General features: G+C 56.2%; 58 protein-coding genes (1 of these 58 cut by a window edge). 30 read left to right on the top strand and 28 right to left on the bottom strand.

All coding sequences use genetic code 11. The features are described from left to right. Positions 1 to 1145, bottom strand: the 5' portion of a protein-coding gene (gene sad, locus ACWPW2_RS09035; RefSeq protein WP_454122526.1) for a succinate-semialdehyde dehydrogenase. The gene continues 244 nt to the left of window position 1, outside the view; the window shows 1145 of its 1389 coding nt (coding positions 1–1145); it begins with the start codon at positions 1143 to 1145; its stop codon lies off the left edge, out of view. Between the two features lie 104 nt (positions 1146 to 1249). Here sad and ptrR point away from each other — a divergent pair, with 104 nt between their 5' ends. Next, on the top strand, positions 1250 to 2101 hold the full coding sequence (gene ptrR / locus ACWPW2_RS09030) for a putrescine utilization regulator PtrR (protein WP_454122524.1): 852 nt from the start codon (positions 1250 to 1252) through the stop codon (positions 2099 to 2101). A gap of 670 nt (positions 2102 to 2771) precedes the next feature. Here the strand turns inward: ptrR and ACWPW2_RS09025 are convergent. Next, on the bottom strand, positions 2772 to 3230 hold the full coding sequence (locus ACWPW2_RS09025) for a GNAT family N-acetyltransferase (protein ID WP_023479025.1): 459 nt from the start codon (positions 3228 to 3230) through the stop codon (positions 2772 to 2774). A 149-nt stretch (positions 3231 to 3379) separates the two neighbouring features. On the opposite strand from ACWPW2_RS09025, the gene ACWPW2_RS09020 reads away from it, so the two are divergent. Continuing rightward, the gene (locus ACWPW2_RS09020) at positions 3380 to 4324 is read left to right on the top strand and encodes an L-lactate dehydrogenase (protein WP_454122522.1); all 945 of its coding nucleotides are present in this window, start codon (positions 3380 to 3382) and stop codon (positions 4322 to 4324) included. A 40-nt stretch (positions 4325 to 4364) separates the two neighbouring features. On the opposite strand, the gene ACWPW2_RS09015 is transcribed toward ACWPW2_RS09020, so the two are convergent. After that, positions 4365 to 5156: a PhzF family phenazine biosynthesis protein gene (locus ACWPW2_RS09015; RefSeq protein ID WP_023479027.1), complete on the bottom strand. Its 792-nt coding sequence runs from the start codon at positions 5154 to 5156 to the stop codon at positions 4365 to 4367. A gap of 170 nt (positions 5157 to 5326) precedes the next feature. On the opposite strand from ACWPW2_RS09015, the gene ACWPW2_RS09010 reads away from it, so the two are divergent. Then, the gene (locus tag ACWPW2_RS09010; protein WP_454122519.1) at positions 5327 to 6523 is read left to right on the top strand and encodes a sugar transporter; all 1197 of its coding nucleotides are present in this window, start codon (positions 5327 to 5329) and stop codon (positions 6521 to 6523) included. 589 nt (positions 6524 to 7112) lie between these two features. Here the strand turns inward: ACWPW2_RS09010 and ACWPW2_RS09005 are convergent. Then, on the bottom strand, positions 7113 to 8267 hold the full coding sequence (locus tag ACWPW2_RS09005) for an alpha/beta hydrolase (RefSeq protein WP_454122517.1): 1155 nt from the start codon (positions 8265 to 8267) through the stop codon (positions 7113 to 7115). Further along, complete coding sequence (locus tag ACWPW2_RS09000; protein ID WP_023478573.1) at positions 8267 to 8941, bottom strand: MarC family NAAT transporter; 675 nt, start codon at positions 8939 to 8941, stop codon at positions 8267 to 8269. Before ACWPW2_RS09000 ends, ACWPW2_RS09005 begins: the two co-directional genes overlap by 1 nt. 242 nt (positions 8942 to 9183) lie before the next feature. Between ACWPW2_RS09000 and marR the strand changes: the two genes are divergently transcribed. The 3 genes from marR to marB are packed head-to-tail and all read left to right on the top strand — an operon-like array spanning position 9184 to position 10269. Continuing rightward, the gene (gene marR / locus ACWPW2_RS08995) at positions 9184 to 9618 is read left to right on the top strand and encodes a multiple antibiotic resistance transcriptional regulator MarR (protein ID WP_023478578.1); all 435 of its coding nucleotides are present in this window, start codon (positions 9184 to 9186) and stop codon (positions 9616 to 9618) included. Positions 9619 to 9636: 18 nt separating this feature from the next. Beyond that, entirely contained in the window at positions 9637 to 10017 is a 381-nt protein-coding gene (gene marA, locus ACWPW2_RS08990) for an MDR efflux pump AcrAB transcriptional activator MarA (protein ID WP_023478575.1), read from the top strand. A gap of 36 nt (positions 10018 to 10053) precedes the next feature. After that, positions 10054 to 10269: a multiple antibiotic resistance protein MarB gene (marB, locus tag ACWPW2_RS08985; protein ID WP_023478576.1), complete on the top strand. Its 216-nt coding sequence runs from the start codon at positions 10054 to 10056 to the stop codon at positions 10267 to 10269. 37 nt (positions 10270 to 10306) lie between these two features. On the opposite strand, the gene eamA is transcribed toward marB, so the two are convergent. Continuing rightward, positions 10307 to 11203, bottom strand: a complete 897-nt coding sequence (gene eamA, locus ACWPW2_RS08980; RefSeq protein WP_312118944.1) for an O-acetylserine/cysteine exporter — start codon at positions 11201 to 11203, stop codon at positions 10307 to 10309. Positions 11204 to 11392: 189 nt separating this feature from the next. Between eamA and ydeE the strand changes: the two genes are divergently transcribed. Further along, complete coding sequence (ydeE, locus tag ACWPW2_RS08975; protein ID WP_454122514.1) at positions 11393 to 12580, top strand: efflux MFS transporter YdeE; 1188 nt, start codon at positions 11393 to 11395, stop codon at positions 12578 to 12580. 531 nt (positions 12581 to 13111) lie between these two features. On the opposite strand, the gene ACWPW2_RS08970 is transcribed toward ydeE, so the two are convergent. Together ACWPW2_RS08970 and ACWPW2_RS08965 are read right to left on the bottom strand one after the other, a co-directional pair. Continuing rightward, positions 13112 to 14215, bottom strand: coding sequence for a cobalamin-independent methionine synthase II family protein (locus tag ACWPW2_RS08970; protein ID WP_454122512.1), 1104 nt, complete (start codon positions 14213 to 14215; stop codon positions 13112 to 13114). Positions 14216 to 14401: 186 nt separating this feature from the next. Further along, positions 14402 to 14812, bottom strand: a complete 411-nt coding sequence (locus tag ACWPW2_RS08965; RefSeq protein WP_312118941.1) for a rhodanese-like domain-containing protein — start codon at positions 14810 to 14812, stop codon at positions 14402 to 14404. A gap of 67 nt (positions 14813 to 14879) precedes the next feature. Here ACWPW2_RS08965 and ftrA point away from each other — a divergent pair, with 67 nt between their 5' ends. Beyond that, entirely contained in the window at positions 14880 to 15884 is a 1005-nt protein-coding gene (gene ftrA / locus ACWPW2_RS08960; protein ID WP_454123616.1) for a transcriptional regulator FtrA, read from the top strand. Between the two features lie 107 nt (positions 15885 to 15991). Further along, positions 15992 to 16084, top strand: a complete 93-nt coding sequence (gene mgtS / locus ACWPW2_RS08955; protein ID WP_023481773.1) for a protein MgtS — start codon at positions 15992 to 15994, stop codon at positions 16082 to 16084. Positions 16085 to 16656: 572 nt separating this feature from the next. Here the strand turns inward: mgtS and ACWPW2_RS08950 are convergent. Further along, positions 16657 to 17079 carry a hypothetical protein gene (locus ACWPW2_RS08950; protein WP_454122509.1) on the bottom strand — a complete coding sequence of 141 codons (423 nt, stop codon included), beginning with the start codon at positions 17077 to 17079 and terminating at the stop codon, positions 16657 to 16659. Positions 17080 to 17129: 50 nt separating this feature from the next. After that, the gene (locus ACWPW2_RS08945) at positions 17130 to 17348 is read right to left on the bottom strand and encodes a hypothetical protein (protein WP_023481553.1); all 219 of its coding nucleotides are present in this window, start codon (positions 17346 to 17348) and stop codon (positions 17130 to 17132) included. A gap of 744 nt (positions 17349 to 18092) precedes the next feature. On the opposite strand from ACWPW2_RS08945, the gene ACWPW2_RS08940 reads away from it, so the two are divergent. Next, positions 18093 to 18326, top strand: coding sequence for a hypothetical protein (locus ACWPW2_RS08940; protein ID WP_235180465.1), 234 nt, complete (start codon positions 18093 to 18095; stop codon positions 18324 to 18326). A 146-nt stretch (positions 18327 to 18472) separates the two neighbouring features. On the opposite strand, the gene dcp is transcribed toward ACWPW2_RS08940, so the two are convergent. After that, on the bottom strand, positions 18473 to 20518 hold the full coding sequence (gene dcp / locus ACWPW2_RS08935; protein WP_454122505.1) for a peptidyl-dipeptidase Dcp: 2046 nt from the start codon (positions 20516 to 20518) through the stop codon (positions 18473 to 18475). A 185-nt stretch (positions 20519 to 20703) separates the two neighbouring features. Here dcp and ydfG point away from each other — a divergent pair, with 185 nt between their 5' ends. From ydfG to ydfZ, 3 genes are all read left to right on the top strand, one after another. Then, on the top strand, positions 20704 to 21453 hold the full coding sequence (gene ydfG / locus ACWPW2_RS08930; RefSeq protein ID WP_023481428.1) for a bifunctional NADP-dependent 3-hydroxy acid dehydrogenase/3-hydroxypropionate dehydrogenase YdfG: 750 nt from the start codon (positions 20704 to 20706) through the stop codon (positions 21451 to 21453). Between the two features lie 90 nt (positions 21454 to 21543). Continuing rightward, positions 21544 to 22230 (top strand): GntR family transcriptional regulator, encoded by a 687-nt coding sequence (locus tag ACWPW2_RS08925; protein WP_454122503.1) that lies wholly within the window; start codon positions 21544 to 21546, stop codon positions 22228 to 22230. 164 nt (positions 22231 to 22394) lie between these two features. Beyond that, on the top strand, positions 22395 to 22598 hold the full coding sequence (gene ydfZ / locus ACWPW2_RS08920) for a putative selenium delivery protein YdfZ (protein WP_023481798.1): 204 nt from the start codon (positions 22395 to 22397) through the stop codon (positions 22596 to 22598). A 52-nt stretch (positions 22599 to 22650) separates the two neighbouring features. Here the strand turns inward: ydfZ and ACWPW2_RS08915 are convergent, their stop codons facing one another. The 5 genes from ACWPW2_RS08915 to ACWPW2_RS08895 all read right to left on the bottom strand — a co-directional run bounded on the left by ACWPW2_RS08915 (position 22651) and on the right by ACWPW2_RS08895 (position 27380). Next, the gene (locus tag ACWPW2_RS08915) at positions 22651 to 24114 is read right to left on the bottom strand and encodes a mannitol dehydrogenase family protein (protein ID WP_454122501.1); all 1464 of its coding nucleotides are present in this window, start codon (positions 24112 to 24114) and stop codon (positions 22651 to 22653) included. 147 nt (positions 24115 to 24261) lie between these two features. Continuing rightward, positions 24262 to 25650, bottom strand: coding sequence for an MFS transporter (locus ACWPW2_RS08910; protein ID WP_023481735.1), 1389 nt, complete (start codon positions 25648 to 25650; stop codon positions 24262 to 24264). A 54-nt stretch (positions 25651 to 25704) separates the two neighbouring features. Continuing rightward, the gene (locus ACWPW2_RS08905; protein ID WP_454122498.1) at positions 25705 to 26721 is read right to left on the bottom strand and encodes a Zn-dependent oxidoreductase; all 1017 of its coding nucleotides are present in this window, start codon (positions 26719 to 26721) and stop codon (positions 25705 to 25707) included. Between the two features lie 11 nt (positions 26722 to 26732). Then, on the bottom strand, positions 26733 to 26933 hold the full coding sequence (locus ACWPW2_RS08900; protein ID WP_454122496.1) for a hypothetical protein: 201 nt from the start codon (positions 26931 to 26933) through the stop codon (positions 26733 to 26735). Between the two features lie 120 nt (positions 26934 to 27053). Next, on the bottom strand, positions 27054 to 27380 hold the full coding sequence (locus tag ACWPW2_RS08895; RefSeq protein WP_454122494.1) for a YnfA family protein: 327 nt from the start codon (positions 27378 to 27380) through the stop codon (positions 27054 to 27056). Between the two features lie 134 nt (positions 27381 to 27514). Between ACWPW2_RS08895 and ACWPW2_RS08890 the strand changes: the two genes are divergently transcribed. Continuing rightward, positions 27515 to 27853 (top strand): DUF1283 family protein, encoded by a 339-nt coding sequence (locus ACWPW2_RS08890; RefSeq protein ID WP_054803885.1) that lies wholly within the window; start codon positions 27515 to 27517, stop codon positions 27851 to 27853. Between the two features lie 50 nt (positions 27854 to 27903). Beyond that, positions 27904 to 28464: a spermidine N1-acetyltransferase gene (gene speG, locus ACWPW2_RS08885; RefSeq protein ID WP_023481559.1), complete on the top strand. Its 561-nt coding sequence runs from the start codon at positions 27904 to 27906 to the stop codon at positions 28462 to 28464. A gap of 19 nt (positions 28465 to 28483) precedes the next feature. Here the strand turns inward: speG and ACWPW2_RS08880 are convergent, their stop codons facing one another. Continuing rightward, positions 28484 to 29194: a YnfC family lipoprotein gene (locus tag ACWPW2_RS08880; protein WP_454123615.1), complete on the bottom strand. Its 711-nt coding sequence runs from the start codon at positions 29192 to 29194 to the stop codon at positions 28484 to 28486. A gap of 191 nt (positions 29195 to 29385) precedes the next feature. On the opposite strand from ACWPW2_RS08880, the gene ACWPW2_RS08875 reads away from it, so the two are divergent. The 9 genes from ACWPW2_RS08875 to osmV all read left to right on the top strand — a co-directional run bounded on the left by ACWPW2_RS08875 (position 29386) and on the right by osmV (position 38142). Further along, positions 29386 to 29667, top strand: coding sequence for a DUF1161 domain-containing protein (locus ACWPW2_RS08875; protein ID WP_023481755.1), 282 nt, complete (start codon positions 29386 to 29388; stop codon positions 29665 to 29667). 152 nt (positions 29668 to 29819) lie between these two features. Then, a complete protein-coding gene (gene ynfE / locus ACWPW2_RS08870; RefSeq protein WP_454122491.1) occupies positions 29820 to 32258 on the top strand; it encodes a selenate/tellurate reductase subunit YnfE in 2439 nt (812 codons plus the stop codon). Between the two features lie 10 nt (positions 32259 to 32268). Beyond that, complete coding sequence (locus tag ACWPW2_RS08865) at positions 32269 to 32886, top strand: DMSO/selenate family reductase complex B subunit (RefSeq protein ID WP_023481292.1); 618 nt, start codon at positions 32269 to 32271, stop codon at positions 32884 to 32886. 1 nt (position 32887) lies between these two features. Further along, positions 32888 to 33745 carry a DmsC/YnfH family molybdoenzyme membrane anchor subunit gene (locus ACWPW2_RS08860; RefSeq protein WP_454122488.1) on the top strand — a complete coding sequence of 286 codons (858 nt, stop codon included), beginning with the start codon at positions 32888 to 32890 and terminating at the stop codon, positions 33743 to 33745. A 64-nt stretch (positions 33746 to 33809) separates the two neighbouring features. After that, a complete protein-coding gene (gene dmsD, locus ACWPW2_RS08855; protein WP_454122486.1) occupies positions 33810 to 34421 on the top strand; it encodes a Tat proofreading chaperone DmsD in 612 nt (203 codons plus the stop codon). Positions 34422 to 34703: 282 nt separating this feature from the next. Next, positions 34704 to 35414, top strand: a complete 711-nt coding sequence (gene osmY / locus ACWPW2_RS08850) for an osmoprotectant ABC transporter permease OsmY (protein ID WP_042715180.1) — start codon at positions 34704 to 34706, stop codon at positions 35412 to 35414. Positions 35415 to 35434: 20 nt separating this feature from the next. Continuing rightward, complete coding sequence (gene osmX, locus ACWPW2_RS08845) at positions 35435 to 36337, top strand: osmoprotectant ABC transporter substrate-binding protein OsmX (RefSeq protein WP_023481624.1); 903 nt, start codon at positions 35435 to 35437, stop codon at positions 36335 to 36337. A gap of 9 nt (positions 36338 to 36346) precedes the next feature. Continuing rightward, positions 36347 to 36994, top strand: coding sequence for an osmoprotectant ABC transporter permease OsmW (gene osmW / locus ACWPW2_RS08840; protein ID WP_454122483.1), 648 nt, complete (start codon positions 36347 to 36349; stop codon positions 36992 to 36994). Next, on the top strand, positions 36994 to 38142 hold the full coding sequence (gene osmV / locus ACWPW2_RS08835; protein WP_023481673.1) for an osmoprotectant ABC transporter ATP-binding protein OsmV: 1149 nt from the start codon (positions 36994 to 36996) through the stop codon (positions 38140 to 38142). Before osmW ends, osmV begins: the two co-directional genes overlap by 1 nt. A gap of 54 nt (positions 38143 to 38196) precedes the next feature. Here the strand turns inward: osmV and ACWPW2_RS08830 are convergent, their stop codons facing one another. The 5 genes from ACWPW2_RS08830 to ACWPW2_RS08810 form a co-directional block, all read right to left on the bottom strand. After that, positions 38197 to 39159 (bottom strand): anthrax toxin lethal factor-related metalloendopeptidase, encoded by a 963-nt coding sequence (locus ACWPW2_RS08830; protein WP_454122480.1) that lies wholly within the window; start codon positions 39157 to 39159, stop codon positions 38197 to 38199. Positions 39160 to 39218: 59 nt separating this feature from the next. Then, a complete protein-coding gene (locus ACWPW2_RS08825) occupies positions 39219 to 40136 on the bottom strand; it encodes a hypothetical protein (protein ID WP_023481466.1) in 918 nt (305 codons plus the stop codon). A gap of 178 nt (positions 40137 to 40314) precedes the next feature. Next, on the bottom strand, positions 40315 to 41010 hold the full coding sequence (gene bioD, locus ACWPW2_RS08820; protein ID WP_023481465.1) for a dethiobiotin synthase: 696 nt from the start codon (positions 41008 to 41010) through the stop codon (positions 40315 to 40317). Between the two features lie 125 nt (positions 41011 to 41135). Next, positions 41136 to 42356: a sugar metabolism global transcriptional regulator Mlc gene (gene mlc / locus ACWPW2_RS08815; protein ID WP_454122477.1), complete on the bottom strand. Its 1221-nt coding sequence runs from the start codon at positions 42354 to 42356 to the stop codon at positions 41136 to 41138. Between the two features lie 128 nt (positions 42357 to 42484). Further along, positions 42485 to 43381, bottom strand: a complete 897-nt coding sequence (locus ACWPW2_RS08810; RefSeq protein WP_454122474.1) for a LysR family transcriptional regulator — start codon at positions 43379 to 43381, stop codon at positions 42485 to 42487. A gap of 118 nt (positions 43382 to 43499) precedes the next feature. On the opposite strand from ACWPW2_RS08810, the gene ACWPW2_RS08805 reads away from it, so the two are divergent. Continuing rightward, positions 43500 to 44750 carry an MFS transporter gene (locus ACWPW2_RS08805; protein ID WP_454122472.1) on the top strand — a complete coding sequence of 417 codons (1251 nt, stop codon included), beginning with the start codon at positions 43500 to 43502 and terminating at the stop codon, positions 44748 to 44750. A 66-nt stretch (positions 44751 to 44816) separates the two neighbouring features. On the opposite strand, the gene ACWPW2_RS08800 is transcribed toward ACWPW2_RS08805, so the two are convergent. Next, positions 44817 to 44909: a KPN_01571 family protein gene (locus ACWPW2_RS08800; protein WP_208864599.1), complete on the bottom strand. Its 93-nt coding sequence runs from the start codon at positions 44907 to 44909 to the stop codon at positions 44817 to 44819. Positions 44910 to 45042: 133 nt separating this feature from the next. On the opposite strand from ACWPW2_RS08800, the gene ACWPW2_RS08795 reads away from it, so the two are divergent. The 3 genes from ACWPW2_RS08795 to ACWPW2_RS08785 all read left to right on the top strand — a co-directional run bounded on the left by ACWPW2_RS08795 (position 45043) and on the right by ACWPW2_RS08785 (position 48197). Next, positions 45043 to 46527, top strand: a complete 1485-nt coding sequence (locus ACWPW2_RS08795) for a carboxypeptidase M32 (protein ID WP_454122470.1) — start codon at positions 45043 to 45045, stop codon at positions 46525 to 46527. A gap of 162 nt (positions 46528 to 46689) precedes the next feature. Beyond that, the gene (gene asr / locus ACWPW2_RS08790; protein ID WP_034814024.1) at positions 46690 to 47085 is read left to right on the top strand and encodes an acid resistance repetitive basic protein Asr; all 396 of its coding nucleotides are present in this window, start codon (positions 46690 to 46692) and stop codon (positions 47083 to 47085) included. A 281-nt stretch (positions 47086 to 47366) separates the two neighbouring features. Then, positions 47367 to 48197 carry a trypsin-like serine peptidase gene (locus tag ACWPW2_RS08785; RefSeq protein ID WP_023481653.1) on the top strand — a complete coding sequence of 277 codons (831 nt, stop codon included), beginning with the start codon at positions 47367 to 47369 and terminating at the stop codon, positions 48195 to 48197. A gap of 1 nt (position 48198) precedes the next feature. Here the strand turns inward: ACWPW2_RS08785 and ACWPW2_RS08780 are convergent, their stop codons facing one another. The 4 genes from ACWPW2_RS08780 to ACWPW2_RS08765 all read right to left on the bottom strand — a co-directional run bounded on the left by ACWPW2_RS08780 (position 48199) and on the right by ACWPW2_RS08765 (position 52599). Further along, positions 48199 to 50361 carry a putative bifunctional diguanylate cyclase/phosphodiesterase gene (locus ACWPW2_RS08780; protein ID WP_454122467.1) on the bottom strand — a complete coding sequence of 721 codons (2163 nt, stop codon included), beginning with the start codon at positions 50359 to 50361 and terminating at the stop codon, positions 48199 to 48201. A 97-nt stretch (positions 50362 to 50458) separates the two neighbouring features. Then, complete coding sequence (gene mdtI, locus ACWPW2_RS08775) at positions 50459 to 50788, bottom strand: multidrug/spermidine efflux SMR transporter subunit MdtI (RefSeq protein WP_054803877.1); 330 nt, start codon at positions 50786 to 50788, stop codon at positions 50459 to 50461. Continuing rightward, complete coding sequence (mdtJ, locus tag ACWPW2_RS08770; RefSeq protein ID WP_023481606.1) at positions 50775 to 51131, bottom strand: multidrug/spermidine efflux SMR transporter subunit MdtJ; 357 nt, start codon at positions 51129 to 51131, stop codon at positions 50775 to 50777. Before mdtJ ends, mdtI begins: the two co-directional genes overlap by 14 nt. A gap of 397 nt (positions 51132 to 51528) precedes the next feature. Further along, positions 51529 to 52599 (bottom strand): AI-2E family transporter, encoded by a 1071-nt coding sequence (locus ACWPW2_RS08765; protein WP_023481574.1) that lies wholly within the window; start codon positions 52597 to 52599, stop codon positions 51529 to 51531. Between the two features lie 232 nt (positions 52600 to 52831). Between ACWPW2_RS08765 and umuD the strand changes: the two genes are divergently transcribed. Both umuD and umuC read left to right on the top strand, forming a co-directional pair. Then, a complete protein-coding gene (gene umuD, locus ACWPW2_RS08760; RefSeq protein ID WP_023481366.1) occupies positions 52832 to 53212 on the top strand; it encodes a translesion error-prone DNA polymerase V autoproteolytic subunit in 381 nt (126 codons plus the stop codon). Further along, positions 53196 to 54449, top strand: coding sequence for a translesion error-prone DNA polymerase V subunit UmuC (gene umuC / locus ACWPW2_RS08755; RefSeq protein ID WP_454122464.1), 1254 nt, complete (start codon positions 53196 to 53198; stop codon positions 54447 to 54449). The genes umuD and umuC overlap by 17 nt, the downstream gene beginning before the upstream one ends. On the opposite strand, the gene smrA is transcribed toward umuC, so the two are convergent. Continuing rightward, complete coding sequence (gene smrA, locus ACWPW2_RS08750; RefSeq protein ID WP_023481817.1) at positions 54446 to 55009, bottom strand: DNA endonuclease SmrA; 564 nt, start codon at positions 55007 to 55009, stop codon at positions 54446 to 54448. The two genes, umuC and smrA, sit on opposite strands and share 4 nt — an antisense overlap. Between the last annotated feature and the right edge of the window lie 380 nt (positions 55010 to 55389).

Genomic DNA, 55389 nt, shown 5'->3' with positions numbered 1-55389 from the left:
GCATGCTCTGCATCGCGGGCGGTGCTGATCGCCGCAACCGGGCCAAACAGCTCCTGGCGAAATGCTGTCATCTGCGGCGTAACGTTGGTCAGTACGGTGGCCGGATAGTAGTTGCCGCTGCCCGGTGTCTTCTCGCCGCCGAGTCGCAGGGTAGCGCCCTCTTTGATGCTCGCCTCAACCTGGGCGTGCAGTTCGTCGCGCAGATCGAAGCGCGCCATCGGCCCAAGGTAGTTCTCCTCATTTTCCGGCGCGCCCTGCTGTAGCGCAGCCGCGGCGGCGACAAATTTCTCGGTGAACGCGTCGGCGATCCCCTCTTCAACAATGAAGCGTTTCGCCGCGGCGCACACCTGCCCGGTGTTCTGGTAACGCCCGGCAACGGCGGCTTTCACCGCCAGATCGAGATCGGCATCGTTGAGCACGATAAAGGGATCGGAACCGCCCAGTTCGAGCACGCACTTTTTCAGCGCCGCACCAGCCTGCGCACCGATTGCCGCCCCGGCACGCACACTGCCGGTGACGGTCACCGCAGCAATGCGCGGATCGTTAATCGCCTGGCTGACGCCTTCGTTCGTCGCGTTGACCCAGCCAAATACGCCCGGCGCAAACCCGGCTTCGCTGAACATCTCGCCGATCAGCGCCGCAGAACCCAGCACATTCGGCGCATGTTTTAACAGATAGCTGTTGCCCGCCAGCAGGATCGGCACCGCGCCGCGCAGCACCTGCCACAGCGGGAAGTTCCACGGCATCACCGCCAGAATCGGCCCCAGCGGGCGATATTCGATGCGCGCGCGCTGCGCTTCAACTTGCGTGGCTTCGCTGCCGAGCATTACAGGGCCATGTTCGGCGTACCAGTCGCACAGCGCGGCGGATTTCGCCACTTCTGCCCGCGCCTGTAAGATCGGTTTGCCCATCTCTTCACTCATCATCTGCGCCATCTCTTCTGCGCGGTTACGCAGCACGACGGCCAGATCGCGCAGCTTCTGCGCACGGTCATTAACGCTGGCGTTGCGCCACAGGCGGTAGCCGCTATCGGCCAGCGCCAGCGCGCGATCAACCTCTTCGCGGCTGGCCCACGGCGTGGCGCGCAGGGTTTCGCCCGTTGCCGGGTTAATGGAGAGTGCATGGGTGGTTACGGTCAGAGACATTATTTTTCCCCTCAATGATTTCAGAACTTGCATTAGGGTGACGCAGTTTGTTATTTCTGAAAACTGAATAATATTAACTTCACCATTCACGTTACGAGAACAACATGGATTTAACCCAGCTTGAGATGTTTAACGCCGTGGCGCAGACCGGCAGCATTACCCAGGCCGCGCAGAAGGTGCACCGGGTGCCGTCAAACCTGACGACGCGCATTCGCCAGCTGGAAGCGGATCTCGGCGTCGATCTCTTTATCCGCGAAAATCAGCGCCTCCGCCTGTCGCCTGCCGGGCACAGCTTTTTGCGCTACAGCCAGCAGATCCTCGCGCTGGTTGATGAGGCGCGGATGGTGGTGGCGGGCGATGAGCCGCAGGGGTTGTTCTCGCTGGGCGCGCTGGAGAGCACCGCCGCGGTGCGTATTCCGGCGACGCTCGCCGCCTATAACCAGCGCTACCCGCGTATTCAGTTCGATCTCTCCACCGGCCCTTCCGGCACCATGATTGACGGCGTGCTTGAAGGGAAGCTGAGCGCGGCGTTTGTCGACGGGCCGATTATGCACCCGGGGCTGGAGGGCATTCCGGTCTATCGCGAGGAGATGATGATTGTCGCCCCGGCGGGCCATGAGCCGATTACCCGCGCTTCGCAGGTGAACGGTGCCAGTATTTATGCCTTTCGCGCCAACTGCTCCTACCGCCGCCATTTTGAGAGCTGGTTTCAGGCCGATCGCGCCACGCCGGGGAAAATTCATGAGCTGGAGTCCTATCACGGCATGCTGGCCTGCGTGATTGCCGGCGCCGGGCTGGCGCTGATCCCGCGCAGTATGCTGGAGAGCATGCCCGCCCATCAGCAGGTCAATGCCTGGCCGCTGGCGGAGGAGTGGCGCTGGCTCACCACCTGGCTGGTGTGGCGACGCGGCGCGAAGAGCCGACACCTTGAGGCGTTCATTGCGCTGTTGCCGTAGCGTTTTGGCTGCGTGCAGTTTGTTATGCCGGATGGCGCGTTACACGCTTATCCGGCCTACGTGAACAGAGCCACTGAAACCGCGGCTGACTGCCGGATGGCGGCTACGCCTTATCCGGCCTACAGGAAAGGTGCGGCTGAAACCGCGTAGGCCTGATAAGCGCAGCGCCATCAGGCATTGTCTTCCCGCACCCATTGCCGGATGGCGGCTTCGCCTTATCCGGCCTACCAAAACGCGCTTTCAGCGATACCGGTGCGGTTTTTATCTGCAATATGACAGCGAGGGGGTTGTGTCCCCGCTGAAATCGGCGAACCGAAGCGTGAATGACAAGGTCTGGACGCCATGGATGGCGGACAGAGGCGAACCGAGACAGGATGTCGAGTCAAGCCGGCCGCAGTCAGGCACGCGGGAGGTGAGCGCAGTGCGCAGCACCGATTTCCTCGCGGGGCCGCGGGGATTGACAAGGGGAGCGCGGCCGCTTCCCTTGTCCCGTTCACCGCATAAGTGATTAATGAAACTCCCCAGCGCCTGGTGAACGGAATCATTCCACCAATGCCACATGAAAACCCCATCGCCGGATGGCGGCTATGCCTTATCCGGCCTACAGAACCCCTTCCACCGAGTCAACGTGCCGCGCCGATCGCCGGATGGCGGCTACGCCTTATCCGGCCTACGCGCGCAACGCCTTCTGCATAAACACGCTTAACGGGTCGGGATCATACGGCGCAAACGCCTCGCAAATCTGGTATCCGCAGCGCTGGTAAAGTTTCACCGCCGCGTGCTGTTCGACGCCCGTCTCCAGCCGCAGCGTGTGGCACCCCTTCTCGCTCGCCGCCTGCTCCAGCGCGGCAATCAGCTGCTCGCCCAGCTTCTGCCCGCGGTGCGTCGGGTCGATAAATACCCGCTTCATCTCCGCGCTGCCATCCTCATTAAGTAGCACCGCGCCGCAGCCAACGGCATCCTGCTGATGCACGATTTTACGCAGGATCAGCGTCTCTTCGGGAAAAGAAGCCAGGTCAACCAGATGGTTGCTCTCTGCCGGATAAAGCGCGGTCTGGTAGCGGTCGAGGGCGGCGATGAGGGCAATCACCTCCGGCTGCGTCGCGGTGGCATCAACAATACGGTACATAGCGGCTCCTTATAGTTATCACGTTGTTAAATTAGCGAAAATTCCGCCGCTTAACTCATATGAATAACCTATAGATTCGCGACAATATTGCACGCCAGCAATAACAGGCTGTACTTTACGCAAGAGAATATTCTGACAAGGGAATCGCCATGAATACAAAAGCTCGCAAAGTGATGATTATCGGCACCGGTAATGTTGGTGCATCTGCCGCTTACGCTCTTTTAAACCAGAACATTTGTGAAGAGCTGATCCTGGTGGATGTTAACGCCCCGCGCGTAGAGGGACACGCGCAGGATCTGGCGGATGCCGCCGCGTTTATGCCGGGGATGATGTCTATCTCCACCCGCTCCATCGAGGCGTGCGCGGATGTTGATATCGCGGTAATTACCGTTTCCGGTGGCGCGCTGAAGCCTGGCCAGACGCGGCTGGATGAGCTTGGCAACACCGCGCGCATTGTTAAAAACATTGTGCCCACCATGATGGCATACGGCTTTAACGGCATTTTTCTGGTGGCGACCAACCCTTGCGACATCATTACCTGGCAGGTGTGGTCCCTCTCCGGCCTGCCGCGCAACCAGGTGATCGGTACCGGCGTCTGGCTCGACACAACGCGTCTTCGCCGTCTGCTGGCGCAGGCGCTGGATATCGGCGCGCAGAGCATTGACGCATTTATTATGGGCGAACATGGCGATACGCAGTTCCCGGTGTGGTCGCACTCATCGATTTATGGCTCGCCCATCGCCGACGTCTATCAACAAAAGACCGGCCAGCCGCTGGATGCGGATGCGCTGGCGGATCGCGTGCGCCGCCACGGCTTTGAGATCTTTGCCCGCAAAGGCTGCACCGAATATGGTATTGCCGGCACGATTGCCGAGATCTGCCGCAATATCTTTACCGGTAGCCACCGCGCGCTGGCGATCTCCTGCATTCTTGACGGGGAGTATGGCGCGCACAATGTGGCAATTGGCGTGCCGGCGGTGCTGACCCACAGCGGCGTGGAGCAGATTATCGAACTGCACTTAACCGAGGACGAAGTGGCGAAGTTCAACCACTCTGTTGAGGTGATCAAAACCAATATCGCGCGCTTGCCGTAATAAGCGCGCTGCGGGGGCGCTATCGCCCCCGGTCATTGTGCTAGCGCAAATAGACTTTGCCGATTAAATAGAGCGTCGCCTGGCCACCAATCAACACCCGATCGCCCCGCCACTCGCAGCGCAGATCGCCGCCGCGCGCGGAGACCTGGCGCGCCTGCATCACCGTTTTGCCGAGCTTCTCGCCCCAGTAGGGGATCAGCATGCTGTGCGACGAACCGGTAACCGGATCTTCGGCTACCGACTCGCCCGGGCAGAAGAAGCGGCTGACAAAGTCATACTCCTCTCCCGGTGCCGTGACGCAGACCATTTTTCCCAGCGGTTTCATGGCGGCGATATCGGGCTGTAAGGCTTCGACCTGCGCCTGGTTCTCCAGCACGACCATGTAATCGCGCCCTTCATACACCGCCTGCGCCTGCGCAATGCCCAGCGTTTCCAGCAGCAGCGGCGGCGGATTTTCAACAATCTGGGTTGCCCATGCCGGGAAATTGAGGGTCAGCCAGTCGCCGTTGCGCGCAACGGTTAACTCGCCGACAAAACGGGTGCTGAAGCGGATCTCAGTCTCTGGATAATCGAGGTATTCGAAGATAACGTGAGCGGCGGCAAGCGTCGCGTGACCGCAGAGGTTGATCTCATCCTGCGTGGTGAACCAGCGCAGCTCGAAACCGCTGTCGTTGCGCACAAAAAAAGCGGTTTCCGATTGGTTATGCTGCTGCGCCATTTTCAGTAACAGATCGTCCGCCAGCCATTCGGTGAGCGGACAGACCGCGGCGGCGTTACCGCCGAAGGTATGGTCGCTGAAGGCATCGACCAGATAGAAGTCAATTGTTTGCATTGTTTTTCCTCATCTTTTCTTTTGTTCTGACGGCAAAATTTCAGCGGCGCAACCGCTATTTTTTTGCTGAATGAAAAATGAGATCTACATCACAAAAAGTTTGTCTTTCCGCCAGCAAAAGCATTAAGATCTTCGCCTCTTCTTCCCTCCAACCAACCCAAAGCACTCTTATGATGACGAATACTGTTTCACGTAAAGTCGCGTGGCTACGGGTGGTTACGCTTGCCGTTGCCGCTTTTATTTTCAACACCACCGAATTTGTGCCGGTGGGGTTGCTCTCTGATATCGCCCAGAGCTTCGATATGGAGACCCCGCAGGTCGGGATTATGCTGACCATCTACGCCTGGGTGGTGGCGCTGATGTCGCTGCCCTTTATGCTGCTGACCAGCCATATTGAGCGGCGAAAACTGCTGATTGCGCTGTTTGTGCTGTTTATCGCCAGCCATGTTCTCTCCTTCCTGGCGTGGAATTTCGAGGTGCTGGTGATCAGCCGTATCGGTATTGCCTTTGCGCATGCCATCTTCTGGTCGATCACCGCTTCACTGGCGATCCGCCTGGCTCCGGCGGGAAAACGCGCCCAGGCGTTAAGCCTGCTTGCCACCGGCACCGCGCTGGCGATGGTGCTCGGCTTGCCGATTGGCCGCATCGTCGGGCAGTACTTTGGCTGGCGCACCACCTTCTTTGTGATTGGTATGGGCGCGCTGGTGACGCTGATTTGCCTGGTCAAATTGCTGCCGACGCTCAACAGCGAGCACTCCGGCTCGCTGAAAAGCCTGCCGCTGCTGTTTCGTCGCCCGGCGCTGGTCAGCATCTATGTGCTGACGGCGGTGGTGGTCACCGCCCATTACACGGCGTACAGCTATATTGAGCCGTTTGTGCAGAATGTAGCGGGCTTTAGCGCCAATTTCGCAACTATTCTGCTGCTGTTGCTTGGCGGTGCGGGGATTATTGGCAGCGTGCTGTTCGGTAAGCTCGGCAACCGGCACGCCTCCGGGCTGGTGTGCAGCGCCATCGGGCTGCTGGTGATTTCGCTGGTGATGCTACTTCCCGCTGCCGGGAGCGAAAGCTATCTCGCCGTGCTGAGCCTGTTTTGGGGTGTGGCGATTATGATTATCGGCCTTGGTATGCAGGTGAAAGTGCTGGCGCTGGCACCGGATGCGACCGACGTGGCGATGGCGCTCTTTTCCGGGATTTTCAATATCGGTATCGGCGCAGGCGCGCTGGTGGGCAATCAGGTTAGCCTGCACTGGTCGATGAATACCATCGGTTATGCCGGTGCCGTCCCGGCGATTGCCGCGCTGGTGTGGGCGGTGGTGATTTTCCGCCGCTGGCCGGTGCAGCTCGAGGAGCAGAGCGAACCAGTGTGATCGTTCTGGAACCGTGTAGGCCGGATAAGCGTGTAACGCGCCATCCGGCATTATCTCCGCGGCACCATTGCCGGATGGCGGCTACGCCTTATCCGGCCTACGCGGTTTCAGCAGCAACGGTTTTTCATTCGACACCTATCTTACAGCGACGGTGTTGACCCCCGCTGAAATCGGCGAACCGAAGCGTGAATGACAAGGTCTGGACGCCATGGATGGCGGACAGAGGCGAACCGAGACAGGGAGCGAGTCCCGGAACGGGCGAGCAAGTCGAGTCGAGCCGGCCGCAGTCAGGCACGCGGGAGGTGAGCGCAGTGCGCAGCACCGATTTCCTCGCGGGGCCGCGGGGATTGACAAGGGGAGCGCGGCCGCTTCCCTTGTCCCGTTCACCGCATAAGAGATTAATGAAACTCCCGAACGCCTGGTGAACGGAACCGTTCCACAAAATGCCATATGCCAGACCCATTGCCGGATGGCGGCTTCGCCTTATCCGGCCTACGGTCGCTTCCACCGGGGCAACGTGCCGCACCGATTGCCGGATGGCGCATACGCTTATCCGGCCTACGCGGTTCCAGCGGCTACTATGAATCAATCATGGCGCGGCGGTGATAACGTCGTTCATCACTGAATTTTGCCATGCAAACCAAGGGTTCCACGTCAACCGGGCGTGAATTTTCCCCGACGTCACTAATCCCCAGTCGGAATACCACACCTCTTCACCTTTCAGGCAGCGCCTTGCCGCCTCTTCCGACTGGCCATTGCCGCAAAGCATAACGCTGCCTTTACGGCCATAGAGCGGATTATCAGGTGAAAAAAGCACCGACATATGGGAAAACTGGCTGATGCGCTCCTGCGGTAGAATATCGGTTTTCACGCGTAAGCGTGACATTGTCACTGATTCGGAAGGCGGTGTGCCGTACCAGATTATGCGGCTGGCGGGATGGGTAAAGGCGCGGTCGAATTGATCGAGGATCCAGCGCGTATCCAGCACCGAATCATGCTCCGTTAACACCACCAGCGTCGGTTTATTAAAGGGCTTCTGCGCCAGCAAACTCTGCGCGCTGGCGCTGGTTCGCCAGAACTGGGCAAAACCGTTGGTCGGCACGCGCAGATAGCGGGTTGCGATTTGCTGGGGGAAAAGCGTACCCGGCGGGCGCAGCCAGTCGCGAAACAGCGCCAGCGTCGGTGCCAGAAAAGCGTAGCGGGTACTTGGCCTGAAGGCTGGCGAGAAGAGCAGCAGCCCCTGCACGTTGTCATGCGCCATGGCATATTCCAGCGCCAGGTTGCCGCCGGTAGAGAAGCCGCCGAGCCAGAGCGAGTCGACCTCTTTCGCCAGAATCGCCGCCTGCTCATTCACCACCTGCCGCCACTGGTCAACGCTGACGCCAATCAGCTCGGCGGGACGCGTGCCGTGCCCGTCCAGCAGCACGGTGCGAACCAGAAACCCTTTGCGGGCAAGCTCAGGGCCGATATCGACGAACGATCCCGGCCCGTCGCCGAGCCCGTGGATCAACAAAATCCCCTTGCGCGCTTTCTGCGCAGGACGCCACTCCTGCGGCGTATTGAGCCGCAATTCGGCGGGTTTATCCAGCGTCTGAAAGGCGCGGTGGGCGGCGACATAATCGCGCGTCTGCTGTTGATACGCAGCAAAGCTGTTCTGCCCGAGCGGCGCGGTGACGCGCTGTTGCTGCTGGCAGCCGACGATCAGCAGAGAGCAGCAGAGAATGAAGCCGGAGAACTGGCGCATCAGGCGCCTGCCGGATAGGTCGAGATAATCTCCAGCACGCCATTAATGATGAACTGCACGCCCATGCAGACCAGCAGGAAGCCCATTAGCCGCGAGATGGCTTCAATCCCGCCCTTGCCTACCAGCCGCATAATCGCACCGGAACTGCGCAGGCTAATCCACAAAATCAGCGCCACGGCGGCAAAAACCAGCGGCGGCGCGACGGCGATTACCCAGGCGGGAAAATCAGCGCCGTGGCGAACGGTCGACGCCGAACTGATGATCATCGCAATGGTACCCGGCCCGGCAGTGCTCGGCATCGCCAGCGGTACAAAGGCAATATTGGTCTCCGGCTCATCCGCCAGTTCCGCCGTTTTGGCTTTTGTCTCCGGCGACTCATGGCTCTTTGCGGGTGGAAAAAGCATGCGAAAGCCGATAAACGCCACAATCAGCCCACCGGCAATGCGCAGGCCTGGAATCGAGATGCCAAAGGTGTTCATCACCACCTGGCCCGCGTACCAGGCGACCATCATGATGATAAAGACATAGAGCGAAGCCATGCGCGCCTGCTGATTACGCTGGACGCTGTTCATGTTGCCCGCCAGGCCTAAAAACAGCGCTACGGTGGTCAGCGGGTTAGCCAGCGGCAGCAACACCACCAGCCCCAGACCGATAACTTTGATCAATTCCATCATGGTACGTTTCACCTCTCCCCGGTTAACAACCCCGCCAGTATAGCCGCAACGCGGCGGCAAAAGCGCCTTCACTTATGCTGGTAATGGGTAAAAGTTACGTAAATTCAAGCAGATGAAATTAAAAACATTCTTAAGCATGAAAAGTTTTAGCAATTAGTGGCATCCGATACCCATTTGGTTGACTTATATTTGCCTGAGCAATAATATCTGCCGTGATTAAACTACTTGCCGGGGCAACCATTGTGAAAAGCACGAATGATCTATTCAACGACATCATTCCTTTAGGCCGCTTGATCCACATGGTTAACCAAAAAAAAGATCGTTTACTCAACGACTATCTTTCGCCGCTGGATATCACCGCAGCCCAGTTTAAGGTGCTCTGCTCTGTCCGCTGTGAAGGGTGTATTACCCCGGTTGAGTTGAAAAAAGTTCTCTCTGTCGACCTTGGCGCACTGACCCGCATGATGGACAGGCTGGTGTGTAAAGGCTGGATTGAACGCAGCCCGAATCCTAATGACAAGCGCGGCGTGCTGGTGCGATTAACACCTGAAGGCGCGACGCTCTGTGAGCAATGTCATCAATTAGTGGGTCAAGACCTGCATCAGGAATTAACAAAAAACTTAACCGCAGAAGAAGTGGCAACACTTGAGCATTTGCTTAAGAAAGTCTTGCCGTAAAAACAAAGAGGTATGACGATGTCCAGACGCAACACTGACGCTATTACCATTCATAGCATTTTGGACTGGATCGAGGATAACCTGGAGTCGCCGCTCTCCCTGGAAAAGGTGTCAGAGCGTTCAGGTTACTCTAAGTGGCACCTGCAACGGATGTTTAAAAAAGAGACTGGTCATTCACTGGGACAATACATTCGCAGCCGCAAGCTGACGGAAATTGCGCAGAAGCTCAAGGGAAGCAATGAGCCGATCCTGTATCTGGCGGAGCGTTATGGGTTTGAATCGCAACAGACCCTGACCCGCACGTTCAAAAACTATTTTGACGTGCCGCCGCATAAGTTCCGGGTCACGGATATGCCTGCGGAGTCCCGCTATCTCTATCCGTTAAATCACGCTTGTTAACTAATCGCCTGTAATTAAAGACGTATCGAGGAAAGTATGAAACGTATTACCTGTGCCGCAGCGGCATTTTTGGTGCTGCTGAGTGGCCAGAGTTATGCGGAGCAGTTTGATCACAGCACCGGGCAAAATGCCCGTGACGCGATGATCATACCCGCCGCCCAACAAACATCGCCGTATGACTTCAACCATATGGGGGCGGGAAGCGACAAATCTGACGAGTTAGGCGTAGCGTATTACCATCAACGCAGCTAACCGTTTGCCCCGTACCGTGCGGGGCTTTTTTTTACCTTCAGTTTGCCGGTGCCGCCCGGCGCAGACGAAAACCAAACACATTGATATAGAGCCCCGCCATCACCAGCACGGCACCGGCCAGCTGCATCACGGATAATTTCTCATCCAGCAGCAGGGCTGCACTCGCCATGCCGACCACCGGCACCAGCAGGGATAACGGCGCAACGCGCCAGGTTTCATACCGCCCCAGCAGCGTTCCCCAGATTCCGTAGCCGAGAATAGTGGCGATAAAGGCCAGATAGACCAGCGACAGCAGCGTTGTGGTATCGATCGCCACCACGCTTTCCAGCATCAGGGCCGGGCCGTCAAAAATCAGTGAGCAGACCATAAACGGCACAATCGGGATCAGCGCGCTCCATACCACCAGCGACATCACCGCCGGGCGCGAGCTGTGCTGCATAATTTTTTTATTGAAGATATTGCCGCAGGCCCAGCTAAAGGCCCCCGCCAGCGTGAGCATAAAGCCGAGCAGCGGAATATGTTGCCCCGTGAGGCTCGCCTCAATCAGCACCAGCACGCCGACTACTGCCAGCGCAATGCCGACCAGCTGTTTGACCTGCAACCGTTCGCCAAAGATCCCCGCACCCAGAACAATGGTGAAGAAGGCCTGCGCTTGCAGAACCAGCGAGGCTAATCCTGCAGGCATACCGAACTTGATGGCGCAAAAGAGAAACGCAAACTGCCCGAAGCTGATGGTCAGGCCATAGCCGAGCAGCAGACGCATCGGCACTTTTGGGCGGGCGACAAACAGCAACGCCGGGAAAGCGACCAGCAGAAAGCGTAACCCCGCGAGCATCAGCGGTGGCATGGCGTGCAGACCCACTTTGATCACCACAAAATTGAGGCCCCAGGCCACGACTACCAGCATTGCCAGCAGCACATCTTTACGCGCCATCTACGCCCCTTTTTGTTTACAAATTTGTAAAAAATTTACGTTAACTGAAAAAATAGTCCAGTAATAGATCATTAAATTCGGTAGGTCGTTTTTGGCACCTACAGACAAATTGGCGGTTGTGCGCCTCAGTTTCGGCGTGTTATTGCTGTTGGTATCACAAAAACGAAAATAAACATGCCGGGTAAGAAAATGACCTCGACACAAACACGCTCCACCGCCGCATTACTTTTTTCATCACTTTTGTTAACGATTGGCCGCGGCGCAACGCTGCCGTTTATGACCATCTATCTCAATCGCCAGTATGGCATGGCGGTCGCTCAGGTCGGTTATGCGATGAGTATCGCCCTGACTGTGGGGGTGATCTTCAGCCTTGGCTTTGGCATGCTGGCGGATAAGTTCGATAAAAAACGCTATATGTTGCTGGCAATTATCGCCTTTATCGGCGGATTTGCCGCCATTCCGCTGACCCACCATGCTGGCCTGGTGGTGCTCTTTTTCGCGCTGATCAACTGCGCCTATTCGGTCTTTTCAACGGTATTGAAAGCCTATTTTGCCGATACGCTGCTGCCAGCGACGAAAGCAAAAATTTTCTCGCTCAACTACACCTTCCTCAATATCGGCTGGACCGTCGGGCCACCGCTCGGCACGCTGCTGGTGATGCAGAGCATCAATCTGCCCTTCTGGCTGGCGGTGTTCTGCGCCGCCTTTCCGCTGGTGTTTATTCAACTCTATGTGCAGCGCATCGCCGTTGGAGAGGGCCACGATCCTGCCGCCTCCTGGTCCCCGTCGGTGCTGCTGAAGGATAAAGCGCTGGGCTGGTTTACCCTCTCAAACTTTCTCGCCTCGTTCGTTGCCGGCTCTTTTGCGTCCTGCCTGTCGCAGTATGTGATGGTGGTGGCGAGCAGTGAGTTCGCCGAGCGCGTGGTGGCGGTGGTTTTGCCAGTCAACGCGGCGATAGTCGTCACCTTGCAGTATGCCGTTGGGCGCAAACTCACGCCGGGTAACCTGCGGCCGTTGATGGGGATTGGTACACTCAGTTTTGTTATCGGCCTCGCGGGCTTTATGCTCTCTGGCGACAATTTATGGCTGTGGGGCCTCTCTGCCGCGGTGTTTACCCTCGGCGAGGTGATCTATGCGCCGGGCGAGTATCTGTTGATTGATAACATTGCGCCGCCGGGCATGAAAGCGACCTACTTCTCCGCGCAGGCGCTCGGCTGGCTGGGCGCGGCGATGAACCCGCTGTTAACCGGCGTGATCCTCACCACGCTGCCGCCTTGGTCGCTGTTTGTTATCCTGATGGTCACTATTGTGATCGCCTGGCTGATGATGCTCAAAGGGATGCGCGTCCGGCCATGGGGAGTGTTGCAGACGCAATAAAGAGATGCCCGTCATTCCGGATCGTAACTGCGCCTTATTCGGCCTACGATAACGAAGCCGCTGAAACGGCGTAGGCCGGATAAGCGTGTAACGCGCCATCCGGCAATGACGCCGCGGAAATAATGCCGGATGGCGCTAACGCTTATCCGGCCTACAAAAGCGAGCCCACAGCCACACCAATGTTGCTTTTATCTACGATATGACAGCGAGGGGTTGTGTCCCCGCTGAAATCGGCGAACCGAAGCGTGAATGACAAGGTCTGGACGCCATGGATGGCGGACAGAGGCGAACCGAGACATGGACTCGTTCCAGCATGGAACGAGTAAGTCGAGTCGAGCCGGCCGCAGTCAGGCTCGCGGGAGGTGAGCGCAGTGCGCAGCACCGATTTCCTCGCGGGGCCGCGGGGATTGACAAGGGGAGCGCGGCCGCTCCCTTTGTCCCGTTCACCGCATAAGAGATTAATGAAACTCCCCAACGCCTGGTGAACGGAACCCTTTCACAAATGCCAACCCCATTGCCGGATGGCGCCTGTTACCACACCTGCTCGGCGATACGGGTCACCAGGCGGACTTTCTCCCACTGCTGCTCTGGCGTCAGGGAATTGCCCTCTTCGGTTGAGGCAAAACCGCACTGCGGGCTGAGGCAAATCTGGCTGATATCAACATACTTCGCCGCTTCCTCAAGACGTGCTTTCACTCCCTCCGGGTTCTCAAGCTCACCGTTTTTAGTGGTGATCAGGCCCAGCACAACCTGCTGTTTACCCGGACGCACAAAGCGCAGTGGCGCAAAGTCACCGGAACGATCGTTGTCGTACTCGAGGAAAAAGGCATCAACATTAACGCCGCCGAACAGCACTTCCGCCACCGGCTCGTAACCCCCTTCGGAGATCCAGGTCGAGCGGAAATTACCGCGGCAGACATGCAACCCGATGGTCAAATCTTCCGGCTTACCCTCCAGCGCCTTGTTCAGTACGCGGGCGTAAATGCGTGCCAGCTCCTCCGGGTCGTCACCACGGGCGACAATCTGTTTGCGCTGATCGTCAGAGCAGAGATAGGCCCAGACGGTATCGTCCAGTTGCAGATAACGGCAGCCAGCATCATAAAACGCGCGGATCGCATCACGCCAGGTGGTGGCGAGATCGTCAAAATAGGCATCCAGCTCGGGATATACCGTCGCGTCGATCACCTTACGGCCGCCGCGGAAGTGGAGCACGCTCGGGCTGGGGATAGTCATTTTCGGCTGCGCATCGCCGCTGATACTCTTCAGGTAACGAAAATCTTCCAGCATCGGGTGGTCTTTAAAACGGACTTTGCCCGTCACGCGCACACCGTGTGCTTTGGTCTGCACGCCATTGAACTGGATCCCCTGCTCGGCCTCAAAAAGCTCGACGCCCTCCAGCCCGGCAAAGAAATCAAAATGCCACCAGGCGCGGCGAAACTCGCCATCGGTCACCACGTGCAGACCGCAGGCGCACTGCTGTTCCACCACATGACGAATCTCTTCGTTTTCAACATGACGCAGCTGATCGGCGCTGATTTCACCCTGCGCAAACTGCTGACGCGCCTGCTTAATGGCGTCGGGACGTAAAAAGCTGCCAACTACGTCTGCACGGAACGGGGCCTGATGTCGCTGCATAATTCTCTCCTTATGCGCCGTGGCAGATGGTTGCCCGGCGTGATAATTCATTATTTGAATATTTAGACTTCTGGACGGCTAAATGTCCAAACAAAATGTCACACCGGGGCAACGGCGGCAAACGAGAAAATTTCACGTGCCATGAAAAAAATTCATGTTCGATGCAGAAAAGTGAAAAATTTCGGGTCAGGCGGCGTGCTCTATCCCGCTGGCGAAGCTAAAACCTTCATCTTGCCAGCCGGTAATGCCGCCGATCATGATCTTTACCGCCAGTCCAAGACGCGCCAGCTTAAGCGCTGCGAAATCCGCGCCGTTGCAGTGCGGGCCAGCGCAGTAGACCACAAACAGCGTGTCGGCGGGCCATTCCGCCATTCGCTCCGGCGTGATGGTGTTATGAGGCAGATGGATTGCGCCGGGCAGATGGCGACGCGCAAACGCATCCGGGCTGCCGACCACATGCAGTAAGACAAAATCTTTCTCGTTATGGATCAGGGCGTGGTGCACGTCCGCGCAGTCCGTCTCAACGCTCAGGCGGTGCATAAAGTGGCTGGCGGCTTCTTCCGGGGAGGCGGCGGGAATATCGGTTACATAGCTCATCGTCTTTTCTCCGTGGTTGTGTTAACACTAATCTAACCAAAACAGCGCGCCCTGAATGCGCCCTTCTCTGCCAGATAACACCAGGATAATGACAACTTTACGACACCCGACCGATCGCCATCGCGTGGTCGCCCTCGCCTATGATGGGCTCTGTACCTTTGAATTTGGCGTCGCCGTGGAAGTGTTTGGCCTGCCACGCCCGGAGATGGGCGATAAGTGGTATGACTTTGCCGTTGCCGCCGTTGATGATGGCGAACTGCGCGCCACCGGCGGCATTCGTATCATGACGGCAGGCGGCCTTGAACTGCTTGCTGAGGCGAATACCGTGGTGATTCCTGGCTGGCGCGGCGCCGATCAGCCGGTGCCACCCGCGTTGTGCCGTGCGTTACAGGAAGCCTGGCAGCGCGGCTGCCGGATTATCTCGATCTGTTCTGGGGTGTTTGTGCTGGCGGCCGCCGGGTTACTCAACGGCCGCAAAGCCACCACGCACTGGCGCTATACCGACCTGTTACGTGAACACTATCCGGCCATCGTCGTGCTGGACGACGCTCTCTATTATGACGAGGGCAATGTGATGACCTCGGCGGGCAGCGCGGCGGGCATCGATCTCTGTCTGCACGTGGTGCGCGAGGATTTTGGTATTGAAGCGGCTAACAGCGTCGCCAGACGGCTGGTAGTGCAGCCTCACCGCGACGGCGCGCAAACTCAGCACCTGAGTCGCCCGGTGGCGCGTACGCGTGAAAGCCGTCAGCTCGGCCTGCTGTTTGATTATCTGCACCAGCACCTGGCGGGCAACCATACGGTCGCCGCGCTGGCGCAGCGCACCGCCATGAGCGAGCGCACTTTTCTGCGCCGTTTTCAGGAAGCCACCGGCACCACGCCCGCGCGCTGGATATTGCAGGAACGGTTGCTGCGCGCGCAGTCACTGCTGACGCAAACGCGGATGAGCATCGAGCTTATCGCCCGTCATAGCGGGTTCGCTAACGCCGCCTCGCTGCGCCACCATTTTCAGCAGCAGCACGCACTGTCGCCTGCGGCGTACCGGAAAAAATTTACCGAAGCGGTGAATTAATTCACATTATTAAGCGTTTGTTGATATTTAGCAGGCTATTATCTCTCCATTGCAGCGATAAAATTTTCAAGTGAGGCAAATCAGTGAAATAAATGGAGAGGTACAAAATGGGAAATATGCATGTATTTATGGCGGTTCTGGGCATTATTTTGTTTTCAGGTTTTTTAGCCGCTTATTTTAGCCATAAATGGGACGATTGATGAACGACGATAATCCCCCACCGCGACGGCTTCTTACATTATGTGTAAGAAGCCGTTTTTGCTTTATCTGGCGCAAAAAAAAACCGCCGGTTATGGCGGTCAATGCTTGCATGGATAGATTTGTGCTTATTGTTACACGCTAACTCAGTTTTCAATGTTAACGGGCTGATGTCACTTTACCAGTTACAACCTCAACAGAACCTAAACAATGCCCGGCCTGAAGCCTGCAACAGGCGAAACCATCGAAACGATTGCCTGACATAAACTGACCTTTTTCTTTGAAAATAAAGAGGATATATCCCTTTTAACCTAATGGGCGTGTTAGGCTGGTTTTTCAATTCCACAGACCGGAGGGGTTATCCCCAATCTAAAATTTACGTGCCCGGTTTGCAGTAGCCATAAGTTTACCTTTACTACCTATTGTTCCGATAAACTTCCCTCGCACGGCGCAATTTGCTCAGTGTGCGGCGCGCGACTTACTGCGTTAACCTGTATTCCTGCACTCAGAAGACGGCGCTGGCCGAAACACGTTTTATAAAAATGGGGCCTCTTTTCCGGCCCCGTTTTTTTGTTTACGCGTTTTTTGCTTTGCCTAATGAAAAACCACTAACCTTCGCAATATGCACCCGTAATATTGTGCCCTTTACGCTCGTCCAGCCGCCATTACCTGTCAACCATGATGGATCTTTAATATGCAGGTAATTAAGCGGAATCTCATGCTCGTCGTCGACGCGGTAATCTTCTGCCAGCTGATCGAAAAAAGCGGCGATAGGATTTTTAATATCCTCATCACCGGCAACAGAACGAATCGCCTGCGCCGTTGACAGCGCATACTCTTCACCTGATACCAGTTCACCTGCCACTACCTGACCGCCAACCACCAGCGTGACCACCATGCTTGCGCCAAGGTTTGCGCAGGAGACCAGATGCGACAGCGCGCTGTCCTGCGTGCTGATGGTCGGCGTAGCGGCTGTTACTTCACGTTCTGTTTCCATCGATACCTCCACATACAGGCAGAAAAAAACCGCCCGCAGGCGGTTAGGGTTTAATGAAACTTGCGAATAGCTTGCTCCGTCTCCTGCTGGGTGACCAGATCGGAGAAACGGGCGACGAAGTAGGTCTCGCCGTCGAGCTCCCAGGGCTCGATCGGGATTTCCAGAAAAGCGCTTTGCTCATTTTTAAAGGTGACCGATTTGGCGTTATCTTCCACGGACACCTGCTCAACCTTACCACCGGCGCGAATTACCACTACATTTTTGGTCATGTCGGTTACCTCAGTTGCTTAAATTGCCTTCGACATTAACACAGCCATGCTCATCATGCCTGCACCATGCCATAGATTGTTAAGCGCTAAAAATTAGGTCCTATAATTTGGCTTAATGAGAGGGATAACGCTACGGCGGGAAACGTGAGGTGGACCACACTTTCGCAATTGTGTGGGTATAAAAAGGCGGCAAAAAGCCAGAGACCGGCCAAATAACCCGTCTCTGGCTAAGGATATTTCGGTGATGCCGGGTGCCTCCCGGTGAGTGCGCGCCAGCCCGCACAACTCGCTTTCACCCCAAAAGATGTGGCTGGTAGCCCCTCCGCGTAGGGGGATTCATCACCACGTTTAACGTTATTAAGCGAAGGGAGATCGGTCAATGCTCATGCGGGTTATGTAAGTTTTTAAAGCATAAACCTTTATCGCAAGGCGGCCTCGCTCACTGCTCTTCATCGCGCAGCACGTAGAATCCCGCGATTTCAATTTTTGATAAAGAATAAAGGTCTTCTGGTCGATAACGGTTAACAGGAAACGTTCACGAACGCTGACAGGGTCAAACCGGACAGGTCAGTGTTCAGCGCCTTTTCACAAAACTGCTGTGGGCTGTACCGTTTAGCGTTAATCGTTTTCAGAAATGGCTTGTCCGTTTTAGACACGTCGCGTGGCGTTAACTTATTCAGGTAGTCTCGACAGAACGTTTTTTAACCAATCGATATGATGCATCAAAGCATTTCTTAAGGAGAGATGATGAAGACAACCGAAGAAACGATTAACGATCTGCAGTGTCGCGCTTTAGCTTATGAAGTCATTTTCCAGTCCATCTTCTCTGAGCTGCCGCACGTGTTCATTGAAAGAGCCGCTGAGAAGATTGAAGGTAACTTCAAAGCTTTCGAATCAGGCACCCATTCTGAAGCAGGAAAAGCCAAGCTTGATGCGGCGAAAGCTGTCGTTTCGCGGATCATGGGAACAAAGATTTAACCGCCTTGACATGTAGCTGATGAAGTCGTGCGGTTTGAAACAATGCTCTTAATTTACGGCTGCCAGTTGCATCTGCTATCGACGGAACCGCTTGAGCATAAAAAAACCGGGCATCTCGCCCGGCTCTTTTTCCATCCCGCGAAGGCTTACTCGCTTAAGCCACGGTTTTTCAGCATCGGCTCGATCTGCGGATCGTGCCCGCGCCACTGGCGATAGAGCTCAGCTAAATCGGTACTATTGCCGCGGGACAGAATGGCGTCGCGGAATTTCTGCCCATTTTCACGGCTCAACCCGCCCTGCTCAACGAACCACTGATAGCCGTCATCGGCGAGCATTTGCGTCCATAAGTAGGCGTAATAACCCGCAGCATAACCGCCGCCGAAGATATGGGAAAAATAGCTGCTGCGATAGCGCGGCGGTACGGCGGCCAGGTCGAGCTTCTCTTTGGCGATAGCCTGTGCTTCGAAGCTTGCCACATCGTTGACTTCTGCATTCGCCGCCAGCCCATGCCAGTTCATATCCAGCAACGCCGCGCTCAGCAGTTCGGTCATGTCGTAACCTTTATTAAACTGCGTGGCGCGCAGCATCTTGTCGCGCAGGGCATCCGGCATCGGCTCGCCGCTTTGGTAGTGGCGAGCGTAATGGGCAAACACCTGCGGCTGGCTGGCCCAGTGCTCGTTGATCTGCGACGGGAACTCAACAAAATCGCGCGGCGTGTTGGTCCCGGAGAGGCTGGCGTAGCGCTGGCTGGCGAACAGCCCGTGCAGCGTATGGCCAAACTCGTGGAAAGTTGTAATCACCTCATCCCAGGAGAGCAGCGCAGGCTGCCCATTGGCCGGTTTCTGGTAGTTGCAGACGTTGTAGATAACCGGCTGCGTGCCGTTAAGCGTCGACTGCTCGATAAAGTTCCCCATCCAGGCGCCGCCGCTTTTCGAGTCGCGGGCAAAGAAGTCGCCATAGAAGAGCGCCAGCCCGCGATCGTCAGCATCAAAAATCTCCCATACCCGCACGTCCGGATGATAGACCGGGATATCAAACCGTTCTTGAAAGCGGATGCCGAACAGTTGGCTTGCTGCCCAGAAGACCCCTTCCGTTAACACTGTGTTCAACGCGAAGTAGGGTTTAATCTGCGTCTCATCGAGATCGTATTTCGCCATGCGAACCTGTTCCGCGTAGAAAGCCCAGTCCCAGGCCTGCGCGGTGAAGCCACCCTGCTGGTTATCGATAACCTGCTGAATATCTGCCAGCTCACGTTCAGCGCGCGCACGGGCAGCCGGCGCGATATTGCGCATAAATTCCAGTGCCGCCTGCGGCGTACCGGCCATCTGATCGGCAATCTTCCAGCTGGCGAAATCATCAAAGCCGAGCAGATGCGCCTGCTGAGCACGCAACTGTGCCAGACGCAGCACCAGCGCGCGGGTGTCGTTGGCATCGTTGCGCTCGGTACGCAGCCAGCTGGCTTTAAACAGATTCTCTCGCGTCTGACGATCGCGCAGTACGGCCAGCGCCGGTTGCTGTGTGGTGTTAAGCAGTGTTAACAGCCAGCGATTTTCCAGCCCTTTGGCTCTCGCCGCTTCGGCGGCATGCTCAATCTCTTCAGCGCTCATGCCGTCGAGTTGGCGGACATCGTCCACCACCAGACCGCCTGCTTTATCCGCGGCCAGCAGGCGCTGATTGAACTGGCTAATCAGCGACGCTGCTTCAGTATTAAGCGCTTTCAATGTCGCTTTATCCTGCTCATCCAGCATCGCGCCCGCCAGCACAAATCGCTGATAGGTCACTTCAACCAGACGCGTTGATTCAGCGTCGAGGTTCGCGGTATCCAGGCTTTTCCATACCGCTTCAACGCGGTCAAAAAGCTGTTCATCAAGATAAATGTCGTTCGCCAGCCCGGCTAATTCCGTGGAGAAGGCCTCATCAAGCTGCTGGAGGAAATCATTGGTGTCTGCCGAGGTCATGGCAAAAAAGACGCTGGTCACGTAAGTGAGCAGGGCACCGCTCTGCTCCAGCGCCAGGATGGTGTTGTCGAAATCCGCCGGCGCGCTATTTTGCGCGATCGCCGCAATCTGCTCGCGTTTTTGTCGCATCCCTTCATCAAAGGCCGGGCGATAGTGCTCCTGCTCAATAAGATCGAAAGGTGGCGCCTGATACGGTAGCGGGCTGGCAATAAAAAAGGGATTGGTGACCGACATAGTTTGCTCCTGAATGCGGTAAGTCTCCTCAGAGTAGGCATCCGCCGCGCGCGGCGCAATGCTTTCTCGTCCCTGCACAAGCCACCATTTTTTGCCACACTCTTTAACAGTCAAAACTTGTATTGCCGCCTCTGTGCGGTGCATGCTATGTCACGACATCACAAAAATCGTTGAGGAACAAAGAGATGATTATTCTTGTTACCGGGGCAACCGCAGGGTTTGGCGAGAGCATTACCCGCCGCTTTATTCAGAATGGCCACCACGTGATCGCCACCGGCCGCCGTCAGGAGCGTCTGCAGGAGCTGAAAGAGGAGCTGGGCGAGAATCTCTACACCGCGCAGCTGGATGTGCGTAACCGCGCGGCGATCGACGAGTTTATCGCCGCCCTGCCCGCGCAATGGCGCGAGATTGATGTGCTGGTCAATAACGCCGGGCTGGCGCTCGGCATGGAGCCCGCCCACAAAGCCAATGTGGATGACTGGGAAACGATGATCGACACCAACAATAAAGGGCTGGTCTATATGACCCGCGCCGTGCTGCCGGGAATGGTTGAGCGCAATCGCGGCCATATCATCAACCTTGGATCAACGGCCGGTAGCTGGCCTTACGCGGGTGGCAACGTCTACGGCGCGAGCAAAGCCTTTGTGCGCCAGTTCAGCCTCAACCTGCGCACCGATCTGAGCGGTACCGCAGTGCGTGTCACCAATATCGAGCCGGGTCTGGTTGGCGGTACCGAATTCTCCAACGTGCGCTTTAAAGGCGATGACGATAAAGCGACTAAAACCTACGAAAACACCACCGCGCTGAGCGCGGAAGATGTGACCGAAGCGGTGTGGTGGGTGGCGACACTGCCGAAGCATGTCAATATCAACACACTTGAGATGATGCCGGTCAGCCAGAGCTACGCCGGTCTGAGCGTGCACCGCCAGAGCTGATGCTTCCCGCCCGGCCTGCGGGCCGGGTATGGGATGTGCGCAGAAACAATGGTATGGTAGCCGGGTTAACCCTTTAAAAAGTAAGAGCGAATGGCCTCCGAAACGCAACTCAATCCTACGCAACCCGTTAATCAACAGATCTACAGCATCCTGCGAAGGGATATTGTCCACTGCCTGATCCCACCGGGCACCCCGCTCTCGGAAAAAGAGGTGTCGGTGCGTTTTGACGTCTCGCGCCAGCCGGTGCGTGAAGCTTTTATCAAACTCGCGGAAAACGGCTTGATTCAGATCCGCCCCCAGCGCGGAAGCTACGTTAATAAAATCTCGCTTACACAAGTGCGCAACGGTTGCTTTGTCCGCCAGGCGATAGAGTGCGCCGTGGCCCGCCGCGCCGCGCTGATGATAGATGACAGCGCCTGTTATCAGCTTGAGCAGAATCTCCACCAGCAGCGGATCGCCATTGAGCGTAAGCAGCTGAACGATTTCTTTGAACTGGATGATGATTTTCACCACAAGCTGGCGCTGATCGCTGATTGCCAGCTGGCGTGGGATACGATTGAAAACATCAAGGCGACTATCGACCGCGTACGCTATATGAGCCTCGATCACGTTTCACCCCCGGAGATGCTGCTGCGCCAGCACCAGGCCATTTTCGAGGCGCTGGAAAAGCGCGACGCCGATGCGGTTGAAAATGCCATGACCCTGCATCTGCAGGAGATCAGCGAATCGGTTAAAACCATTCGCCAAGAGAATCGCGACTGGTTCAGCGAAGAGTAACTCCCCTCTTTTCCCCTTATCAGGTCACCTTTTTTGCCGGAAAAAAGTGTGACCTTGATCAAAAGCAAAAACTCATCATCTCAGTGGCGTATTTATAGGGCGTCCGTTTTGGGGCCATCTTCTGCCCCGGTTCGTTTTATGGATATTATCAAGGAGAAACCATCATGATGACTTATGACCGTAACCGTAACCCTATCACCACCGGCTCACGCGTGATGATTAACGGCACTGGCCGCACTGGCAAAATTGTCGCTATTCACGCCGAGGGATTAAGCGCTGAAAAAGTGCGCCGTAACAAAACGGTGGAAGTGGAAGGGTGCGAAGGCAAATTCGAGCCGGTAGAGCTTATCCGCCTCGGCCTGCACTGATAGGCAAAACGTGATGAGGATGAATGCCGCCGCCGCGGCATTCATTATTGAGTTACAGCCCGGCAGCAAACTGCGCGACCGTCGCTCTTGCCCCTTTCGCCAGCAGCATCTGATACGCCTTTTGCACCTGCGCGACAAACGCTCTCTCTTTCGGCAACTCACGGCCAAAGATCGCCTCTATGCCCAGCAACGCCTCTACGCGAGCTTCCCCTTGTGTACTGCTGTTCACTGCCTGCTGAATCACAGCCAGCAGCGGATCGCACACTTCAATGGCCTGCCCCTGCTCGTCAACGCCACCGACATAGCGCATCCAGCCCGCGATACCTAACGCCAGCAGTGAGAAATCACTGCCCTGCGCCAGATGCCAGCGCACAGAATCGAGCATCCGCTGCGGCAGCTTCTGACTGCCGTCCATGGCGATCTGCCAGGTACGGTGGCGCAGCGCGGTGTTGCTGTAACGCGCAATCAGCAGATCGGCGTAATGCGCCAGATCGACGCCTTCGACTTTCAGCGTCGGCGCCTGTTCGCGCAGCATCAGCGCATGCGCGGCGCGGCGGTAATGTTCATCTTCCATGCACTCATTGATGTGCTGATAACCTGCCAGATAGCCGAGATAAGCGAGGAAGGAGTGACTGCCGTTCAGCATGCGCAGCTTCATCTCTTCAAACGGCACCACATCGCTCACCAGCTCAGCCCCCGCTTTCTCCCATGCCGGGCGGCCTGCGACAAAGTTATCTTCAATCACCCACTGGCGGAACGGTTCACAGGCGACGCCCGCCGGATCGCGCACGCCGGTAAGCTGTTCGATCTTCTCAAGGGTTTCCGCCGTCACTGCCGGGACGATACGATCGACCATCGTGGAGGGAAAGGTGACGTTCTCTTCAATCCAGCGCGCCAGCGCGGCGTCCACCGTGCGGGCATAGGCACAGACAACGTTGCGCGTAACGTGGCCGTTTTCCGGCATGTTGTCGCAGGACATCACGCTGAACGGCGGTAAACCTGCGGCTTTGCGACGCGAGAGCGCTTCGACAATCACCCCGGCGGCGGATTTTGGCTGATGCGGGTTTTGCAGATCGGCTACGATCAGCGGGTGATCGAGCATCAGTTCCCCGGTCGCCGGTGAGTGGCAGTAGCCTTTCTCGGTGATGGTCAGCGAAACAATGGCGACCTGCGGCTCACACATGGCATCCAGCACCGTTTCCAGCCCGTCTACCTGCGCATGCAGCGCGCGTTTCGCCACGCCAACCACGCGCGCGGTCCACGCATCGGCGGACATCTCCGCCACGGTGTAGAGATTATCCTGCTGTTTCAGATCGGCAATCTGCTGCTCGCCGCCGATAAGATTAACTTCGCAGTAGCCCCAGTCGCTGCCGTGCTCTGCGGCGAGAATATCGGTGTAGACCGACTGATGCGCGCGGTGAAACGCGCCAAAACCAAGATGCACAATGCGCGCAACCAGGGTGCTGCGATCGTACTGAGGTAACGTGGCTTTCGCCGTTAACAGCCTGTTTTCCATGGTGAGACTCGTCTTATTAAATGAAACAGTGGTTCACTAGATTAAGGCGTAGCGCAAACCCGACTATGATTTGCGACAGGATTTGCTGACTGCACCAACTAGAATGGTAACCAAATGTGTCTTATGCCTGAGTAAAAATGGTTCAACTCAGACGTAGTGGCGAGAGGCTACAGGCTGCGCTGCGCTTTGGTTCTGGCTTTGAGGTTCGGCGGCGTCTTGCAGAATACTCAAATCACGGTCGCGTACTTCCGGCATCAGCACGGCAGAAACGAGGCCAATCACCGAGTAAGCCATTAACATCACCGCGATTGGCCACCACGCACCGGTCATATTACAGAAGATACCCGCCAGCACCGGCCCGAAACCGACCGCAATCAGACCACCCGCCTCTTTTGAGATCGCCATGCGCGTGAAGCGGTTACGCGAGCCAAACATCTCCGCCATGGTGATGTTCTCCAGCGCGAACAGCCCCAGTACGGCGATATTATGGATAACGATGATCGACAGCATAATCACGCCGGGCGCGTAGCTTTTATCGACAATCACCGCCATCATTGGCCAGGCAAGAAGCACCGATGAAACGCAGAGACAAATATAGGGCAAACGGCGACCCACTTTATCCGACAACCAACCGAGCAGCGGTATGGTGATAAAACCAATAATCGAGCTAATCATTAACGCATCGGTGGGGATGCGCTTCTCAAACAGCAGCGTCTGCACCAGGTAGCCTGCGAGGAAAGTCTGAATCAGACCGGAATTACCCGCCTGACCAAAACGCAGCCCCGTCGCCAGCCAGAAGGTTTTACTGCTGAACATCGCACCCAGGCTAGTCTGCTCCGGGGCGATCTTCGCCGGGGAGTGTTCGCCTTCATGCACCTGTTCAAACACCGGGCTCTCTTTCAGGTTCAGACGTAACCAGATGGCGAACAGCATAACCACCACGCTGGCAATAAAGGGAACACGCCAGCCCCAGGCCAGCAGCGCTTCACGATCGAGCGCAAAGAACATGATCGCCCAGATGGCAGTGGCGCTCAGCGTACCGCAGTTGGTGCCCATCGCCACCAGCGAGGAGATGATGCCGCGCTTACCCTTCGGCGCATATTCGGCAAGCATGGTGCCGGCACCAGAAATTTCTGCCCCGGCGCCAAAACCCTGAATGATGCGCAGCGTCACCAGCAGCACCGGTGCGAATATGCCAATCTGCGCGTAGGTCGGTAATACGCCAATCAAGGTCGTACAGATACCCATCATGGTGATGGTGATAAAGAGCACTTTTTTACGCCCGATGCGATCGCCCATTTTGCCAAAGACAAATGCGCCGATAATTCGTGCGATATAGCCCGCTCCGTAGGTGCCCATCGCGAGGATGAGTGCCATCGCAGCGGACTGCTCCGGGAAGAAAATTTCATGAAAAACCAGCGCCGCGCCGAGGGAGTAGAGCTGGAAATCCATAAATTCAAGGGCGGTGCCCAGCCAGCCGGACACCGCCGCCTTCACCAGGTCCGAGGTCGTTCTTTCAGCTTTTACGTCAGTCATAATCGCCTTCTCAATCGTGTTGAATGCGTACGCCTGCAACGCACTTATTGTTATTTAATTGAACGTTAATAAAACCTTGCAGCAGCGACGCTGGTCTTTTTCAAACAGTTCAATTGCATCTGTGACGTGGTGATACGCAAATTTATGCGTCACCAGTTTGCCCGGGTCGATAAGCCTGCGCGCCAGCCAGTCGATAACCACCGGGAATTTATTGGCGTTGAGCCGGGAGGAGAAAATCGACAACTCTTTACCGGTAATGCCCTGCTGGACAATGGTGCTGGGCTCGCTGGAAAAACCCATTATCACGATGCGCGCCGCGGGCGATGCCAGCGCAATCGCCTCCGGCAAAATCGACGGATGACAGGCGGCATCGATAATTAACGTCGGTTTGATGCCAGCCTGTGTCAGCACCTCGGGCAGCGCTTGCTGGCTGTTGTTAATCACCCGATCGGCCCCGCTGCGCTGCGCCATCGCCAGCCGCTCATCGATTCGGTCAACGACGATGACCTGCTTAACGTTGTAGACCCCTTTCAGCACCTGCAACGTGGTCAGCCCCATCGGCCCTGCGCCGTAAATCAGCGCCACATCATTTTCGCCGGGCTGAACCTGGCCGGTAACATTTGCGGCGATGGTAAAGGGCTCAACCATCACGGCATCTTCGTCGGAAATCGTGTCGGGGATAACCCAGGCGTTGCGTGCCGGAACCGTTGCATATTCGCTAAAGCCACCATCGCGGTGGACACCGAGCACCACCAGTTCGGTACAGACATTCGGTTTACCGACTGAACAGGGGTAGCAGTGGCCACAGCTGATCACCGGATCGACCGCCACCCGCTCACCAATACGTGAAGGTGAAATGCCTTCGCCAACGGCATCAATCAGCCCGAAGAATTCATGACCAATAACCCGCGGATATCTGGCGAACGGATTATGCCCGCGATAAATATGGCTATCGGAGCCGCAAATCCCGGCGAGCTTAATGTTGACGCGCACCTCCCCGGCAGCGGGCTCTGGCAGAGGACGTTCAGCAAGGATCAGCTGATTAGGTTGTTCAATTACCACACTTTTCATAGAGATATCCTTTATGACCGGTTCCACAACGAGCCAGACAGGCCATTCAACGTTGGGCAAAGATAAGAGTCAGGTGTTGAGATGAAGCCGCGATGGCGACCGCCAGGCGAGGCGTCGCCCGGCCTAATCAGGCCGTTATCGGGGCAGTGATGCGGTGAGAAACGTTGGCACTCCGCCAGGCTGGCGCAGCGTTTTACAGGTGTAATTTTCATCGGAAATCCCTTACATCAAATGAATGTGTTGTAAGGGAACTTACGGAAGGTGGCAACTACCATACAAGTATAACGATCGAAATTTACGCGTTCGATCACAGAACTTTAACACTTACCTTCTCAATTACGTGACCACCCTGCGACGATGATCAACATACCGCACAGAGCAATCCCTGCGCCCAGCCAGTCATAAACGGTCAGTTTTACCCCTTCGACAACGCGCAGCCAGAGAAGCGCGGTGCAGACGTAAACCCCGCCGTAAGCGGCATAGACGCGCCCGCTGGCAACCGGATGCAGCGTCAGCAGCCAGACAAAAAGCGCCAGTACGATCGCGGCAGGAATCAGCAGCAGTGGTGAGCCGTCGCGTTTTAGCCACAGCCAGGGCAAGAAACAGCCTACAATTTCACACAGAGCGGTGACAAAAAAGAGCAGCGTAATTTTCAGCATAGTCAGGTCGTTTATTGAAAATAGGTTGAACCATCTTACCTGATAATGCTCTTACAGTCGGTTTCGCCCCGGTATGCTGGCAGGCGGAGATCGCTTAGAATAGAGACGTTTTTCCTCACTTAAGGACCATTGCCATGACTTCTACACTTAGCAAACGCCTGTGCCTGACCGCAATGCTGACGCTGGGTGCCATTGTGTACACCACTTCCGCACTGGCTGAAACCAACCGTCTGGTGATCGAATCGGGCGACAATGCGCAGTCCCGTCAATCCGCCGCGATGGAAAAAGAGCAGTGGAACGATACCCGCAGCCTGCGCCATAAAGTCAATAAACGCGTAGAGAAAGAGTGGGACAAAGATGATGTCGCCTTCGATGCGCGCGACAACTGCCAGAAAAGCAGCAACCTGAATGCGTACTGGGAACCCAATACCCTGCGCTGCCTGGATCGCCGCACCGGGCGTGAAGTTCAGTAATCTCGTCGGGCGCGTGCTGCGCCCGCCTTCATCTCAGAGAAAGGATTTTTATGAGTGACGACTATCCTGTCCGGCTTCGCCCGCTTGAGCGCGAAGACCTTCGTTTTGTCCACCAGCTCGACAACAACGCCAGCGTAATGCGCTACTGGTTCGAAGAGCCTTATGAAGCTTTTGTAGAACTCTCCGATCTTTACGATAAGCACATCCACGATCAAAGTGAGCGCCGTTTCGTCGTCGAGTGTAATGGCACCAACGCCGGTCTGGTGGAACTGGTTGAAATTAACCATGTGCACCGCCGCGCGGAGTTTCAAATCATTATCTCGCCGGAATTCCAGGGCAAAGGGCTGGCGTCTAAAGCCGCTAAGCTGGCGATGGATTATGGTTTTACGGTATTAAACCTCTATAAGCTCTATCTCATCGTTGATAAAGAGAATGAGAAAGCGATTCACATCTACCGCAAGCTGGGTTTTCAGGTGGAGGGGGAATTAATTCATGAGTTCTTTATTAATGGCGAATACCGCAACACCATCCGCATGTGTATTTTTCAGCAGCACTATCTGCAGGAACATAAAACCAGCGGCAGTACGCTGTTAAAACCCACCGCGCAATAAGCGCGGTGAGCGGACAGCATCAATAATACTCGATGGTGTTTTTGATGCTGTATTTATGTGTCACCTGCGGCGTTACGCTCTCATCAACAATCTCGAGGCTACAACTCAGCGGATTATCATGTTTGTCGTAGTCGCAGGTCTGCTGCACCTTACTCAGCGGCTTATCATTGAGCGTACTTACCGCGGCATAATCGAGCTTCTTGCGCTTATCTTTCGCCGGCGTGGAGGCGACATCGAGATGCACATCTTTTGAAGTGGTTGATTTGCCCAGCGGGTAGCCTTCGTCATCATAGCGATACTTCACTTCCATATCTTTGCCTGATGCGCGCACCACAAAGCCGTTATCGTCGGTGTCCCAGGTGACGCCCGCCGACGGGAATTCTGCCAGCTGGCATTTCCCCTGTAGCCGCAGTCGCTTCTCCTGCGTTTCGGCTTCGATATAGTAGTTGGCATCCAGCACCAGCGATACGCCGCTATTATTCTCCAGGTCGTGAAGTTCGAGCGTATCGAAACAGCCCTCTTTCGACAGCGTTCCGCTGACGCGCTTCATCACCTCGCCCTTCTCGTTAAGCAGGGTCTGACTAAAGTTTTTTACCGCGCCGCGCAGAGGATCAAAATCGAATTCATTCGAAAAACTTGCCATCTCCGGCGTGAATGCGACCGGGCCTTTTTCCTCATCACATCCGGCCAAAATCAGGGTCAGAGAGATGAGTAATAACTGTTTTTTCAAAGGTTTCACCACAGTTTTCTTTAGAATGGCGCTTATATTAGCAAAACATTTACCCTATAGCGTAATGAGTTAACGACTTCCTTATCGGGTATCTGCGGAATTTCACATACAGGTAAGATGATTCAGAGATTTACCTTTTGTCGAAAAGAGAAGTGCTAAGCTTAAAGCGCACAATAAATAAGGAGACAAGCATGCACTATTCACGTTGGCTGTGCGCTGCACTGCTGGTAGGTTCTGTTCCTGCTTTCGCCGCGCCGGATTCATGCGAACGCGTAAAAACGGATATCCAGCAAAAAATTATTAACAATGGCGTCCCGGAGTCCGGGTTCGAATTGACCGTGGTACCAAACGATCAAGCCGAACAGGCGGGCGGCCAGGTGGTTGGCCACTGCGCCAACGACACTTACAAAATTATCTACGCCCGTAATGGCGGCGCATCATCTCAGAACGAAAACAGTAACAGCAATCAGTAAAATCTAATCCCCCTGAATTTTAGGGGGATTCCCCTCTATTTGATCGTGCATAACATTCCCCTACTCCTTAATGATTACCATACCTCCATCATTAGCCTGCTTTTAATTTGCGCGGGTAAGTTTTTATTTAAAAAATAATAATGGAGTGAGTCATGTCGAAGACGGAATATGCCGGGGGTATTAGCCGACGAACGCTGGTAAAGTCGACCGCCCTTGGATCGTTAGCGCTGGCAGCAAGCAGTTTTTCTCTTCCGTTTGGTATGCGCTCCGCCGCTGCCGCGGTGCAGCAGGCGATGCAACCCGCGCCGGATAAAGTGGTCTGGGGCGCCTGCTCGGTCAACTGCGGTAGCCGCTGCGCCCTGCGTCTGCATGTGCGCGATGAGGAGGTCTACTGGGTCGAAACCGATAACACCGGCGATGACGAATACGGCAATCATCAGGTGCGCGCCTGTCTGCGCGGGCGCTCTATCCGGCGGCGTATCAATCACCCGGATCGTCTCAACTACCCGATGAAACGCGTCGGCAAACGCGGCGAAGGCAAATTTCAGCGCATCAGCTGGGACGAAGCCCTCGATACCCTCGCCGCCCGCCTGAAAGGGGTGGTGGAAAAGTATGGCAACGAAGCGGTCTATATCAACTACTCCTCCGGCATCGTCGGCGGCAACATTACCCGCTCATCCCCGTCCGCCTCGCTCGTCGCCCGCCTGATGGCGATGTATGGCGGCTTTCTCAACCAATATGGTACCTACAGCACGGCGCAAATCGCCTGCGCGATGCCCTACACCTACGGCTCCAACGAAGGGAACAGCACTTCCGATATTGAAAACAGCAAGCTGGTGGTGATGTTCGGCAACAACCCGGCGGAGACCCGCATGAGCGGTGGCGGCATTACCTACTTTCTCGAGCAGGCGCGCGAACGCTCAAATGCGCGAATGGTGGTGATTGACCCGCGCTATACCGACACCGCGGCCGGACGCGAAGATGAGTGGGTGCCGATCCGTCCCGGCACCGACGCCGCGTTAGTCGCCGGTATGGCCTGGGTGCTGATCAGCGAAAACCTGGTCGATCAGCCCTTCCTCGATAAATACTGCATCGGCTACGACGAGAAAACGCTGCCCGCCGGTGCACCGGCAAACGGCCACTACAAAGCCTATATTCTCGGCCAGGGCGATGACGGCGTAGCGAAAACGCCGCAGTGGGCGTCGCGTATAACCGGTATTCCGGCAGACAAAATCATTAAGCTCGCCAGAGAGATTGGCAGCACCAAACCGGCCTATATCTGCCAGGGCTGGGGCCCGCAGCGCCAGGCCAACGGCGAACTGACCGCCCGTGCGATCGCCATGCTGCCGATCCTCACCGGCAATGTCGGCATTAATGGCGGCAACAGCGGCGCGCGCGAGTCGACCTACACCATCACCATCGAGCGGATGCCGATGCCGGAGAACCCGGTGAAAACCGCCATCTCCTGCTTTAGCTGGACCGACGCCATCGCCCGCGGGCCGGAGATGACGGCAACGCGCGACGGCGTGCGCGGCAAAGAGAAGCTCGACGTGCCGATTAAGTTCATCTGGAACTATGCCGGTAACACCCTCGTCAACCAGCATGGCGACATCAATCACACCCACGATGTTCTACAGGATGAGAGCAAGTGCGAGACGATCATGGTGATTGAGAACTTTATGACCTCGTCGGCGATGTACGCCGACATCCTGCTGCCGGATCTGATGACCGTTGAGCAGGAGGATATCATCCCCAACGACTACGCCGGCAACATGGGCTACCTCATCTTCCTGCAACCGGTCACCGCGCCGAAGTTCGAGCGTAAAGGCATCTACTGGATCACCAGCGAGATCGCCCGCCGCCTTGGGCCGGATATCCACCAGCGCTTCACCGAAGGGCGCACGCAGGAGGAGTGGCTGAAATACCTCTACGCCAGAATGGTAGAGAAAGACCCCGCGCTGCCCTCTTACGAGGCGTTGAAAGCGATGGGTATCTACAAGCGTAAAGATCCGAACGGCCACTTCGTTGCCTATAAAAAATTCCGTGACGACCCACAGGCTAATCCGCTGAAAACGCCGTCGGGCAAAATCGAGATCTACTCCAGCAAGCTGGCGGAGATCGCAAGCCGCTGGGAGCTGCAAAACGATGAGGTGATAAGCCCGCTGCCGGTCTACGCCTCCACTTTTGAGGGCTGGGACGATCCGACGCGCGCCACCTTCCCGCTGCAACTTTTCGGTTTTCACTACAAAGCCCGTACTCACTCGAGCTACGGCAACATTGATGTTCTGAAAGAGGCCTGCCGCCAGGAGGTGTGGATCAACCCGCTTGATGCCGAACGGCGCGGGATTAAGAACGGCGATCTTGTTCGGGTCTTTAACGACCGCGGCGAAGTGCGGATTGCGGCGAAAGTGACGCCGCGCATTATGCCGGGCGTCAGCGCCATGGGTCAGGGTGCGTGGCACCAGGCGGATATGGCGGGCGATCGCGTCGATCACGGCGGTTGCGTCAATACGCTGACCACGCACCGCCCTTCGCCGCTGGCGAAAGGTAACCCGCAGCACACCAATCTGGTCGACATTCAAAAGGTTTGAGGAGTAGCCGATGAGCACCCAGTATGGATTTTTTATTGATTCCGCCCGCTGCACCGGTTGTAAAACCTGCGAACTGGCCTGTAAAGATTACAAAGATTTAACCCCGGACGTCAGTTTCCGCCGCGTCTATGAGTACGCGGGTGGCAACTGGCAGGAGGATAACGGCGTCTGGCAGCAAAACGTCTTTGCCTACTATCTCTCCCTCTCCTGTAACCATTGTGAGGATCCGGCCTGCACCAAAGTCTGCCCCAGCGGCGCGATGCATAAACGCGAAGATGGCTTTGTGGTGGTCGACGAAGAGGTCTGTATCGGCTGTCGCTACTGCCATATGGCCTGCCCGTACGGCGCGCCACAATACAATGCGGCAAAAGGCCATATGACCAAATGCGACGGCTGCCACGAGCGCGTGGCAGAGGGCAAAAAGCCTGTCTGCGTCGAGTCCTGCCCGCTGCGCGCCCTCGATTTTGGTCCGATTGAGACGCTGCGTAAAAAGCACGGCACGCTGGCGGCGGTCGCGCCCATTCCGGCGGCGCACTTTACCCGCCCGAATATTGTCATCAAACCCAACGCCAACAGCCGTCCGACCGGGGACACAAGCGGCTATCTGGCTAATCCACAGGAGGTATGAAATGGGAAACGGATGGCATGAATGGCCGCTGGTGCTTTTCACGGTGCTCGGCCAGTGCGTCGTGGGCGGTGTCATTGGCACCGGCCTGGTATGGATGGCTAATGAGGGCGATCGCCGCGGTCAGCTGCATATTGTGCGCAGCCAGTTTTTCCTCTGGCTGCTGATGGGCATCGGCTTTGTCGCCTCAATGATGCACCTCGGCTCGCCGCTGCGCGCCTTTAACTCCCTTAACCGCATTGGTGACTCTGCGTTAAGTAATGAGATTGCCGCCGGCTCGCTCTTTTTTGCCATCGGCGGCATCTGGTGGCTGCTGAGCTGGCTCGGCAAAATGCCGGCTGGCCTCGGTCGCATCTGGCTGCTGATCGGTATGGTCTCTGGCGTGCTGTTTGTCTGGGCGATGACGCGGGTCTATCAGATTGAGACCGTGCCGACCTGGCATAACGGCTACACCACTGCCAGCTTCTTCCTCACCATGCTGATCGGCGGCCCGCTGCTCGCCGCACTGTTACTGCGCTTTGTCGGCATGCGCTTTCCGGCCTCCCGTTTTGCGGCGATAAGCGTGTTCGCGCTGCTGGCAAGCGCGGCGGTGGTGGTGATGCAGAGCATGCAGCTTGGCGAGATTCACTCCTCCGTGCAGCAGGCGACCGCGCTGATCCCGGATTACGGCTTGCTCCAGGCGCTGCGACTGCTGCTTTTAGCGCTGGGGCTGGGCTGCTGGATCTGCCCGCTGGTGCTGCGCAGACAGCCGCGTGTCAGTAGCCTGCTGGTTGGGTTTGCGCTGGTGGTTGCCGGGGAGCTGATTGGCCGCGGCCTCTTTTATGGGCTGCATATGACCGTTGGCGTCGCCGTTGCCGGGTGATCGATTGCGGGGCCGGATAGCGATTAGCGCTTATCCGGCCTTCGGCACTTTTTCGGGAAATACCATGACAGTTGAAAACCGTGAATCGTTTATTTTCACCGCCCGCGTGCTCGGCGCCCTCTTTTACTATCCCCCGCAGAGCGAACCTTCTGCGCCGCTGGTCAGCGCCTTTACACATAATGAGTGGATGGCATCATGGCCACTGGCGCAAAACCTGCTGCTTCCGCTGGCTGAACAATTTTCAGCGGATGGCGAAGAGCCGTTAACCGACGCCTGGCAGCGGCTGTTTATCGGCCCGTGGGCGCTGCCTGCGCCGCCGTGGGGCTCGGTATGGCTGGATAAAGAGTGCGTGCTGTTTGGCGACTCGACGCTGGCGCTGCGCCAGTGGCTGCGCGACAACAACATTGCTTTCGAGATGCAGCAAAACGAGCCGGAGGATCATATCGGCACCCTGCTGATGCTGGCGGCCTGGCTGGCGGAGCAGGGAAAGACGCAGGCCTGCGATGAGCTTCTGGCGTGGCATTTGCTGCCGTGGTCGGGCCGCTTTCTTGCCGTGCTGGAGGAGCAGGCGCAGCACCCTTTCTGGCAGGCGCTCGCCCGGCTGGCACAGCTTACTTTGGCAGAGTGGCAAGCGAACCTGTTAATGCCGGTGGCGCAGAAGCCGCTTTTTCGTTAACACCCTCTCTTTCACATGCCGGGATAGTTTATCCCGGCAACCATATGTGACAACGTCACTCCTGCCGCTTCGCTTTTAAGACAATTCTTTAATATTCCGATCGGCCTTTACGCGGTAAGGCTTACTGTGCAAAAGCCGCCTGCCGCTGGGTTTTAAAAAGCGGCCTCAGAACTGGAAGCATCCCCGCACGCTTGCTATAGCTCAAAGCACCCTGCCGAACATGGCATAACAACACGCAACCTGCCGTTGCTATAACGCATGCAAACAGGGAGAGACACTGCCATGCAGACTTCCATGCTTACCCGCGCGCTGCTGTTTATCGCCGGGATTGTCGCCATACTGGCGCTGATTACCTGGGGTGTCGGGCTGGAGACGATAAAAGCCCGCCAGGTGGATTTGATTTATCTCGGGCAACAGCACCTGATTCTGGTGTTCAGCTCAATGTTTTTTGCACTCTTAGTCGGTATTCCCAGCGGTATCGCCCTTAGCCGCCCCGCCGCACGCGGGGTAGCCGAGTATGTAATGCAGATTTTCAACGTCGGTAACACGCTGCCGCCGCTTGCGGTGCTGGCCCTGGCGATGGTGGTGATTGGCATTGGCGATACGCCAGCGATCATCGCGCTGTTTCTTGCCTCACTGCTGCCGATTGTGCGCAACACCTATGCCGGGCTCTGCTCGGTGCCCGCCTCGTTAATTGAAGCGGCGAATGGGATTGGCATGACCAAATGGCAGCGCTTACGCCAGGTGGAGCTACCGAATGCCCTGCCGGTGATCCTCTCCGGGGTGCGAATTGCGACAGCGATTAACGTCGGTACCGCGCCACTGGCGTTTCTGATTGGCGCCAGCAGCTATGGCGAACTTATCTTCCCCGGTATCTATCTCAATGATTTCCCGACGCTGATTTTAGGCGCAGCCGCCACGGCGCTGTTCGCCCTGATCCTCGATACCCTGCTGGCGGCGCTGGGCCGTCTTCTTAGCCCGCACACGGCGTGATAACAATAAGAGGAAGTGTGATGAAACGACTTTTTCATACGCTGGGCTGGCTGGCAGCAACGGCGCTAATTACCGCCAGCGCCCATGCGGCACCGCTGATTGTGGCGACCAAAAGCTTTACCGAGCAGCATATTTTGTCGGCCCTGACCGTGCAGTATTTGCAGAAAAAAGGCTTCCAGGTGCAGCCGCAGACCAATATCGCGACGGTGATTTCCCGTAACGCGATGATCAACAAGCAGGTCGATATGACCTGGGAATATACCGGCACCTCGCTGATTATTTTTAACCACATCAACAAACGCATGTCGGCACAGGAGACCTACGACACCGTCAAACGCCTCGATGCGAAACACGGTCTGGTGTGGCTTAACCCGGCCAACATGAACAACACCTATGCTTTCGCCATGCAGCGTAAACGCGCCGAGGCTGAGCACATCACCACCATGTCGCAAATGGTGGCGAAGATTGAAGAGATCCGTAAAACCAACCCGAAAAAGAACTGGCTGCTGGGCCTCGATCTGGAGTTTGCCGGGCGCAGCGACGGCATGAAACCGTTGCAGCAGGCGTATGGCATGGAACTGGATCGCCCGCAAATCCGCCAGATGGACCCCGGCCTGGTCTATAACGCCATCCGCGACGGCTTTGTCGATGCTGGTCTGGTCTACACCACCGATGGCCGTCTGAAAGGCTTCGATCTGAAAACGCTGGAGGATGATAAAGGCTTCTTCCCGAGTTATGCGGTCACCCCGGTGGTGCGTAAAGACACCCTTGAGGCCAACCCGGGCTTAGAAGAGGCGCTCAATACGCTCTCCGGGCTGCTGAACAACGAGGTGATTATCTCCCTCAACGCGAAAGTCGATATCGATCACCAGACGCCGCAGCAGGTCGCCCGCGACTTCCTGCGCGAGAAAGGGTTGCTGTAAGGAGAGCCTATGGACACGATTCACTACATGATGGACAACGCAGGCTACCTGGCGAGCCTCACCTTCCAGCATCTCTGGCTGGTGCTGCTGGCTGTGGGCCTGGCGATACTCATTGGCGTACCGCTGGGAGTTTTGATTGTGCGCCACAAATGGCTGGCAACGCCGGTACTCGGCCTGGCAACGCTGGTGCTGACCATTCCATCAATTGCCCTGTTTGGGCTGATGATCCCGCTCTTTTCTCTGGTCGGCCAGGGGATTGGCGCATTACCGGCAATTACTGCGGTGTTTCTCTACTCGCTGCTGCCGATTGTGCGCAACACCCACACCGCCCTCGACAGCCTGCCGCCGGGGCTGCGTGAAGCGGGCCGCGGGATTGGCATGACCTTCTGGCAGCGCCTGCGCTGGGTGGAGATCCCGATGGCGCTGCCAGTGATTTTCGGCGGGATCCGTACCGCTGTGGTGATGAATATTGGCGTAATGGCTATCGCCGCCGTGATTGGTGCGGGCGGGCTGGGACTGCTGTTGCTGAACGGCATTGGCGGGAGTGATATCCGCATGCTGATTGCCGGCGCGGTGATGATCTGTGTGCTGGCGATTGTGCTCGACTGGTTACTGCACCGCTTACAAATCGTGCTGACGCCGAAGGGGATTCGATAATGATTAAACTGGAAAATCTGACCAAACAATTTACGCAAAAGAACGGCCAGAGTGTGAATGCCGTCGACAACGTCAACCTGATGGTACCGGAAGGTGAAATGTGCGTGCTGCTCGGCCCTTCCGGCTGTGGCAAAACCACTACGCTGAAGATGATTAACCGCCTGATTACGCCAAGCAGCGGCAAGATCCTGATTAACGGTGAAGACACCAGCGGCATGGATACGGTTACTCTGCGGCGCAATATCGGCTATGTGATCCAGCAGATCGGCCTGTTTCCCAATATGACTATCGAAGAGAACATTACCGTGGTGCCGCGCATGCTGGGCTGGGATAAAGCGCGCTGCAAAAGCCGTGCGGAAGAGTTGATGGAGATGGTGGCGCTTGATGCGAAAAAGTTCCTGCACCGCTACCCGCGCGAGATGTCCGGAGGCCAGCAGCAGCGTATTGGCGTGATCCGCGCGCTGGCGGCCGATCCACCGGTGTTGCTGATGGATGAACCCTTCGGCGCGGTCGACCCGATCAACCGCGAAGTGATCCAGAACCAGTTCCTTGAGATGCAGCGCGCGCTGAAAAAGACGGTGCTGCTGGTCAGCCACGATATCGACGAAGCATTAAAGCTCGGCGACCGCATTGCGGTGTTCCGTCAGGGACGCATCGTGCAGTGCGCCAGCCCCGATGAGTTGCTGGCAAAACCGGCGAATGAGTTTGTCGGATCGTTTGTCGGCCAGGACCGGACGCTCAAGCGCCTGCTGCTGGTTTCTGCCGGGGACGTCACCGATCAGCAACCGACCATTACCGTGCGCGAATCGACCCCCGCCGCTGAGGCGTTTGCCATTATGGATGATAACGATATGCGTGCCGTAACGGTGGTCGACGGTGCCGGTAAACCGCTCGGCTTTGTCAAACGTCGCGAAGCGCGCCATGATGCCCGCGACTGCGCTGCCCTGCTGCATCCGTTCCGCATCACCGGTAAAGCGGAGGATAACCTGCGCGTGGTGCTTTCAAGGCTCTATGAGAGCAATACCAGTTGGATGCCAATCGTCGATGAAGAGGGTCGCTATAACGGCGAGATTTCACAGGACTATATTGCTGAGTATTTAAGCTCCGGGAAAACGCGCCGGGCGCTGGCGATCCACAGCGAGAGTTAAGGGAATTTGCCAAATGGCGTTAACCGCAGGCCGGATAAGCCGCGGTTAGCGCCTTCAGGTCACCGATTTCATTTTGCGCGCAAGATAAGCTTTAATATTTGGCCAATTCCGCTGCTCTGTTTTCCCGTACAAATCACTGAACCCTTCGGCAAAAGCCTCTTCCGCCCCGCCGCTGGTGCCGCCCTGCCAGTAGTAGTTATCAAATGATTCCGGCGATGTGTTGCCCAGATCTTTTTCCCAGGCAGAAATAAAACTGGGTCGTTTGCTTAAATAATCTCCCGCTTCGCCCGTGCCCTTTGGCCCCATTAACGCTTTTTCGCCAAAGCTACGATCAATCGCGTGGGCATATTCATGCAGCACTAAGTTTGTCGAGCTGTGATTCGTGGCCGGTGCCCATTCACCGAATTTGTCTTTACTCAACGACACTATGGTTTCGTCGGGGTGAATGCCCTGCGTCGCAATTTTCCCGGCAGCGCCGATACCCGGCACAGATGCCCATGTTTTGCCCTCCGCCCAGCCTCTTGGCGCAACGTTTTTCAAGCCGCGCCTGCCAGCATGGTTGGTAATATTGTCGTTTGTCGCGGTAATAAACTGCCCCAGAGAGATGGCCTTGTTAAGCACCGGAAAGGGAATCTTTTGCAGTGCATCTTTCACCTTCGTCACATCCATCGGCATATTGTCCGGCGTCGTGCTGGTATAGATGGATCGCGAAATCATTTCCCGGGCAACAATAAAATCCGCAATCGCCGCCATATGTTCAGGGGTGATCATCGCTGTGCTGTTTAAGGGGATGGTGTCGCCAAGCGCGTACCAGATCTCTTTGTATACCGTTCCGCCATAAACGTTATAGACAGCCTGAAATGCTTGCTGGTACGTCTGAATAGATTTCGCAAGGCCAGCGCGCCGCGCCTGTTTTGCAATAAGATGGCGCGCGGTATCTTCCGCGTCATCTTCTGAAGATGATTCGGCATTGCTTTGGTTTTGCGCCCTGGCTTTCTCTTTTGCATAGGCATACATCAGTTTCTCTCCAGGGCTTTGATTTACCGAAGCAACGCGATGAACAGCCGCCAGGATCGTTATCTGTACAACCTGTAAATATCACCTTTATATTTTTTCACTTCCGCAGGTGATTGCTCAACAAAGCGATAGGTGGTCCCACTTCGCCCCATATATTTAAATTTGGTTCCTACTGGAAAAATACTCTCCTTCTCGGCAACGTTACCAAATTTAAACTCTTTTGGATTACCTATAATGTCGTATATCACGCCCAACTCATCATTATCTGAAGAAGTATTATATTTACCGACAGCAAACCTTTCTGCCATCTTTTTATCCTGGGTGACCGACATAAGAAAATTGGCGCTAACTAACATACCAGGTTCGATGATATTGAGAACTGATCTGTATTTCGTTCCTCTTAAATAGGTGTTCAACCCCGAAAACTTTGCCTCTTCCGTAGCCTGTTTCATAATTGCAATCGCATTCCCTTTTTTGCTCAATATTTTTATGACTCTTTTTATATCTATCCCGGGCGCGAAGGGCGCTGAATTTTCGCCGCCTTCAAACTGTTTTTTGGCATCTTTCGCCAGTGAAGCAGGATCAGGGACCTCAATGTCTTGTCCTTTTTCCTTTCTGATAAGAGAGTTAATATATAGTGCCCCTTCGTTTGTTGCATATAAATAGAGCGCACCATCCACCACATCGGCAGGGAATTTTTTATTTGACTTGTCTATTGATGTTGATTTTGCGCTTCTGGATGAAGCAGCGCTTGCGTTACTGTTGCCACCCGCAGTCGCACCTGAGCGATATTTGCCGACCAGCAGATGAGGCTCTTTTAATTTCGGATTGAGCTGCTTTATTTTATCGAGAATACTTTTAAGGTCATCCTTAGGGATATTATTTATTCGCAATTGCTCAAGAATTTCATCCTCTGAAGGCGCGGCATTATGTGCGGAAAGCGGGGATTTAGTTTTCTCTTTTGCATATGCATACATGGCCTTTATCTCCAGGGACATTTTTCAATTAAGCGTAGCCCTCGCCGGAAATCTCTAACTTCCCTTTCAGATATTTCATTCAAAAATATGCAGAGTAAAACAGGCGTAGCGCGCTGGTCGGAATGCGCCAGGCCGGACAGGCATCAGCGCTATCCGGCAAAAGATTCAGAAAAGCGGCTCAGGCGAGCACGCGGTCAGCGACCAGCATGCCGGTGGCCATTTGCAGATTGATATAGTGGGCGAGATCGCGCTGTTCAGGCCGCGGGAGATAGGGCAACTCACCCACCAGCGGTGCGGGCAGTTTTTTGCTGAGCACGTTGATGATCTCGGCATAGTGCGCAAGGCCTGGGTTGATGCGGTTTGCCACCCAGCCAATCAGCGGCAGGCCATCGCTGGCGATCGCCTGAGCGGTGAGCAGGGCATGATTGAGGCACCCTTCCTGAATCCCCACCACCATCACCACCGCCATCTGCTCCTGCACCACCCACTCGGAGAGCGGACGCAGATCGTTCATCAGGCTGCGCCAGCCGCCGGTGCCTTCGACAACGACGTGATCGACCTGCTTACACAAATCGGCCAGTCCGTTCGACAGCAGGGTGTAGTTGATGGGACAGCTGTGCGCTACGCTGCTCTCCTCTTCACTCAGCGCAATCGGGTTGATGGCGCTGTAAGGCAGTTCGAGGGAGGAGACACTTTGCAGCACCAGCGCGTCTTTATTACGCAGCCCTTCCGGCGTTGCCTGACTTCCTTTTGCAACAGGCTTATAACCTGCCACCGTTTTGCCGCTGGCAGCCAGCGCCTGGAGCAGCGCGCGGGACGCCACTGTCTTCCCGACAGAAGTGTCTGTACCCGTAACAAAGAAACGCTTAAGCATAAGTAACTCCACCGTTAAGCAACGAAAATATAATCCGGAAATATAATTCAGAGCAGAAAGTCTACGGGAAGTGGTGGAGGCTCAATTTGAGATAGCGCAATTTTTATCGCGACTGGGTAAAAATGTTACCCCTGTAACAAACGAATCAGCAGCGATCCGTTATACATCGCGTCTTTTACCAGCGCGGCACCCGCCATGGTGCCCTGATTGGTGAACTGCGTACTCTCAACAGAGATATGTTGGCTGTACGCGGGTAGCGCCTGCTGGCGAATGCAGTCGGCAATGGTGGGAAACAGCACATCTGCCGCAAGGCTCAGCGGAGAGCCAATCAATATTTTTTGCGGGTTGAACAAATTGACCATGATGGCGAGAATGCGCCCGACATTCGCCCCGACGCCGCTGATGATATCTTTTGCCAGCAGATCGCCCTTCAGCGCCGCCTGGCAGAGCCACTCCACCGTCAGGGGTTGCTGGTGCAGCATCGAACTCATCGACTGGCTCATGCGCAGCTGCGCCAGCTCCAGCACGCTCTCCACGCTGGCAATGGTCTCGAGGCAGCCGTGGTTGCCGCAGTAGCAGCGCTTGCCGTAAGGGTCGACCTGCGTATGTCCAATCTCCACCAGGCTACTACTGCCCGCATGGAGCAGGCGTCCATCGGTGATCACCCCGGCGCCGACGTTATGGTCGATCACCACCTGAATCACATCCCGTGCGCCGCGCGATGCGCCAAACAGCGCTTCCGCCATCGTCCAGGCGCTGATGTCATGCTGCACATAGACCGGCACGCCGGTGTGCTCCTCCAGCGCTTCGCCGAGCGGCATCTCCTTCACATCCTCATAAAAGGGCATGCGGTGAACAATGCCATTTTCCGTATCAATAATGCCCGGCAGCGTGATGGCGATCGCCGTCAGCCGCTCAAGCTTGTGCTGATGGCGGATAAAAAATTGATCGATTTGAGTAATGATGCGGGTGAGTAAGGGGTCGGCGGCGGTTAAGGGAAGATCGAGACGATCCTCAACCACCAGCTTGCTGCTTAAATCGCGCAGGGAGAGAAAAATTTCGCCGCGGCTAATGCGCAGCGAGAGGTAGTGCCAGGCTTCGGTCTCCACCACCAGCCCGACCGCCGGACGCCCGCGGCTACCCGGCTCCTGGATCTCCGTCTCCTGCACCAGATGGGCTTCCAGCATTTCGCGTACGATTTTGGTGATGCTTGCCGGAGCCAGTTGCGCCAGACGGGAGAGGTCGATACGCGAGACCGGGCCAAGCTGGTCGATGAGGCGATAGACTGCGCCCGCATTGGTCTGCTTTATTTGATCAATATGCCCCGGCTGGCTATCAGCGACCACCTCATACTCCCTTATTTTCGCGCTTCGAAATAAACATTCGGCTATGGTGAAACACTTAACGGCTGTCGTCAAATATTTACCCATGCTTGTGATTTAACGCACATTTTGCCCGCCGTTATGGGTGAAATTCAGCCGTTTGCCGCGTCAAGGAGCTGCTGTTTGAAACGCGCCGCCGCCGCCCCCTGCTCCTGGTGTTTTGACCACACCAGCCACATCTCCGAGACGGCATCCTCCTCAATAATCGGTATCCAGCACATCTCGCTGAGCTGAACGCGGTGAAACGAGGCGGGCAAAATCGAAACGCCAAGCCCCGCCGCTACCAGGCCGATAATGGTCATCGCCTCGCCCACTTCCTGCGCGATGCGCGGCGTCAGCTGGTAGCGTCGCATCAGGCTGAGGATGTCGTCATACAGGCCGGTGCCAACATGGGGATCGAAAAAGACAAACGGCTCCTGCGCCAGTTCGTGCAGCGAGACAGCCGTACGTGTTGCCAGCGGGTGGTTACGCGGAACCATCGCCAGCAGCGGTTCGCGCAGGATCACCTCCCACGCCAGCGTCTCCGGCAGCGGGGTGTTGCGCATTAAACCGAGATCCAGCGTTCCCTCATTAAGTGGCGCTATCTGTTCGCGGGTGTTGATCTCTCGCGTCTGGATATGCACATCCGGGTAGCGCTGGCGAAAGGAAGAGAGGGTGTCTGAGACCGCTTTAATAAAGGGCGCGGAGGAGGTAAAGCCAATGCGTAACTCGCCTGTCTCGCCCTGGTGTAAACGCAGCGCACGGGCGGCGGCTTCATCCACCTGGTTTAAGATCTGCCGGCTGTCGGCCAGAAACTGGCGCCCGGCCGGGGTCAATGAGACGCTACGATTTGTGCGGGCCAGCAACCGCGCGCCGACCTGCTGTTCGAGGATCTGAATTTGCTGGCTCAGGGGCGGCTGCGAGATGTTCAGCCGTGCGGCGGCATGACCAAAATGGAGCTCTTCCGCAACGGCGATAAAGTAGCGCAGATGGCGCAGTTCGATATTCATATTTTTAACGTCTTATTTGAGATTATTAATATATTAGACAGAATAATGCCGCTTTCATACCCTTACGCCGTGGTAAGCCCGTCCCCGTAATGACGGGCCAAAAAGGTAAGGATCTCAAGTGAGTCGTACAACAACGGTTGATAGCGAACCGACACACATCGTTAACGAAAAACCCGCCGCCCTGCCGGGGCAGTTTATTAAACGTGGCACTCCCCAATTTATGCGCGTCACGCTGGCGCTCTTTTCCGCCGGGCTGGCGACCTTCGCCCTGCTCTACTGCGTTCAGCCCATCTTGCCGGTGCTCTCCCATGAGTTCGGTGTTTCGCCCGCCGGCAGCAGTATCTCCCTCTCTATTTCTACCGCCATGCTGGCGATTGGCCTGCTGTTTACCGGGCCGTTATCGGATGCCATTGGGCGCAAAAATGTGATGGTTACCGCGCTGCTTCTGGCGTCGTGCTGCACGCTGCTCTCAACGATGATGACCAGCTGGCACGGCATTCTGGTGATGCGCGCGCTGGTGGGGCTATCCCTAAGCGGCGTGGCGGCAGTCGGCATGACCTACCTGAGTGAAGAGATCCACCCCAGTTTTGTCGCCTTCTCGATGGGGCTTTATATCAGCGGTAATTCCATCGGCGGCATGAGCGGCCGCTTGCTGAGCGGTGTTTTTACCGACTTCTTTAACTGGCGGGTAGCGGTGGCGGTGATTGGCTGCTTTGCGCTGGCCTCGGCGCTGATGTTCTGGAAGATTTTGCCCCCCTCGCGCCACTTTCGCCCCTCCTCTCTGCGGCCAAAAACGCTGCTGATTAACTTCCGTCTGCACTGGCGCGATCGCGGCCTGCCGCTGCTCTTTCTCGAAGGCTTTTTGCTGATGGGATCGTTTGTCACGCTGTTTAACTATATTGGCTATCGCCTGATGCAATCCCCGTGGATGCTGAGCCAGGCGGTGGTTGGTCTGCTGTCGGTGGCCTATCTGACCGGCACCTGGAGTTCGCCAAAAGCGGGCGCGATGACCAGCAAATATGGCCGCGGCCCGGTGATGATTGCCTTTACCTCAATCATGCTGCTCGGTTTACTGCTGACGCTCTTCTCGTCGCTGTGGGCGATCTTTATCGGCATGCTGCTCTTTACCAGCGGTTTTTTTGCCGCACACTCCGTTGCCAGCAGCTGGATTGGCCCCCGCGCTAAGCGCGCCAGAGGCCAGGCCTCGTCGCTCTATCTCTTCAGCTACTACCTTGGCTCGAGCGTGGCAGGAACCCTGGGCGGCGTATTCTGGCACAGCTATGGCTGGAACGGCGTCGGCGGGTTTATCGCGGCGATGCTGGTGCTGGCCCTGCTGGTCGGCACACGGCTGCACGCACGTCTGCGTTAGCGCGTATAAAGGAAGGCGGCCCTGCGCAAGCGGGGCTTTTTTATTGTGATGTAGCGCGGCAAAGGGCTAGAAAAGCGCGAAGACCGAGCTTGCGCCCATCAACTCCCGCACAGCGTCAAGCGCCATTAAACTGCAGATCACCCAAATGAAAGGATTCATGGTTTTTTGCTGTGTTATGCGTTTATTGGTTAAATGAATGTGTTCTCTATTATGGTACAGATTTTAACATTAGCCGCAGAACTACTATTTTTGGGCGTTCAGGTTAATAAAATGCAAAAAAATCAGAGGCATTATGGATAAGCAGAACTATCAACAACTCACCCGTACCTTCCTTCGCCTGTCACGTTTCTCACACCTTGCTGCCGTTGCCGGCTGGGATATGTTCGCCATGATGCCGCCGGGCGGCAGCGCTGCGCGCGGTGAAGCGCTGGCAGAGCTGAGCGTGCTGCGCCACCAGATTTTAACCAACCCGCAGGTTGGTCAGTGGCTTGCCAGCGCCGCTCAGGAAGATCTCAACGATGTTGAGCAGGCTAACCTGCGCGAAATGCAGCGCCACTACGATGAAGCAGCCCTGCTGCCGGAAGCGCTGGTGGAAGCTCTGTCACTGGCGGGCAGTAAATGCGAACACGCCTGGCGTACCCAGCGCCCGGCCAATGACTGGGCGGGCTTCTCCGCCAATCTGAAAGAGGTGGTCAAACTCACCCGCGAAGAGGCGAAGCTGCGCGCGGCGGCGAAAGGCTGCTCCCCCTATGATGCCCTGCTGGATAAGTTCGAGCCGGATATGACCAGCGCCCGCCTTGATGAGCTGTTTGGCGAGGTCAAAAGCTGGCTGCCGGATCTGCTGAAACAGGCGGTAGAGAAACAGGCGCAGCAGACGCTTATCGCCCCGCAAGGGCCGTTCCCGATTGCCGATCAGCGCGAACTGGGTTTGCAGGCGATGAAGACGCTCGGTTTCGACTTTAACGGCGGACGCCTTGATGTCAGCGCCCACCCCTTCTGCGGCGGCGTGCCGGAAGATGTGCGCATCACCACCCGGTACGATGAAAATGAGTTGCTGAGTGCCCTGTTCGGCGTGGTGCATGAAACCGGTCACGCCCGCTACGAGCAGAACCTGCCGCGCAGCTGGCCAGGTCAGCCGATTGCGCTGGCGCGCTCGACGGCGATCCACGAGTCACAGAGCCTCTTCTTTGAGATGCAGCTTGGCCGCAGCGAAGCCTTCCTGCGCCGTCTGCAGCCCGCGATTATTGAGCGCTTTGGTATGCAGCCTGCCTTTGAAGAGCACAACTTTATCGCCTGGAACCAGCGCGTGAAGCCGGGCTATATTCGCGTCGACGCCGACGAGGTAAGTTATCCGGCACACGTTATTCTGCGCTATGAGATTGAGCGGGCGCTGATCGACGGTGAGATTGAGGTCGACGATATTCCGGCACTGTGGAATGAGAAGATGCAGGCCTGGCTTGGACTCTCGACCGAAGGCAACTACCGCAACGGCTGTATGCAGGATATTCACTGGACCGACGGCGGCTTTGGTTACTTCCCCTCTTATACGCTGGGCGCGATGTACGCCGCACAGCTGTTCCACGCCGCGCGCCGTGCGCTGCCGGGTCTCGATGACGCCATCGCCGCCGGTGATTTCAGCGCGCTGTTTGAGTGGCTGCGCCAGAACATCTGGCAGCACGGCAGCCGCTTTAGCACCGCACAGCTGATTGCCAACGCCACCGGCGAGCCGCTGAACGCGGACTATTTCCGACAGCATCTTACCCGCCGTTACCTCTGATCACCCCGCGCCGGAGCCGCTTTCCGGCGCGTTTTCCCTCTCTGTACATTCCGTTACACGCCGATACCAATCACTCACGGAAACGCTTCGATAACAGGGATATAGTTCTTTCAACGGCCCCGCAGTGGGGTTGAATGAAGAAACTAATTCGAGGATATCGGAATGAAAAAAGTATTAGCTCTGGTTGTTGCCGCTGCAATGGGTCTGTCTTCTGCTGCTTTCGCTGCTGACACCGCTGCCACCTCTCAGGCGCCGGCTGCTGCGCCGACTACCACTACCGCTGCTCCGGCTGCTGCTGACACTAAAGCTGCTCCGGCGAAGAAAGTTCACCACAAGAAACACAAAAAAGCCGCTGAGCAGAAAGCTCAGGCTGCTAAAAAACAGCACAAGAAAGCTGCCGCTAAACCGGCTGCTGAGCAGAAAGCCCAGGCTGCTAAAAAGCACCACAAAAAAGCAGCCGCTAAACCGGCTGTAGAGCAGAAAGCCCAGGCTGCTAAAAAACACCACAAACACGTAAAACACACTGCTGCTAAACCGGCTGCACAGCCGGCTGCATAAGCCACGTGTCTGTAACCGGCGCTCGCCATGAGCGCCGTGCTAAAACGCGGCGCTGAGCCCTTCGGGTGAAGCGCCGTTTTTCTCTGGAGGCCTGAGCATGCTGCGACGTTATCGTTTTGAAGTTATCCTGATGATGTTAATTCTCTGCGCGCTTATCGCCCTCCGTTTTTATCTTTATTGATGTAGCACGCTGATTTTACTCCCGCTTTCTATGCGTCCCGTCTATATTTATTACTCATGGCTCGACCTTAATAATCATAATTTCCCCACCTGAGAGTACTATGCGAAGAACCGTTGTGCTGTTGCTGGGACCGCTGCTTTTGTTTTCCGCTGTTGGACATGCTGATGATGGCGATGAGGACGCGGTTAGCGCCAGGGATATAAAAACCCTCTTTTTTGGGCATGACGATCGTGTCCGTGTCGCGTCACCGACCACCGCACCGTGGGATGCGATAGGTCAGCTCGAGACCGCCAGCGGCAATCTCTGCACCGCCACGCTTATCTCCCCGCATCTCGCCTTAACCGCCGGGCACTGTCTGCTGACGCCGCCGCGCGGCAAAGTCGATAAAGCGATAGCGCTGCGCTTTGTGTCGCAAAAAGGGATCTGGCGCTATGAGATCCACGGTATTGAAGGGCGCGTTGATGCCTCGTTGGGTCGACGCCTGAAGGCCGACGGCGAAGGGTGGATTGTCCCCTCCTCGGCTGCCTCATGGGATTTTGGGCTGATCGTTTTACGCTATCCGCCCTCCGGCATTACGCCGCTGCCGCTGTTTAGCGGCGATAAAGAGGCGCTTACCGCCGCGCTGAAGGCGGCCAACCGCAAAGTGACGCAGGCGGGTTATCCGCAAGATCATCTGGATAATCTCTTCAGCCACCAGGATTGTATTGTGACGGGCTGGGCGCAGAGCAGCGTGCTGTCGCATCAGTGCGATACGCTGCCGGGCGATAGCGGCTCACCGCTGATGTTAAAAACCGATGAGGGCTGGCAGTTGATCGCCGTGCAAAGCTCAGCCCCGGCGGCAAAAGATCGCTGGCGCGCCGATAACCGCGCGATTGCGGTGACCGGTTTTCGTGACAAGCTGGACGCGCTGGCCAGCGATACGGTGCAGTAACTCACTCCTGCCGCTGGTGATGCTGTTGTAGCAGCCTCTCCAGCGGCATCGGTGCGCTAAAGTAGAAGCCCTGCAACTGATCGCAGCCCGCATCACGCAGTAGCGCCATTTGCGTTTCGTTTTCCACCCCTTCCGCTACGACCTGCATCCCCAGCGCGCTGGCAATGCGGATTGTGCCGCTTACTAATGCTGACGCCTGCTCATCGTTATCCACTAATCCGGCAAGGGATTTATCAATTTTGATGGTGTCGAAATTAAAGCGCCGCAGGTAGCCGATGCTGGAGTAACCGGTGCCGAAATCATCGAGCGCCACCGCCGTGCCCAGCGCTTTTAGGTTGGCAATCGCCGCCTGCGCGCGCTCCGGGTTCTCCAGCACGTACGTTTCCGTCACCTCCAGTTGCAGGCGCTGCGCCGGAAAGCGGCAGGTCTCCAGCACCTGGGCCACTTTGTCTTCAAACTCCGGGTCGCGAAACTGCGCGGGAGAGATATTAACCGACAGTTTGAGCCCCGCCTGCGGATAGAGATCGCGGCAGGCGCGACGCAGGACAAACTGCCCCAGCGCGTAAATCAGGCCACTGGTTTCAGCAATCGGGATAAACTCGTCCGGTTTCAGCTCGCCATCCGGACGCCGCGGCCAACGCGCCAGCGCTTCAACGCCGTTCATCTTGCCGCTACGGGCATCGATAATCGGCTGATACCAGACGTCAAACTCTTCGCGCTCCAGCCCGTCACGAATATCGTTTTCAATCATCAGCTGGCGCTCGCGGGCGCTGTTTAGTGCGGCGTCATAGTGCGTCATCCGCGCTTTGCCGCACATTTTCGAATGGTACATGGCGATATCGGCCCGGCGGAACAGCTCGGAGCTTGAGCATTCCACCAGCGTTCCGCTGGCGATACCGATGCTGGCGCTGATATGCAGCGAACGTTTGCCAATGCGCACCGGTGCGCGGAAGTAGTCGAGCACCGTTTGCGCAAAGTCGGCGGCTTTTTCAACCGACCACGGCCCGCTCAGGGTCATGGCGAACTCATCCCCGCCCATGCGCGCCAGCATGCCGTCGGCCGGTACTTTTTCCTGCAACGTCTGCGCAATCGTGACGATCAGCCGGTCACCCACGTCATGACCATAGATATCGTTCACATCTTTAAAGCCATCAAGATCGATAAACACCACGCTGATTAGATCGCTGTTGCCCCACTCGCTCCACTGATCTAACTGCTCAATCAGCGCGCGTCGGTTAGGCAGACGGCTGAGCCAGTCGGTTAGCGCAATGCTGCGCGCCAGCTTCTCCCCTTTCGCCAGCTTATAAAGCCCGGCGCTGCTCAGCACAATAAACAGCAGAATAAGACCCGAGGCGAGCATCGCGATCTGGCGAATATCGTCTGCCGCCGCGTCTGCCGCTTCCGCGCCAGGTAAGTGCGGTTTCCAGCTCATATAACCGAGGAATTCATCTGCAGATCCATGTAACGGGATACTGCTCGCTGGGGTATTTTGCGACGACAGTCGCAGGTTCTGGATCTGAAAGGTGCTGCCGAGTTCGCTGAGCAGTTCATCATCAAGATGACGGGTCATCACTAAGTAACGACGCGCGCTGCCCTGCTTCTCAAGCCGCCCCGATACCGGGCGGATCAGGCCTATGCTGACAAATGCTACCCCCCGCTGTGTGCGGGTGATACCGGCGAAAATGTCCTTGCCCTGCTGCAACGCCGCGGCATGGTTGCGAATAAGCGCCGCCAGCCCGTCACCAAAAAAGGCGAGATTGCGCTCGGTAAAAGGCTGGCTGCGAAACGCCCCCCACACCACTGCAAAGTGTTCATCCAGCACAAAGGTGCCGTCATAAAGATTATCGACTTTAAAGCCCGCGCCCCAGGTGTTGTAGAGCCAGCCGGTATCCATCGGCGTGCGGTAGACGACGCGCACCGCTTCATCCCACACCGCGTTATCGAGGCCGAGAGATCGCATCCTGTTGACCGAAGTCTGAATTGCCCCCTGCACGGCGAGCGCCGCGCGGTGCTCGTCGATTTCATTCGCTTTGCTGCTAATCAGGTGCAGTGAGAGATAGAGGAGCGCAACGACGGAGATGATTAAGCTCACTCCCGCCAGAAAAATCATCACAAAGAGCGTTCTTGCTGTGGGAATATTGCGCCAGCTTAGCGGATTGAGCATCGACGACCCTTACTGGTGTCCCGTAACGTTTGTTATTGTCCTCTAAGCGTAATACAGCCCACAAATTTCGTTGCCCGCAAACGCGGGCAATATCACATCAGGCAAGTTTTATCAGCATCATCCCAATAAGCAGCAGCGCCAGGCCGATCCAGCCTTTGCCATTGAGGCGCTGGCCGAAGAGGATCCAGCCGGCGGCGAGCGTCGCCACGATACCAAACCCGCCCCACAGCGCATAGGCGACGGAGAGATCGATCCCCTTTACCGCCTGCGACAGCGCGCTGAACGCCGCCAGCACCGCCACTAACGATCCGCAACCATAGAGTTTGCGACGAAAGCCGTCAGAAAGTTTTAAAAAGATGTTGGCGACAATTTCCAGAATAATGGCCATCGCCAGCCATAACGCGTGCACCCACTCAAGCAGTAACATGACCCTGCTCCTGACGTGGGGCCTTACGCGTGCCGGACTTGATCAGCACAATACCGAGCGCCAGCGCCACCAGACCCGCCGCTTTCAACGGTGAGAGGGGTTCATCAAACAGCAGCACGCTAAACAGCGTAATAATGGCAATACCGACACCTTCCCATAATGCGTAGGCCACGCCGAGGGCGATTTTTTTTACCGCAAACGCCAGGAAAATATAGGAACAGGTGATCATCACCAGCATTAAAATAAAACCGCTGTGACTGTCGTTAATACTTGCCCATTTCATAGATAGCGTGCCGGTTATTTCCGAGACAATCGCCATCGCTAATAAAATCCAGTAAATCATATTTTTTCTCCTGCTTGAGAATAGAGATCCTTGCGATTTACCGCATAGCGGAAAACCGTAAAAAAATTAACAGTTGCGCACAGGGCGCCGGATCGGGCAGGAGAGGACTACAGCGCAGTGCGCCAGTATTGTTCGCCCGCAGGCGGGCAGCAGAAGGAGACAGGAAGTGAAAAACAGGGGGTAAGACTACTGAACCGAATGTCCATATTTTTACAATTTACCGCGCATTGCTTCTCTTCGTGGCGGTTAAAAATTGTCCTCAGTTGTTGTACATGCCTTATATTTAGCACAAGCTAAGATTTTACTCAAAGTATTTGCAATTCTTTACCGCTCACCAAATTAATTAAACGAAGAGTAAACGAACGCTGCCGGTTTATTTCCGGCAGCGGATTACGTTTTATTCCTGCGGCGTATTAAGCGCATTGGCACGCGCTTCTGCCAGCAAGTTCCAGGAGGAGATAAACAGCCCTGCGATCAGTGGCCCAAGCACAAAGCCGTTGATGCCGAAGAATTGCAGACCGCCAAGGGTGGTGAGCAGGATCAGGTAGTCCGGCATACGGGTATCTTTCCCCACCAGCAGCGGACGCAGCAGGTTATCTGCCAGCCCGACCACAATCACAAAGTAGAGGGTCAGCAGCGTGGCAGTGAGCAGCTCGCCCGTGGAGTAGAGGAAGATCACCGCCGGGATCCAGATAAGCGCGGTACCGACCGCCGGGATCAGCGACAGGAACGCCATCAGCGCGCCCCACAGTAGGCTGCCGCTCAGGCCAGCGAACCAGAAGCCAATCCCGCCCAGCGCGCCCTGCGCAATCGCCACCACCAGCGTTCCTTTTACCGTCGCGCGCGCCACACCGGCAAATTTCAGGAACAGACGGCGTTTGATTTTGGCCGACAGCGGCATCACCTCGTAGATCTTCTTCACCAGCGCAGCGCCATCTTTTAGCAGGAAAAAGAGCAGATAGACCATCAGTGAGAAGCTGATGGTTAGCCCCAGCGTCCCTTTACCGATAATCACCGCGCTGCCCGCCAGATAACGCCCGACGCTGAGTGCCACACCGGAGAGTTTTTCGCGGATAGCGTCTACCGAATCAAAATTGTTTTCCCGCAGCGCATGTTTCGCCCACTCCGGCAGGTGCGCAATGCCGTTGCTTAACAGCTGCGGCAGATCCGTCGCGTTGGTTTGCAGGCGCTGATAGAGCGCGTTGATCTCTACCGCCAGCGACGAGAGCACGATCATCATCGGAATAAAGACGAGGATGCAGATCAGCAGCACGGTGATCAGCGAGGCGATACCGTTTCGCCCGCGCAGTAGCGCGGTGAGCTTTGTGCGCAGCGGATAGAAGATCAATGCCAGGATCACCGCCCAGATAATGGCGGAGTAGTAAGGCTGGATCAGGGTGAAAAACGCCACGCTGACCAGTAATAACAAAATGGTAAAAAAGAAGTTGTTGCTCTTGAGCGTTGTCATGCGGACCGTCCAATGGAAAGATTCCCTCTAAGTGTAGTGGCTTACCCTTTGATTGCAAAAGCATTAACCGGCAAAACACACAGCCCGCCGCGCGCACGCTGAAAATGATTGTGCAAAAAACTGCCAATATCATCAGGATCTTTCAATGATCCTTGCTTCAGGGGCTTGATCCTTTCGTGCGAACAGCGATACTGTATTTATATACAGTAATAATAAAAGATCGACACCCATTATGACTACCAGCGCTTTTCCGAGTCCGGCTGCGGACTACATTGAAGATGCGATCGACCTGGTGAGCAGCCTGATTGCCCACCCGTCGGCCACCTATGTGATGCGGGCTTCCAGTGATGCCATGTGCGAGGCGGCGATCCTGCCAGGGTCGCTGTTGCTGGTTGATACCAGCCTGCAACCGGGCGATGGCGATATCGTTGTCGCCCGCCTGTTAAGCGGTTTTATGGTAAAGCGCCTGCGGCTGCGGCCTTATCCGCAGCTGGTGGCGGATAACCCCGCTTATCCGCCGATCAGGATCGATGAAGAGGAAGGCGCGCATATTGTTGGCGTCGTGACGACCGTGATCACTTTGCCGCCCCGCCATCATGTACGCGCTCGTTGATGTTAATTCGTTCTATACCAGCTGCGAGACCGTCTTCCGGCCCGATTTAACGGGGAAGCCGGTGGTGGTGTTATCCAATAACGATGGCTGCGTCATCTCCCGATCGTCCGAAGCCAAAGCGCTCGGCATCACGATGGCTGACCCCTACTTCAAGCAGAAAGCGCTGATGGAGCGTCACGGCGTGGCGGTGTTCAGCAGTAACTACGCGCTGTATGGCGATATGAGCCATCGTGTGATGACGCTGCTGGAGGAGCTCTGTCCGGCGGTGGATATCTACAGCATCGATGAAGCGTTTGTGGATTTGACCGGCATTCCACAGCTGCGCGAATTTGGGCGCACCCTGCGTAACGCCATTTATCAGCGCACCATGCTTACCGTCGGCGTCGGCATTGCGCCGACAAAGACGCTGGCCAAGCTGGCGAATCACGCCGCAAAAAAGTGGCCGCAGGCGTCCGGCGGCGTGGTGGATCTGTCGCGCCAGGCGCAGCAGCTAAAGCTGATGGCCGCCCTGCCGGTAGGCGAAGTGTGGGGGATTGGCCGCCATCTGAGCAAGCGGCTGGAGGCGATGGGTATTGATACCGTGCTCAAGCTGGCACAGAGCGATTTATGGCTTATCCGCAAAAACTTCAGCGTCGTGCTGGAGCGAACGGTACGTGAACTGCGCGGCGAATCCTGTCTTGGATTTGCTGAATTCGCGCCGGCGAAGCATGAGATCATCAGCTCCCGCTCCTTTGGCGATCGCGTCAGTGACTACGCATCGGTGCGCGAAGGCATCTGCACCTGGGCAGCGCGGGCCGCTGAAAAACTGCGCGCGGATCGTCAATATTGCCGCTATGTCGGTGCTTTTATTAAGAGTAGCCCGCACGATGACGACGAACCTTATTACAGCAACAGCGCAGGCATACGTTTGCTAACGCCAACCCATGACACCCGCGATATTATTGCGGCAGCAACGCGTAGCCTGGATATTATCTGGAAGCAAGGGCCGAGATATCAAAAAGCGGGCGTTATGCTGGGGGATTTTTTTAGTAAAGGCGTTGCGCAACTTAATTTATTCGATGAATTTACTCCGCGAGAAAATAGCGAATCGCTAATGAATGTTTTAGACACGCTTAATAAGAAGGGAAATAAATTATGGTTTGCCGGCCAGGGCGTTACGCCGGGCTGGAGGATGAAGCGCTCCCTGCTCTCCCCCGCCTGGACCACACGCTTAGCGGATGTTCCGCTTGTCGGCTAGCGGCTGCGCTTGGCGTGCCGCTCCCAGTTCTCCTGCTTTGCCTGCTCGGATTTGCGCAGGGCGACATAGCATGCGCCGCTGCCGCCGTGGTGCGGCAACGCCGGGCAGAACGCCTGCACATCCTCAAACTCCGGCAGCCAGCGCGCCAGGTAGCTACGGATGATATTGGCGTGCGAGGTTTCGTCGCGCCCTTTTCCGTGAATGATCAACACATTGCGCAGCCCATCCTTACGGCTCTGATGCATAAAGCTAAACAGCATCTGCCGGCACTGCTCGACGGGCTGGCGCAGCAGGTTCAGGCTCGCCTGCTGGCTATATTTGCCGAGCCGCAGTTTATCAAGCACGCCGATTTGCAGCCCTTCGCGGCGAAACTCCAGCGGCGTATCGAGCGCAACCGGGTCAAGAAAACCGGTGGTCAGAAAATTATCGAGCTGCAGGGTGTCAATGCGCTGCAATGGTCGGGATTTATGGTTCGGGTGCCAGTGCACATCGGCACTGCGCTTCAGGGGTTGGACATCCTCCATGGCGTCAAGAAACAGCGATTTTTCATCCGGGTTCATGGGGCAGTCCTCCAGCAACATCTGCTGAAGTACTATAGCTGGCACAGGAGCGCTTCTCAATGCTGTGGGCAAATTACGCGTAGGCACAAGGGGTTATAAAAAGAGTATAACGGCGTGCCTTTTTATACCCTGAACCTTTGTTAAATAATCGTGAAATTAATCACTGATTAAAACTGGCAATAATTATTATGGCCGCTATAAATATAAAGAAGGCGCAAGGATCGCGTGCAAAAAATAAAGATTGGATGCTCAGTTTGTGTGTACTCTGGAGCCTGACGGATGTCGGCAGGCTCTATTTTTTTAATTAATAAACGTTAGTAACCTTATATTTCCTCCGTCAATTAACTCTTAAGGGTTATTTCCTTATTGACACCTAAAAT

This window comes from Kosakonia sp. Marseille-Q7440, from assembly GCF_965119485.1.
Note: the sequence above shows the minus strand (reverse complement) of the source record. Positions and strands in the feature narration are given on the sequence as shown.

What these genes read in the sequence shown, in the direction of transcription:
- ACWPW2_RS09010 (WP_454122519.1), top strand. Translation starts at nt 5,327, where the DNA reads ATGATGACGAATACTGTTTCACGTAAAGTCGCGTGGCTACGGGTGGTT.
- eamA (WP_312118944.1), bottom strand. Translation starts at nt 11,203, where the DNA reads ATGGCGCGTAAAGATGTGCTGCTGGCAATGCTGGTAGTCGTGGCCTGG.
- osmV (WP_023481673.1), top strand. Translation starts at nt 36,994, where the DNA reads ATGATTAAACTGGAAAATCTGACCAAACAATTTACGCAAAAGAACGGC.
- smrA (WP_023481817.1), bottom strand. Translation starts at nt 55,009, where the DNA reads ATGAACCCGGATGAAAAATCGCTGTTTCTTGACGCCATGGAGGATGTC.
- ACWPW2_RS08785 (WP_023481653.1), top strand. Translation starts at nt 47,367, where the DNA reads ATGCGAAGAACCGTTGTGCTGTTGCTGGGACCGCTGCTTTTGTTTTCC.
- ACWPW2_RS08780 (WP_454122467.1), bottom strand. Translation starts at nt 50,361, where the DNA reads ATGCTCAATCCGCTAAGCTGGCGCAATATTCCCACAGCAAGAACGCTC.
- ACWPW2_RS08830 (WP_454122480.1), bottom strand. Translation starts at nt 39,159, where the DNA reads ATGTATGCCTATGCAAAAGAGAAAGCCAGGGCGCAAAACCAAAGCAAT.
- marB (WP_023478576.1), top strand. Translation starts at nt 10,054, where the DNA reads ATGAAACGTATTACCTGTGCCGCAGCGGCATTTTTGGTGCTGCTGAGT.
- mdtJ (WP_023481606.1), bottom strand. Translation starts at nt 51,131, where the DNA reads ATGATTTACTGGATTTTATTAGCGATGGCGATTGTCTCGGAAATAACC.
- osmX (WP_023481624.1), top strand. Translation starts at nt 35,435, where the DNA reads ATGAAACGACTTTTTCATACGCTGGGCTGGCTGGCAGCAACGGCGCTA.
- ptrR (WP_454122524.1), top strand. Translation starts at nt 1,250, where the DNA reads ATGGATTTAACCCAGCTTGAGATGTTTAACGCCGTGGCGCAGACCGGC.
- osmY (WP_042715180.1), top strand. Translation starts at nt 34,704, where the DNA reads ATGCAGACTTCCATGCTTACCCGCGCGCTGCTGTTTATCGCCGGGATT.
- ACWPW2_RS08915 (WP_454122501.1), bottom strand. Translation starts at nt 24,114, where the DNA reads ATGGAAAACAGGCTGTTAACGGCGAAAGCCACGTTACCTCAGTACGAT.
- ACWPW2_RS09005 (WP_454122517.1), bottom strand. Translation starts at nt 8,267, where the DNA reads ATGCGCCAGTTCTCCGGCTTCATTCTCTGCTGCTCTCTGCTGATCGTC.
- ACWPW2_RS08945 (WP_023481553.1), bottom strand. Translation starts at nt 17,348, where the DNA reads ATGACCAAAAATGTAGTGGTAATTCGCGCCGGTGGTAAGGTTGAGCAG.
- ACWPW2_RS08970 (WP_454122512.1), bottom strand. Translation starts at nt 14,215, where the DNA reads ATGCAGCGACATCAGGCCCCGTTCCGTGCAGACGTAGTTGGCAGCTTT.
- ACWPW2_RS08895 (WP_454122494.1), bottom strand. Translation starts at nt 27,380, where the DNA reads ATGCTGAAAATTACGCTGCTCTTTTTTGTCACCGCTCTGTGTGAAATT.
- ACWPW2_RS08810 (WP_454122474.1), bottom strand. Translation starts at nt 43,381, where the DNA reads ATGAATATCGAACTGCGCCATCTGCGCTACTTTATCGCCGTTGCGGAA.
- osmW (WP_454122483.1), top strand. Translation starts at nt 36,347, where the DNA reads ATGGACACGATTCACTACATGATGGACAACGCAGGCTACCTGGCGAGC.
- ACWPW2_RS08860 (WP_454122488.1), top strand. Translation starts at nt 32,888, where the DNA reads ATGGGAAACGGATGGCATGAATGGCCGCTGGTGCTTTTCACGGTGCTC.
- ynfE (WP_454122491.1), top strand. Translation starts at nt 29,820, where the DNA reads ATGTCGAAGACGGAATATGCCGGGGGTATTAGCCGACGAACGCTGGTA.
- ACWPW2_RS08825 (WP_023481466.1), bottom strand. Translation starts at nt 40,136, where the DNA reads ATGTATGCATATGCAAAAGAGAAAACTAAATCCCCGCTTTCCGCACAT.
- mgtS (WP_023481773.1), top strand. Translation starts at nt 15,992, where the DNA reads ATGGGAAATATGCATGTATTTATGGCGGTTCTGGGCATTATTTTGTTT.
- ACWPW2_RS08890 (WP_054803885.1), top strand. Translation starts at nt 27,515, where the DNA reads ATGACTTCTACACTTAGCAAACGCCTGTGCCTGACCGCAATGCTGACG.
- ACWPW2_RS08950 (WP_454122509.1), bottom strand. Translation starts at nt 17,079, where the DNA reads ATGGAAACAGAACGTGAAGTAACAGCCGCTACGCCGACCATCAGCACG.
- ACWPW2_RS08800 (WP_208864599.1), bottom strand. Translation starts at nt 44,909, where the DNA reads ATGAATCCTTTCATTTGGGTGATCTGCAGTTTAATGGCGCTTGACGCT.
- umuC (WP_454122464.1), top strand. Translation starts at nt 53,196, where the DNA reads ATGTACGCGCTCGTTGATGTTAATTCGTTCTATACCAGCTGCGAGACC.
- ACWPW2_RS08795 (WP_454122470.1), top strand. Translation starts at nt 45,043, where the DNA reads ATGGATAAGCAGAACTATCAACAACTCACCCGTACCTTCCTTCGCCTG.
- dmsD (WP_454122486.1), top strand. Translation starts at nt 33,810, where the DNA reads ATGACAGTTGAAAACCGTGAATCGTTTATTTTCACCGCCCGCGTGCTC.
- ACWPW2_RS08875 (WP_023481755.1), top strand. Translation starts at nt 29,386, where the DNA reads ATGCACTATTCACGTTGGCTGTGCGCTGCACTGCTGGTAGGTTCTGTT.
- ACWPW2_RS09020 (WP_454122522.1), top strand. Translation starts at nt 3,380, where the DNA reads ATGAATACAAAAGCTCGCAAAGTGATGATTATCGGCACCGGTAATGTT.
- ACWPW2_RS08865 (WP_023481292.1), top strand. Translation starts at nt 32,269, where the DNA reads ATGAGCACCCAGTATGGATTTTTTATTGATTCCGCCCGCTGCACCGGT.
- ACWPW2_RS08925 (WP_454122503.1), top strand. Translation starts at nt 21,544, where the DNA reads ATGGCCTCCGAAACGCAACTCAATCCTACGCAACCCGTTAATCAACAG.
- ACWPW2_RS08900 (WP_454122496.1), bottom strand. Translation starts at nt 26,933, where the DNA reads ATGAAAATTACACCTGTAAAACGCTGCGCCAGCCTGGCGGAGTGCCAA.
- mdtI (WP_054803877.1), bottom strand. Translation starts at nt 50,788, where the DNA reads ATGTTACTGCTTGAGTGGGTGCACGCGTTATGGCTGGCGATGGCCATT.
- ACWPW2_RS09000 (WP_023478573.1), bottom strand. Translation starts at nt 8,941, where the DNA reads ATGATGGAATTGATCAAAGTTATCGGTCTGGGGCTGGTGGTGTTGCTG.
- dcp (WP_454122505.1), bottom strand. Translation starts at nt 20,518, where the DNA reads ATGTCGGTCACCAATCCCTTTTTTATTGCCAGCCCGCTACCGTATCAG.
- ydfZ (WP_023481798.1), top strand. Translation starts at nt 22,395, where the DNA reads ATGATGACTTATGACCGTAACCGTAACCCTATCACCACCGGCTCACGC.
- ydfG (WP_023481428.1), top strand. Translation starts at nt 20,704, where the DNA reads ATGATTATTCTTGTTACCGGGGCAACCGCAGGGTTTGGCGAGAGCATT.
- marA (WP_023478575.1), top strand. Translation starts at nt 9,637, where the DNA reads ATGTCCAGACGCAACACTGACGCTATTACCATTCATAGCATTTTGGAC.
- ACWPW2_RS08765 (WP_023481574.1), bottom strand. Translation starts at nt 52,599, where the DNA reads ATGACAACGCTCAAGAGCAACAACTTCTTTTTTACCATTTTGTTATTA.
- ACWPW2_RS09025 (WP_023479025.1), bottom strand. Translation starts at nt 3,230, where the DNA reads ATGTACCGTATTGTTGATGCCACCGCGACGCAGCCGGAGGTGATTGCC.
- ACWPW2_RS08965 (WP_312118941.1), bottom strand. Translation starts at nt 14,812, where the DNA reads ATGAGCTATGTAACCGATATTCCCGCCGCCTCCCCGGAAGAAGCCGCC.
- speG (WP_023481559.1), top strand. Translation starts at nt 27,904, where the DNA reads ATGAGTGACGACTATCCTGTCCGGCTTCGCCCGCTTGAGCGCGAAGAC.
- ACWPW2_RS08940 (WP_235180465.1), top strand. Translation starts at nt 18,093, where the DNA reads ATGATGAAGACAACCGAAGAAACGATTAACGATCTGCAGTGTCGCGCT.
- ACWPW2_RS08905 (WP_454122498.1), bottom strand. Translation starts at nt 26,721, where the DNA reads ATGAAAAGTGTGGTAATTGAACAACCTAATCAGCTGATCCTTGCTGAA.
- bioD (WP_023481465.1), bottom strand. Translation starts at nt 41,010, where the DNA reads ATGCTTAAGCGTTTCTTTGTTACGGGTACAGACACTTCTGTCGGGAAG.
- asr (WP_034814024.1), top strand. Translation starts at nt 46,690, where the DNA reads ATGAAAAAAGTATTAGCTCTGGTTGTTGCCGCTGCAATGGGTCTGTCT.
- ydeE (WP_454122514.1), top strand. Translation starts at nt 11,393, where the DNA reads ATGACCTCGACACAAACACGCTCCACCGCCGCATTACTTTTTTCATCA.
- umuD (WP_023481366.1), top strand. Translation starts at nt 52,832, where the DNA reads ATGACTACCAGCGCTTTTCCGAGTCCGGCTGCGGACTACATTGAAGAT.
- ACWPW2_RS09015 (WP_023479027.1), bottom strand. Translation starts at nt 5,156, where the DNA reads ATGCAAACAATTGACTTCTATCTGGTCGATGCCTTCAGCGACCATACC.
- ACWPW2_RS08910 (WP_023481735.1), bottom strand. Translation starts at nt 25,650, where the DNA reads ATGACTGACGTAAAAGCTGAAAGAACGACCTCGGACCTGGTGAAGGCG.